Origin of the sequence: Microbacterium sp., assembly GCF_041641055.1 — a bacterium.
GTDB lineage: Bacteria > Actinomycetota > Actinomycetes > Actinomycetales > Microbacteriaceae > Microbacterium.
Genome location: NZ_JBEPZB010000018.1, coordinates 1 through 54,980, shown reverse-complemented (window position 1 = coordinate 54,980; position 54,980 = coordinate 1). Strand labels below are relative to the sequence as shown.

Genomic DNA, 54,980 nt, shown 5'->3' with positions numbered 1-54,980 from the left:
CATCGACATCGCTGCTCCGGTCGTGCGGCGCACTCTGTGCGTGGGAGAGACTTTCGGCGTTCTTCCGACCCCTCCCGAAAGGTGCAGTGCACCCTTGGCAATCCCTGTCTGGTTCGAGATCACCTCGATGGTCGTCCTCACGATCATCCTGATCGGCGACCTGCTGCTCATCCGCCTCCGTCCGCACATCCCGTCCACCAAGGAGTCCACGCTCTGGGTGGTGTTCTACGTGGGACTCGCCCTGCTCTTCGCTGTCCTCCTGGGCAATGTGGCCGGGTGGCGCAACGCGGGCGACTTCATCACGGGATGGGCGCTCGAGTACAGCCTCTCGATCGACAACCTGTTCGTCTTCGTGCTGATCATGGCTCAGTTCGCCGTGCCTCGGCGCCTGCAGCAGCAGGTGCTCATGGTCGGCATCATCATCGCCCTGATCCTTCGCGGCGCCTTCATCCTCGTCGGCGTGACGATCGTCGAGCACTTCTCGCCGATCTTCTACATCTTCGGCGCCTTCCTCATCTGGACGGCCATCCGCCAGGCGATGCCGGAGGGCGATCACGAGGGAGAGGTGCAGCGCGAGAACTTCGTGGTGCGACTTCTTCGCCGTCGCATCGACATCAGCGAGGAGTACGACGGGTCGAAGCTCCGCACCACCGTCGACGGCAAGCGCATGTGGACGCCCATGGTGATCGTGTTCATCACGATCGGCGTCACCGACCTGATCTTCGCGATCGACTCGATCCCCGCGATCTTCGAGATCACCACCAACGGGTTCCTCGTCTTCGCCGCGAACATCTTCGCGCTGATGGGGCTCCGTCAGCTGTACTTCCTGCTCGGCGACCTGCTCGACCGCCTCCGCTACCTCCACTACGGCATCGCCGTGATCCTCGGGTTCATCGGTGTGAAGCTGATCCTGCACGCCCTGCACGAGAACGAGCTGCCGTTCATCAACGGCGGCGAGCACGTCGAGTGGGTGCCGGACATCGACAACATGGTGTCGCTCGGCGTCATCGTCGTGTCGATGGGTGTCGCGACCATCGCGAGCCTGATCGCCTCGTCGCGGGAGAAGCGCGCACAGCGCATCAGTCCGACGGTCGAGTGAGGGCCGGCGCGATCTCAGTCGACTGACATCAGCCTGCCGACCACAGGGATTCGGCTTCCAGGGTCAGGTCGATGACCTGGCCGAGCAGTGCACCGACGCTGGTCGACTGCAGGAGCGTGTAGCGGTCGTACTCGCCGAGCGGTGCGATCGCGGCGAGCTGCCACGCGGCTGCGAGCGGGTCGTCGGACAGCTCCGTATCGGCCTCCCAGCGGGAGTCCGCGCGCGCGAGGACACGCCGGACGATCGCCTCGGCCTCTGTTCGCAGAGGGGTGAGCGCGTCGTGCCAGATCAGCTCGGGAAGAGGGGTGACCTCAGCACGGGGATAGGGCGCATCGTCGACCCATTCCTCGATGGTGACGCGCGACGTGCCGACCGCGACGATGTGCAGCATCTCGGCGTCGGGAGACACGCTCACCAGCCTCGCCATCGTGCCGAGACCGCTGCGCCGGTCGCCGCCGCCGACTTCGGGACCGCGCTCGATGAGCACGACGCCGAACTCCGGGTCCTCCTCGTCGAGCAGACGACCGATCATCGTGAGGTAGCGAGGCTCGAAGACGCGCAACAGCAGCGGGGTGTACGGGAAGAGCACCGACCCGAGCGGGAACATCGGTATTGCGGTCATGACCCCAGTCAACACCGCGCGACGTACAGTGAACAGATGCGCAGACCCGTGCCCGATGTTCCCGTTGCCGACCAGGAATCCGTCTGGGACTACCCACGGCCGCCGCGGGTCGAGCGAGTTCCCGAACGCCTCACCATCCGTCTCGGCGGCGAGATCGTCGCTGACACCACGGACGCGGTGCGGGTGCTCGAGACGAGTCATCCTCCGGTGTACTACCTTCCGATCGCCGACTTCGTCGACGGAGCGCTCGCGGATGCGACAGGGTCGTCGTTCTGCGAGTTCAAGGGCGCCGCGCGCTACCTCGACGTACGAGGCGGGGGGATCGTCGCCGCCGGGGCCGCATGTAACTACCCGCAGCCGTCACCGGGCTTCGAGATGCTGGCCGACCGAGTGGCGGTGTACGCAGGGCCGATGGACGAGTGCACCGTCGGCGATGAGGTCGTGGTGCCGCAGCCCGGCGGGTTCTACGGCGGCTGGGTCACGTCGTCGGTCGCGGGGCCCTTCAAGGGCGTCCCCGGTTCGATGGGCTGGTGAGCGGGGGCCGCTCAGAACGCGCGGAGATTGGCCTGGAGGCCGCCCTCGACGTGCTCGCGACGGAGGATTCCTCGGCGCCGCAGCACGGGAACGAGCTCGTCGAGTGTGCGGTGCAGCGTCACCGGGTGGAAGTCTCCCCACAGCAGCACGCCGTCGTTGCCCCATTCCCCGAGCTCCTCGATCAGGTCGGCGAACTCCTCCGCCGTGCCGACGAAGCCGGAGCGGTCGGTGATGCGGCCGGTCCGGGCGAGTGCCGTGAGGTGTGCCCGCAGGGGCGCCGACTCGCCGCGGTCCCCGATCAGGCGCTGGATGCTGCCACGAGACACGTGATCCCCGAAGATCGAGAGGTCGAGCGGCCGATCGAGGTCGAGCGAGGTCAGGTCGGTCTCGAGGTCGCTGGACTGCTTGCGGGCGATCTGCACGAGGGCGGCGTCGTCGGGATGCGCGGATGCGGCGACGATCCGATCCGCTTCCTCCGCCGACGAGGTGATCACGGGCTGGATGGCGAAGAGGATCTTGATGTCTGCAGGGGAGCGGCCGGCGGCGATCGCGGCGTCGTGGATCTTCGCGCGGTACGCGCGCACCGACGCCTCGTGCAGAGGGGCGAGCGCGAGCTGGACGTCGGAGTGCGCGCCTGCGAAGCCGAGTCCGCGTCCGGAGCCACCGGGGGAGACGATCGCAGGTTCGCCGTCTGTGAAGGGGATGGCGTTGAGAGGCCCGTCGAACGCGAAGTGGGCGCCTCGGTGCCGCACGGGCTGCAGCTTGGAGCCGTCGGCGAAGACGCCCGTGTCGCGGTCGCGAACGAGAGCGCCCTCCTCCCAGCTGCGCCAGAGGGAGCGGATGCCGGTGAGCCACTCCTCCGCGCGGTCGTAGGCCGCGTCGTGTCCGAGCTGCGCCGAGTCGGAGAAGTGCCTGGCGCTCCCGGTGTCGGTGACCACGTTGAGTCCGAGGCGGTGGCCGCTCAGGTGCTGCAGCGTGGAGAACTGTCGCGCCGCCGTATAGGGAAGGGAGGCCGCGGGGTTGACCGTCGGCACCACCCCGAGGTGACGGGTCGCCTGGAAGAGATAGGGCGCGAGCAGCAGCGGGTCGTGCTTCGGGCCCCCGAAGGCGTGCCGCACGCGCAGGTCGATCGTGTCGGCGGATCCGAGGGAGGGGGCGTCCTCGATGATGACGAGGTCGAAGCCCGCCTGCTCCAGGGTGCGCGCGGCCTCCTGGTAGATCTCAGGACGGGTCCAGTCGTAGTCCCAGTCCAGCGAGGGGTAGCCCCAGCCCTGCGGACCGAAACCCCGGGCGAGGAACCAGCCGAAGTGCTGCGGTGTGCTCATAGGACGGCCTCCCGTGCGCGTTCCAGCACGCGGCTCAGATCGCCGAGGAGGTCGGCGACGTCCTCGATCCCGATCGAGAGACGCAGTGTGCCGGGGCGGATTCCGAGCACAGCGCGCTCTTCCGGCGTCCGATGCGAGTGGCTGGTCGTGCCCGGATGCAGCACCAGTGACCGGACGTCTCCGATATGGGTCATGTGGGTGAAGACCTCCACCCCCTCGACGAAGTCGCGAGCGGCGTCGAGGCCGCCTCGAAGGGTGAAGGTGAAAATCGAGCCGTATCCGCCACGGAGGTAGGTCGCTGCGAGGCGATGGTCGGGATGGCTCTCGAGGCCCACGTAGTCCACGCTCTCCACCGCGTCCTGCGACGACAGCCACCGGGCGATCTCGAGCGCGTTGCGCGACTGGCGCTCTACCCGCAGTCCCAGTGTCTCGGCGCCCTGACCGATGAGGAAGGCGTTGAGGGGAGAGGGGGAGGCACCGAAGCGCGGCGCCACGGACTCACGGGCGTAGGCGATGCGTGCGGCCCCGCCGTGTCGCGCCGCCACGCTCGGCACGCCGCCGCGGCCCGGGAGCACGAGGTGCGGCGCGTTGTGACCTGCGGTGGCAGCGTCGAACCGCCCGTCGTCGGCGATCACGCCGCCGAGCACCGAACCGTGCCCCGCGAGGAACTTCGAGGCGGAGTGCACGACCATCGCGGCTCCGTGCTCGAGGGGACGCAGCAGGTACGGCGTCGCCAGAGTGTTGTCGACGATCAGCGGGATCGCGAACTCGTCGGCGACAGCGCTCACCGCGGCGATGTCGAGGATGTCGTTGCGGGCGTTGGCGATCGACTCGCCGAACAGTGCTCTCGTGTCCGGACGGATCGCCTGCCGCCAGGCATCCGGGTCGGCGATGTCGTCGATGAAGGTCGTCTCGATCCCCAGGCGGGCGAGGTTGTCGAGGAGGAGGCCGCGCGTCCCCTCGTAGATGTGGGTGGAGGAGACGATGTGGTCGCCCGCTCCTGCCACGGTCAGCAGCGCAGTGACGACGGCCGCCTGACCGCTCGCGACGAGCACGGCGTCCGCGGCGGATTCGAGTGCGGCGAGCTGTCGCTCCACCGCGCGCACCGTGGGGTTGCCGGTACGCGTGTAGCCGAACCCTGCTCCGGTGCCGAAGTGCTCGGCCGCGTGGTCGAAGTCGTCGAACTCGAAGCCGGCCGTGAGGTAGATCGGGGTCGCTCGCGACGACGCGGAGCCCTGATTCCGGGCGGCGTGCACCGCTGTGGTGGCGAAACCGGGGGAGTCGACGGTCATTCGGGAACCTCTCGAGGATGCGGGTGACCTCAGCGTGTCACGCGGCGACTCGCCCCGCTGAAGCGGTGGTAATCTGACGTCATGCGGATCGTGCTCCTTCTTAGCGGCCGCGACGAGACCTCGTTCTGAGCCCCTCCTCGTCGCGGAGTCCACTGTGGGCCGAACCGCCAGCTTCAGGAGATAAGCAATGAACACCCTCACAGCAGACTCTGTTCCCGCACGGCCCCGCACCCTCGCCGAGAAGGTCTGGGACGACCATCTGGTCGTCAAGGGCGAGAACGGCGAGCCGGACCTGATCTACATCGATCTGCACCTCGTGCATGAGGTCACCAGCCCGCAGGCCTTCGACGGCCTCCGCGCCGAAGGGCGACCGCTGCGTCGGCTCGATCTGACGATCGCCACCGAGGATCACAACACCCCGACCTGGGACATCGACAAGCCGATCGCCGACCTGACCAGCCGGACGCAGATCGAGACCCTCCGGCGCAACGCCGAGGAGTTCGGGGTGCGTCTGCATTCGCTCGGCGACGCCGAGCAGGGCATCGTGCACGTCGTGGGTCCACAGCTCGGCCTCACGATGCCGGGCATCACCGTGGTCTGCGGTGATTCGCACACCTCGACCCATGGCGCGTTCGGGGCGATGGCGTTCGGCATCGGCACCAGCGAGGTCGAGCACGTCATGGCCACCCAGACGCTGCCCCTGAAGCCCTTCAAGACGATGGCGATCACCGTCGAGGGCACGCTGCGCCCCGGCGTCACCGCGAAGGACATCATCCTTGCGGTGATCGCGAAGATCACCACCGGAGGCGGCCAGGGATACGTCCTGGAGTTCCGCGGCAGCGCGATCCGCGCCCTGTCGATGGAGGGCCGGATGACGATCTGCAACATGTCGATCGAGGCCGGTGCCCGCGCGGGGATGGTCGCCCCGGACGAGGTCACCTTCGAGTACCTCAAGGGCCGCCCGCACGCGCCGAAGGGCCAGGACTGGGACGACGCCGTCGCCTACTGGCGCACTCTCCCCACCGACGAGGGAGCCGCCTTCGACGCGGAGGTCTTCATCGACGCCGACGAGCTGGAGCCGTTCGTGACCTGGGGGACCAACCCGGGTCAGGGCAGCTCGCTGTCGGCCTCTGTGCCCGACCCCGCCGACATCGCGGACGCCAGTGAGCGCGTCGCGGCCGAGCGCGCGTTGGAGTACATGGACCTGACTCCCGGCACCCCGTTGAAGGACGTTCCGGTCGACGCCGTCTTCATGGGCTCCTGCACCAACAGCCGCATCGAGGATCTGCGCGCTTTCGCCTCGATCATCAAGGGCAGGAAGAAGGCGGACGGCGTCCGCGTCATGGTGGTGCCCGGCTCCGCCAGAGTCAGGCTGGAGGCGGAGGCGGAAGGACTGGACCAGGTCATCAAGGACTTCGGTGCCGAATGGCGCTTCGCCGGATGCTCCATGTGCCTGGGTATGAACCCTGACCAGCTCGCCCCCGGTGAGCGGTGCGCCTCGACCTCCAACCGCAACTTCGAAGGCCGACAGGGCAAGGGCGGCCGCACGCACCTCGTGTCGCCGCTCGTCGCCGCGGCGACCGCGATCCGCGGCACCCTGTCCAGCCCCGGCGACCTGGTCGAGGCGGTCTCTGCGACCGTCCCCGCCGCAGCGACGAACGGAGCCGTCTGATGGAGAAGTTCCGCACCCACACCGGCATCGCCGCTCCTCTCAAGCGCTCGAACGTCGACACCGACCAGATCATCCCTGCCGTGTTCCTCAAGCGGGTCACGAAGACGGGCTTCGAGGACGCTCTGTTCCACGGCTGGCGGCAGGATCCCGACTTCGTGCTCAACCAGCCCGCGTTCCAGGGCGCGTCCGTCCTCGTCGCCGGCCCGGACTTCGGCACCGGATCGAGCCGCGAGCACGCCGTCTGGGCGCTGCGCGACTTCGGCTTCTCGGTCGTCCTGAGTCCCCGGTTCGCAGACATCTTCCGCGGCAACTCGGGCAAGCAGGGTCTGCTCGCCGCGACCGTGTCGGACGAGGATCTGGAGCGCATCTGGGCCGAGATCGACCGGAATCCCGGGGTTTCGATCACGGTCGACCTCGAGGCGCGAACCGCCTCGATCGGCGACGTCCAGGCCGACATCGGGATCGACGATTACACTAGATGGCGGCTCCTCGAAGGGCTCGATGACATCGGGCTCACGCTGCGCAACGAAGACAAGATCGCGCAGTTCGAGGCCCGTCGCGAGTCGTGGCGGCCCCGTACCCTTCCCGTTCAGTGAACGACGGGGTGGGGGAGCCGAGGGCGACCCCGCCCCGAAATCCGTTGAACGAAGTGAGGCTCCGAATGACGACACCTGTGCGCGACGCTCTTCCGGACGGAGTTCCCCCTCTCACCGGAGACGTCCTCGCCATTCGAGGCGGACGCCCGCTGCGCGGGCGCGTCGACGTCAAGGGCGCGAAGAACCTCGCGACCAAGGCGATGGTGGCCTCGCTGCTCGGCGAGACGGTCAGCGTCCTGCGTGACGTGCCGGCCATCAGCGATGTCGCGGTCGTGCGGTCGCTGCTCGAGGTGCACGGCGTGCGCGTGTCCGACGGCGACGAGCCGGGTGCTCTCGTCTTCGACCCCAGCGACGTCGAATCCGCTCACTTCGAGGAGATCGACGCCCACGCCGGTGCCTCCCGCATCCCGATCCTGTTCTGCGGGCCGCTGCTGCACCGTCTCGGACAGGCCTTCATCCCCGACCTCGGCGGCTGCCGCATCGGCGATCGCCCCATCGACTTCCACCTCGACGCACTGCGCAAGTTCGGAGCGATCGTCGAGAAGCTGCCGAGCGGCATCCGCCTCTCCACCGGCGGTGCTCGTCTGCACGGCGCCAACATCCACCTGCCGTACCCGAGCGTGGGCGCCACCGAGCAGGTGCTGCTGACGGCCGTGCGCGCAGAGGGCACCACCGAGCTGCGCAACGCCGCCATCGAGCCCGAGATCATGGATCTGATCGCGGTGCTGCAGAAGATGGGCGCGATCATCAGCTACGAGCCGAATCGCGTCATCCTCATCGAGGGTGTCGAGAAGCTGCGCGGCTACGACCACCGCTCGATCTTCGACCGCAACGAGGCGGCCTCCTGGGCCTCCGCCGCGCTGGCGACCGACGGCGAGATCTTCGTCGGCGGAGCGAAGCAGCAGGAGATGCTGACCTTCCTCAACATCTTCCGCAAGGCCGGCGGCTGGTTCGACATCCAGGAGGACGGCATCCTCTTCCGCCGCGACGGCGAGCTCAAGCCCGTCGTCGTCGAGACCGACGTGCACCCCGGGTTCATGACCGACTGGCAGCAGCCGCTCGTCGTGGCGCTGACGCAGGCCAATGGCCGGTCCGTGGTCCACGAGACCGTCTACGAGAACCGCCTGGGCTTCACCGAGGCGCTGGTCAAGATGGGCGCGGACATCGTCGTGCACCCGCGCGGCCTGCAGGACGGACCGCGCCGCGTCCCGCGCCGCGACCTCGAGCAGGCGGCCGTCATCACCGGTCCCACCCCGCTGCACGCCGCAGACATCGTCGTGCCCGACCTGCGTGGTGGATACAGCCACGTGATCGCGGCGCTGACCGCCGAGGGCGAGTCGAAGGTGTCGGGCGTCGACATCCTCAGCAGGGGCTACGAGAAGTTCCTCGCCAAGCTCGACGCCGTGGGTGCCGACTTCGACGTCCTCGGGTGAGCGCGATGGGTTCCCGTTCGACGGAGACCACGCGGCCCAGCGCGTTCTGGCCGGTCGCGGCGATCGCCGTTCCGCTGATCTCGCTGCTCGCGAAGCTCCGCATCAGGGGCAGCGAGAAGCTGCCGCGTGAAGGTGCCTTCGTGCTCGCACCGAACCACTACTCCGAGTTCGACCCGCTCGTGGTCGCCCTCGCGGTGTGGCGCATCGGCCGGGCGCCGCGCTTCATGGCCAAGGAGAGCCTCTTCAAGGTGCCCGTGCTCGGGTGGGTTCTGCGCAGCACCGGCATGATCCCCGTCGCGCGCTCCTCATCGGCATCCGCAGCGAAGCAGACCCTCACGCAGTCGGCGGAATTGGTGAAGCACGGGCGCGGCGTGATCGTGTATCCGGAAGGCACGCTGACCAGGGATCCGGACATGTGGCCGATGCGCGGCAAGTCCGGCGCGGTCCGTCTCGCGTTGGCCGACGGCATCCCGCTCATCCCGATGGCGCACTGGGGCACTCAGGAGATCATGGGTCGCTACCAGAAGGGTCTGAGCCTCTGGCCGCTGCGCAAGCCCGTGGACGTCGTCATCGGAGATCCGGTCGACGTGTCGGACCTCCGGGGGCGCGCCGGCGAGGCGTCGGCGCTCAACGAGGCCACCGATCGGCTGATGAACGCGATCACCGCACTGCTCGAGGACCTGCGTGACGAGAAGGCTCCCGCGGAGCGCTGGAACCCGTCCGCACACGGACAGAAGGAGACGGGTCGCCTTGACTCCTAAGCGCAACGAACCCGCCGGCCCTCGCGTCGCGGTCATCGGTGCCGGCAGCTGGGGCACGACCTTCGGGAAGATCCTCGCCGACGGCGGCGCGCAGGTCATGATGTGGGCCCGCCGCGCCGAGCTCGCGCACGAGATCGATGAAGCCAAGCGCAACTCCCGCTATCTGCCAGGCATAAACCTGCCGCGCACGATGGCGGCGACTCACGAGCTGGCGATCGCTCTGCGCGATGTCGACCAGGTCTACCTGTCGGTGCCGAGCCAGTCGCTCCGCGAGAACCTCAAGGCTCTGCGTCCCCTGCTCGCCGACAACGAGGCCAAGATCGTCAGCCTGATGAAGGGCGTCGAACGCACCAGCGGACTCCGCATGAGTCAGGTGATCGAGCAGGAGCTGCGCTGCGATCCCGATCGGATCGCCGTCGCCTCAGGACCTAACCTCGCGCTCGAGATCGCCCGCGAGCAGCCGACGGCGGCCGTCATCTCCTCGCGCAGCAGGGAGACCGCCGAGGAGGTCGCGCGTGCTGCACGCAACAGCTACTTCCGCACGTTCGTGAACACCGATGTGATCGGCACGGAGTTCGGCGGAGTGCTGAAGAACCTCATCGCCGTGGCGATCGGCATCGTCGACGGCGTCGGGTACGGCGAGAACACCAAGGCATCGATCATCACCAGAGGGCTCGTGGAGATGACGGACTTCGCCGTGGCCAACGGCGCGCACCCCGAGACCCTCCAGGGGCTCGCAGGACTCGGCGACCTGATCGCCACCTGCCAGTCGCCGCTCAGCCGCAACAACACCGCCGGGCGCCTGCTCGGTCAGGGGTACAGCTTCCAGGACGTCGTCAAGCAGATGCAGCAGACCGCCGAGGGCCTCGCGTCCGTGGCCCCCGTCCTGCAGCTCGCGCGCGAGTCCGAAGTGCACATGCCCATCGTCGAGCAGGTGAAGATGGTGCTCGACGGCAAGATGAATCCGCGCGACATCGCACCCCACCTGACGACGGACGACGACACCCCGCAGGGTGAGAGGACCAACCATGGACAAGCAGACGGTGGTGGTGCTCTTCGGAGGGCGCTCCAGCGAGCATTCGATCAGTTCCGCAACGGCGGGCGGGGTGCTGGGCGCGATTGATCGCGACCGCTATGCGGTGATCCCCGTCGGGATCACGCGTGAGGGCGCGTTCGTCCTCGAGGACGACGATCCCGCGAAGTTCCCGCTCGACGCCGCACACCTGCCCGAGGTCGCCGACAACGGCACCAGGGTGCTGTGGCCGGAGCCGGGTGGCGACCGCACGCTGCGCGTCGTGCGTCCTGATGGGACGACGGAGGGTCTGGGCGAGATCGACATCGTGCTGCCGATCCTGCACGGACCGCATGGCGAGGACGGCACGATCCAGGGGTACTTCGACACGCTCGAGGTGCCCTACGCCGGCGGCGGGGTGCTCGACTCCGCCCTCTGCATGGACAAGCACTTCATGAAGATCGCGCTGCAGGCCGCGGGTATCGCGGTGGCGCCGTGGATCACCGTGCGTGCTCGCCAGTGGAGCCAGGATGCCGAGGCGGTGCGGGCCTCCGCGGCCGAGCTCGGCCTGCCGTTGTTCGTCAAGCCGGCCCGTGCGGGGTCGAGTGTCGGGGTGTCGAAGGTCGAGAAGGCCGACGAACTCGACGCGGCTCTCGCGATCGCGTTCGCCGAGGACGACAAGGTGCTGATCGAGGTCGGCGTGTCCGGCCGCGAGATCGAGGTCGCGGTGCTCGAGGGCGTCGACGGCGTCCGGGCGTCGCTGCCCGGCGAGATCGTGCTCACCTCACGCGGCTTCTACGACTTCGAGGGCAAGTACCTCGGTGGCGACGGCGTGGACGTCGTGTGCCCTGCAGAGCTGGAGCAGCACGAGGTCGCGGCGATCCAGGATGCCGGGGTCCGCGCGTTCGAGGCGGTAGACGGGCGTGGACTGGCAAGGGTCGACATGTTCCTCACCCCGAGCGGGGAGCTCGTCGTCAACGAGCTCAACACCATGCCCGGTTTCACGCCGATCTCGATGTTCCCGAAGTGCTGGGTCGCGTCCGGTCTCAGCTACGGCGACCTGATCTCGGAGCTGATCGAGGCGGGGCTTCGGCGCTGATCGCGTGCCGGGCGATCGTCAGCCGACCTGCGGCGGGTATGTCGTGTCCGCTGACGTCTGCTGCGGCGGGTACGTCGTCGCCCCCGGCGCCGAGTAGTCCGACCCGGCGCTCGTCACCCCGGCTTCGACCGGGGCCGCGGCGGGCGCGGAACGGTGGATCAGCGCGGCGACCAGGGCAGTCAGCCATCCCCAGGTGAGCCCCCATGACGCGCTCGCGGTCACGGCCTGGAACGTCTGGATCATGAGGATCTCGGACTGCTCTGCCGGGATTCCCAGCGCAGCGACGGCGAGCGGCGCCCGCACCAGGCCGGCGATGCAGGACGCGACGACCACAGCACCCCAGGTGCCGAAGAAGACGGCGGATCCGCGCCCCGGCAGCGCGCCGCGCACGACGAGTCGGACGAAGAGCCAGGTGAGCCCGATCAGGACGACGAGGGCCAGCAGCATCGCCACGACGGCGAGCGGGAGAGCGTTCGGACGCAGAGCGAAGCCGATCGGATCCTGCAGGATGAACAGCCGCGGCACGTTCGGCACTCCCCACAGCAGGAAGAGGTAGCCGAGGATGCCGCTGAGCAGCGCTCCCGCTCCGACCATGATCGCTGCGACGACGGACACTCTGCCTGCGGGGGTGCGGTTCATGCCGCGAGTCTAGAGGGGCTTCGCGAAGAGGGTCGAGCCGACAGTGCTGTCGGCGCGCTCTCAGCCTTCCTCGGTCGGCGGCTCGGTCGCCGTCGGCACTCGATCGGTGCAGTGCGCCGTGGCGGGGGCGAGACCGGACTGGATGCTGGTCGAGAGCTTCTCGACGACCGTGCGGAAGTCGATCTCCTCACCGCGTCGGATGACGACCTCGATCGCAGGCTCGCGGCCGTACGTCACGAGCCGCTGGCGCGCCTCCTCCTGATCGAGGACGAGCCAGTCGACCCCGCCGATCGTGGTGCACACCTCGGTCGAGGGAGCCGGAGGTTCGACGCCGCACCGCAGGACGACGGTCGGGTCGCCCCAGGCGCCGGTCGCCTGGGCGTCGGTCCAGACCCGGTCGAGGTCGACGACGGAGTCGGGCAGCAGCACGGACACCTCGGCGCACGCGGGATCATTGGCGTCGTCGGCAGGTTCGAGGTGCACGGTCGTCGAGCAGCCCGCGAGGGCTGCGGCGAGGGTCAGAGCGCCCGCGGCGACGGCGAGGAGGCGGAAGCGGGGCATGCTTCCAGGCTACCTTTGACTGCATGCACTCCCGACCTCGCGACGATGATCCGCGCCTCGGCGACCTCTCCGAGGGCGAGATCCTGCGAGCGATCCTGAACCGCACGGCACGCGGTGCGCACACCGTGATCGGACCGGGAGACGACGCCGCCGTGATCGCCGCTCCGTCGGGGTCGGTGGTCGCGACGACCGACACCCTCGTGCACGGACCGGACTTCCGCATGGCGTGGTCGTCGGGATTCGACCTCGGCTGGAAGTCCGCCGCGGTCAACCTCGCCGACATCGCGGCGATGGGAGCGCGCCCCACCGCTCTGCTCGTCGCCCTCGCCGTGCCGCGTGACCTGCGCCTGTCCTTCGTGGAGAGCCTGGCCGACGGCTTCCGGGAGGCGTGCGCCGCATTGGCGCCCGGATGCGCGGTCGTCGGGGGGGACCTCACCGTCTCGGACGTGCTCACCGTGGCCGTGACCGCACTCGGCGACCTCGAGGGTCGTCAGGCGGTGACGCGCTCCGGCGCGCGAGTGGGAGATGTGGTGGCGGTGGCCGGCGAGCTCGGCCACGCCGCGCACGGGCTGTCGGTGCTGTTCGGACGGTTCCGGGACGGCGACACGCCTGTCCCGGTCGATCGGTCGGCCCTGGGCGCGGGCGAGAGTGCAGCTCTCGACGCGCAGCTGCGGCCGTCGCCGCCGATCGGCCTCGGGCCGTTCGCTGCGATCGCCGGAGCCACCGCGATGATGGACATCTCGGACGGCCTCGCCCTCGACGCGCGACGGCTGGCCGCGGCATCCGAGGTGACGATCGCGCTCGACGGCCGGGCGCTGGGGGAGAACGTCGAACGCGCCCTCGGCGGGGGAGAGGACCATGCCCTCCTCGCGACCTTCCCGCCCGGCATCCCTCCGGCCGGCTTCCGCGCCATCGGCGAGGTCGTGGCGCGAGGAGACGATGCTCTGCTGCTCGACGGCGCTCCGGTCGAGGCCTCGGGCTGGGATCCCTACCGCGACTGGGACTCGGCGTCCGGCTGAAGGTCGCCGCGGTCTGCGGGCTCCGCCCACCACAGCGTCGTGTCGCCGTAGTTCCGTTCGCGGACGAGCACCAGGCCCGCGGTGGCGAGGTCGGGAGGGGTCGAGCGCCGTGCACGTTCGATCACGACGAGCGCGTCGTGTGCGAGGAGCGGCGCGAGCGCGACGAGATCCGCGGTCATCGCGGCATCGTCGAGGTCGTACGGCGGGTCCGAGAACACGAGGTCGTACGGACCCGTGGCCCGCTGCAGAAGCGCCCGCACCGCGCTCTGATGGACCCGTGCTGCCGGGGCGCCGGCCTTTGCGACCGTCGCCGCATTCCTGCGTACGATCTCCGCCGCCGCGCGACCCTGCTCGACGAGATCAGCTGCCGACGCCCCACGGCTCAGGGTCTCGAGGCCCAGAGCACCCGAGCCGGCGTACAGGTCGAGCACGCGCGCGCCGACGATCGCGTCGGCGGAGTCGAGGGCTCCGAAGAGGGACTCCCGCACGCGGTCGCTGGTGGGTCGGGTGCCGGCCGACGGCACGTCCAGTCGTGCGCCGCGCGCCTGTCCTGCGATGATCCTCGTCACCTGTTCACGATACGACAGCGCCGCAGCTCGTCGTGTCGGCGTCGCCTTCTAGACTCGGAGCATGTCGCTCACGCTGGATTCGCCGCTCGAGGAGGCGCTGGGCGCCACCCCCGCGAAGTCCCTCGATCGCGCGTTCGGCATGAAGACCGTCGGCGATCTGGTCTCGCACTACCCGCGCCGCTACGCCGATCCGGGGGAGCTCACCCCCATCCGCGAGCTGCCCCTCGGCGAGACCGTGACGATCGTGGCCGAGGTGCTCTCCTCCAGCGCCAGGGCGATGCGCAATCGCCGCGGCGCGATGGTGGACGTCGTGATCGGCGACGGCATCGGCAAGATGTCGCTCACCTTCTTCGCGAAGAACCTCGGGGCAGCCAAGTGGCGCTCCGAGGACCTGGCGGTCGGCCGCCGGGGCGTCTTCTCCGGCAAGGTCGGCGAGTTCAACGGGATGACGCAGTTCGCGCATCCGGAGTACGAGCTGTTCGACGACGAGGACGCGGCCCGTCGGCGGGCGGATGCTCGCGCTGCCGTGCTCATCCCGATCTATCCGGCGACGTCGACCCTGCAGACGTGGCAGATCGCGAAGTTCATCACGCGCGTGCTCGACGACCTCGGCGAGGTGCCGGAGCCGCTGGCTGCGGAGGTGCGGGCCCGCGAGGAGCTGCTGACGGCGCGGGAGGCGCTCGATCAGATCCATCGGCCCAAGACCCGCAACGACATCGACCCCGCAGTGCGCACCCTCCGGATGCATGAGGCGCTGACTCTGCAGACGGCTCTCCTGCAGCAGCGCGACGCCGTGCGGGCTCTGGCGGCGACGCCGCGGCCCGCGAAGCCGGGCGGTCTCCTCGAACGATTCGACGCCTCGCTGCCGTACGAGCTCACGCCCGACCAGCAGACGGTCGGAGATCAGGTCGCGAAGGACCTGATCGGCGCGTGGCCGATGAATCGGCTCGTGCAGGGCGAGGTCGGCTCGGGAAAGACGCTGGTCGCGTTGCGCGCGATGCTTCAGGTGGCGGAGTCCGGGGGACAGGCGGCGCTGATCGCGCCGACCGAGGTCTTGGCGGGTCAGCACCTGCGCTCGATCGCGAAGATGCTCGGTCCTCAGCTTGCTCCGCTCGTCATGCCGACGCTGCTGACGGGACAGATGCCCGCGGCCGAGCGTCGCAAGGCGGCGCTGCGGGTCGCGTCCGGGCAGGCGCTGATCGTCGTCGGCACGCACGCGCTCCTGGGCGAGAAGACGACCTTCGCCGACCTCGGGCTCGTGGTGGTCGACGAGCAGCATCGATTCGGGGTCGAGCAGCGGGAGGCGCTGCGCGCGAAGGGGTCGAGTCCGCATGCGCTCGTGCTCACAGCCACCCCGATCCCGCGCACCGTCGCCATGACGGTGTTCGGTGACCTCGACACCTCGGTCATCCGCACGATGCCTCGGGGACGAGCGGGCATCGAATCGTTCGTCGCCCCCTTGGCCGAGCATCCCGGCTGGTTCAACCGTGTCTGGGAGCGCGCGGCGGAGGAGATCGCGCAGGGGCGCCAGGTCTTCGCGGTCTGCGCGGCGATCGACACGACCAAGAAGACCGCCGAGGCGGGGGAGTCCGCGCTGCTGCAGCCGGAGGGAGCGTCCGGTCCCCGCTGGGGTGTCGTGCAGCTCGATGAGGCGCTCGCGACGCACCCGAAGCTCGGCGGGCTGCGTCGTGCCGTGCTGCACGGCAGGATGCCGTCGGATGAGAAGGATGCGGTGATGCAGGCGTTCTCCCGCGGCGAGATCGATCTGCTGCTGGCGACCACCGTGATCGAGGTCGGCGTGGACGTGCCGAACGCCTCGACGATGATCGTGCTCGATGCCGACCGGTTCGGCGTCTCGCAGCTGCATCAACTGCGCGGCCGGGTGGGTCGAGGTGGGGTTCCGGGTCTCTGTCTTCTCGTGACCGAGGCGGAAGCCGGCTCCGTGGCCCGGGAACGCGTGGATGCGGTCGCTGCGACGCTCGACGGCTTCGCCCTGGCCGAGGTCGACCTCGAGCTGCGCGGCGAAGGCGACGTGCTGGGGGCCGCCCAAGCCGGCGTGCGTTCGTCGCTCAAGCTCCTCCGGGTCGTGAAGGACTCCGGTCTCATCGTCAGGGCACGCGAGCTCGCCGAGAGCATCCTCGCCGCCGATCCCGATCTCGAGTCGAACCCGGGTCTCCGGTCGGCCATCGAGCGACGGGTGAGCGATGACGACCGCGCAGCCCTGGCGAAGAACTGACCCTCGGCGTGTGCCCTAGGCTGGTGACATGAGCAGCCGGATCGCCGTCGTCCCGGGTTCCTTCGATCCGCCGACCCTGGGCCACCTCGACGTGATCCGTCGTGCGGCCAAGCTGTACGACGAGCTGCACGTGCTCGTGGTGCACAACCCCGGCAAGGAGGCGATGCTGCCGATCGCAGCCCGGATGTCGCTGATCGAGCAGTCGATCGCGGACGAGGGCATGGACGGCAACGTCATCGTCGGATCGTGGAGCATGGGCCTCCTCGTCGATTATGCGCGGGACGTGGGTGCAGGCGTGCTGGTCAAGGGCATCCGTTCGCAGATCGACGTCGCCTACGAGTCGCCGATGGCGATCGTCAACCGTCACCTCGCGGACATCGAGACCGTGTTCCTCCTGCCCGATCCCGCGCACGCCCTGGTGTCCAGCTCCCTCGTGCGTCAGGTCGCGAGCCTCGGAGGCGATGTCTCGCCCTTCGTCCCGCCGGCCGTCGCCGCCTTCCTCGACACCGGCGCCCGAGGGATCTGACCGGCGACTGCGGCGCGTCGCGCTCAGCCCGGAACCAGCCTCCCGCGCCGTAGAGCCGGTACCATTGCGGGGTGCGTTCCCGAATGAATGGTCCTTTCGTCCTTCCTGTCCGCGACATCGTCCGCAAGCCGGGCGAGATGCGCGAGCACGAGTTCTCGGTGACCCTGAAAGACGCGTGGGGAGAGGGGATCGTCTCGTACGAGGCGGGCTCCGAGCTCGACCTGGACGTCCGTCTGGAGTCGGTCCACGAGGGCATCCTCGTGTCCGGAACCGTCGACGCCGAGTACTCCGGAGTGTGCGGTCGATGCCTCATCGACATCGCTCGGCCCGTCGAAGTCGAGTTCCAGGAGCTTTTCGCGTATCCTGGTGAGGAAGAAACTGACTTCGAGGTTCAAGACGACCACGTGGATCTTGAAACTCTAGTCAGGGATGCGGCCGTATTGTCGCTTCCATTTCAGCCGGTGTGTCAGCCGGATTGCCCCGGGCTCGACCCGGAGACGGGCGAGAGGCTGACCGCGAGCACCGGTAAGGAGCAGGTGGCTCCCATCGATCCTCGGTGGAGCGCGCTCCAGCAGATCACAGACCAAGACGGTGAGGCACAGAGCCGAGCCGCCGAGAAAGAAGAGAGCTAGTCATGGCTGGTAACCCCCCGAAGCGCAAGGTATCCCGTTCGAACACCCGCTCGCGCCGCGCGCAGTGGAAGGCGGCACCCGTCGCACTCGTCAAGACCATCGAGAACGGCCAGGTCGTCTACAGCCGTCCTCACCAGGCCAAGGTCGTCACCGACTCGCAGGGCACCGAGCTGTTCCTCGAGTACAAGGGTCGCAAGGTCGCCGACGTCTGAGTCGCGACTTCACGACTGTGACTGAGGTCCCTGGGGGGACGAGACCTCTCCCAGAGAAGCTCCGCGTCGATATCGACGCGGAGCTTCTGGAGTTGGCGCTCACCCATCGCTCCTACGCGTACGAACACGGCGGTATCCCGCACAACGAACGCCTGGAGTTCCTCGGCGATTCGGTGCTCGGCCAGGCCGTCACCGTGATGCTGTTCACGACGCATCCCGGTCTCGATGAGGGCGAACTCGCCAAGCGACGTGCCAGCGTCGTGTCGACCGTCGCTCTGGCCGAGGTCGCTCGCGCCATCGACCTGGGCAGCCACCTGCTGCTCGGCCGAGGTGAGGAGCAGACGGGTGGCCGCGACAAGGACTCGATCCTCGCCGACACGATGGAAGCCGTGATCGGAGCGACGTATCTGTCCGCAGGTCCCGAGGCCGCCACCGAACTCGTGCTGCGGCTCACGGCGCCGTTGCTGGCCGACCCCGAACGCTACGGCGCGGCGATGGATCCGAAGACCAGCCTGCAAGAGCTGGCTGCTCGAGCCGGCTCGACGCCGCCGGTGTACTCGGTCGAGGCCAGCGGCCCCGACCACGATCGCCGCTTCGTCGCGACGGTCGTCGTCGGCGACGTGGCGATGACGGGCAAGGGCAGCAGCAAGAAGACGGCCGAGATGGCTGCCGCGCTCAGCGCCTGGCGCCTGCTCAGCGAGCGTGCCTGAGCTCCCCGAGGTCGAGGTCGTCAGAGCCGGGCTGGCGCCGGCGGCCATCGGCTCCCTGATCACCGCGGTGACCGTGTGGGACGAGCGGGCGCTGACGCGACACGCCTCCGGTGCCGCCGACTTCGTCGCGCGTCTCGAGGGACGGACGTTCGCCGGCGCCGAGCGCCGAGGCAAGTTCCTGTGGCTGCCGCTCGCCTCGGCCGAGGATGCTCTGATCGCCCACCTCGGAATGAGCGGCCAGATGCTGCTTCGCACGCCGGATGCCCCGGCCGAGCGCCACGAGCGGATCCGCATCGATGTCGAGCACCCGCAGCACGGCGAGCTGGCGATCGTCTTCGCGGACCAGCGCACGTTCGGCTCGCTCGCGGTCGACGATCTCGTGGCGGACGGCCCTTCGCGCATCCCGACCCAGGTCGTGCACATCGCCCGGGACCCGATCGATCCTCTCTTCGACGACCGGGCGTTCGTGATGGCCGTGCGTAGGCGCAACAGCGCCATCAAGCGGATCCTGCTCGACCAGCAGGTGATCAGCGGGGTCGGCAACATCTACGCCGACGAATCTCTGTGGGCCGCCCGCATCCACCCGGAGACGGCCGGACGGACGCTGTCGGCGCAGGCGGTGGCGCGTCTGCTCGCCGAGGTCCGCACGGTCCTCGCCAAGGCTCTCGCCGAGGGCGGTACGAGCTTCGACGCCCAGTACGTCAACGTGAACGGCCAGGCGGGGTACTTCGCGCACTCGCTCAACGCCTATGGCCGAGGTGGACAGCCGTGCCCGCGCTGCGGCGGACTGATCCGCCGCGAGGCGTTCATGAACCGCTCCAGCCACTACTGCCCTCGCTGCCAGCGCCGCCGCTGACGCACTGACGCTCTGCGTGCTGACCTTCAGCAGAGCTCACGCGGCGTGGAACGAGCGGGCGAGCAGCGGCCGGGTGGCTCGGGTGCTCGCCCACACCACGGCGATCCCGGTCGCGACCACGACGCCGATCGTGAGAAGGGATTCCGGCGCGGTGATCAGAGCGATCCCGAGCAGGGGGAATACCAGCACACCCGCCGTGAGCGCCGATCCGATCGCTGTCACGAGCAGCGGCGACATGATGGCCCGGCGTCGCGCCGTGTCGACCGTGTCGAGGGGTACGCCGAGCTGATGCAGGCTCACGTGCAGGTCACGCTGGTCGAGCACGGATGCCGCCTGGTTGACACCCACCGACGCCGCGACCATCAGGAACGAGGCGATCAGCGTGATGACGAGGCCCGTGCGCATGTCGACGGCCAGCGCCGCATCCGCGGAGGAGAGGTCGCCGCTGTTCATCACGTTCATCAGCGAGACGCCGGTGCCCGCGAACACGGCCATGAAACTCGCCATCGCGATGCCGCTGACCTGCCGCCACGCGGCCTTCGGCGAATCGAGCACCATCCGGGCGGCGAGGAGCCGATCGGGGACCTCGGCACGGCGGAGCTGGCGGGACGCTGCGACTTTCAGCACCCAGGGCCCGATCACGTTGAGCACAGCGAGAGCGACGGCGAAGAGCACAGCGAGGGTCACGATCGTCATGGCGAGCCCCGCGACGGACGGGAAGATCTTCACCAGCACGAAGACCATGGCCAGCACCGAGACAGCGATGATGGCGCGGAACCAGTGCACGGGTGCGGCTGTCGTGCGCATCCGGACGCCCAGCGGCGACACGATCACGCGGCGGAGTCCGAGCACAGCGCTTCCGGCCGCGACGAGCAGCACGCCGGCGACCACTCCGAGGATCGCCAACGGGGAGAGGACGACGGCCTCGACGCCGAGAGCGGTACCGCGGAACGGGATCAATCCGATGAGAGGGGATGCCGCGAGGTAGACGAGCACTCCGGCGAGGGCGCCCACGGCGGCGACGAGCACGGACTCGATCACCGTGGCGACACTCACGCCCATCGGGGTGACCCCGAGCAGGCGCAGTGTCGACAGGCGCTCATCCCGCCGCCGCGCCGAGAGGCGCGCGGCCGCACCCCCGAGGTTCATCAGCGGGACGACGAGCAGCACCAGCGCGATCGCGGCGAGGGCCTGGTACACCGGAGCGTAGTCGTCGGTCCACGACCAGAACGACTGCGCGCCGCCGACCACGGTCAGCACGAGCGCCGTGACCACGCCGAAGGCGATGATCGGAAGCGCCAGAACGGCGTTCTGCCCTGGCGCGGGGCGCAGGAGCAGTGTCAGGACGCGCGCGTTCATGCCGACACCGCCGAGGGGATGATCCGGCCGTCGCGCACAGCGACGACCCGTGAGCAGCGAGCCGCGACATCCGGGTCGTGGGTGACGACGAGGAGAGTGCGTCCCTGGCCGGTGGTCGACCAGAGCAAGGCGTTCATGACCTCCTGCGACGTCTGCGAGTCCAGTGCGCCGGTCGGCTCGTCCGCGAAGACGAGGTCCGCTCCGGTCGCCTGGGCGCGGGCGATCGCGACGCGCTGGGCCTGTCCACCCGACAGTTCGCCGATGCGGCGCTCCTCCATACCGGCGAGCCCCAGGGCAGCGAGCCAGGATGCGGCGTGCGCCGTGGCATCCGCCCGCTTCACCCCGTTGATCATGGAGGCGAGCGCGACGTTCTCCACAGCGGTGAGCTCGGGGATGAGCAGTCCCTGCTGGAAGACGAATCCGAACCGCTCCCTGCGCAGTCGTGACCGCGCGGCTTCGCTGAGCCCTGCGAGCTCGACAGGCGTCCCGGTCGAGGGCTGGAACGACACGGTCCCGGTGTCGGGGGTGATGATGCCGGCGAGCACATGCAGCAGGGTGGTCTTGCCCGAGCCGGACGCGCCCATGATCGCGACGGACTCGCCGCGGTGGATCGTCAGATCCACGCCGGCGAGTGCGCGCGTGCTGCCGTAGGACTTGGTGAGGGAGCGGGCTTCGAGGACGGAGTCGTTCATGTCTCCCAGCCTCGCGCGGAGCATCCGATCGGTGCATCGGTCAGGCGGATGATCCGCCCTGCGCCGCGTACACCGATCGGATGACTCTCAGATCCGCTTCTGCCAGGCACCCGCGTACGAGACCGGGACGAAGCCGATGGCCTCGTTGATCCCCAGCATCGGACGATTCTCCTCGGCGTTGAAGGTCGAGACCGTCGGCGACGTCGGCACGAGTTCGCGCCAGCGCAGCAGATTGGCGCACTTCACCACGGTGCCGAGGCGGTGACCGCGATGATCGCCCGAGACGAGGGTTCCGAGCTGATGGGTCACACCGGTCCGGTCCGCACCGACGAGCAGCTCGTTGTACGCCACGAGGTCGCCGCTGGGCACGTGCTCGACGACGACGACGGACAGCGTCTGTCCGGCGCTCGTGAGACGCCTCTCACGACGGACGACGCGATCGGCATCCCACTCCTCGGCTGCGAAGTCCATGTCACCACTGGGCGCATCCGTCGACAGCCGGGCGAGGATCGCGGCGTACCCCGCTCGGAACTCCGCGGGTGTGGGGGCGAGCCACTGGTGCACCCGGTAGTCGGGTCCGGCGGCGGCGGTCGCGGCATCGAGCATCGCTCGCAGCGCGGTCGGGTCGGAGCGCAGATCGAACTCGCTGTTCCGCTCGACCTGCTCGAAGGCGTACCCGCGAGCGCTGAGGGCGTCGGACAGTGCGGTGGCAGGGATGCGACCCCATCCGGTGTTCGGCACGATCATCCGGTCGTCCTCGATCGGCCGGTGCAGCGTCCAGGTCTGGAGCAGCGATCGGCCGTGCGCTCGAGCCTCCGACTCGGCGAGCGCGAGGAGAGCATCCTCGACTCCTCGACCCCAGTGCTCCTGCGGGACGAGCAGATCCACCTCGGCGGCATGCGCGTCCTCCTCCTGCGGGTACGAGATCGTGATCATGCCGACGATGTCGTCGCCCACTCGCGCCACGAAGCCGGTCTGCAGCGTGTCGGTGCCGTCCTGCCAGGCGGCCAGCATCTGAGCGGCGTCCGGAGCGATGTCGGGCAGGCCGACGGCCTCGTCGCAGATGAACCTGTTCAGCTCTCCGTACGCGCGGAAGTCGGCGGCGTCATCGGCGTCCAGCGACGCGGGGACGGTCAGCGCACTGATCGTCAGGGTGAGTGTCGTCATGTCAGTTCCTTCTTCCAGGCGCCTTCGTACGCGATGGGGACGAAGCCCATGGCCTCGTTGATGGAGAGCATCGGCCGGTTCTCCTCGGCGTTGTAGGTGATCAGGTCGGGGGAGTCCGGTGCGACCTCCGGCCAGGACAGGAGGGCTGTGCTCTTCACGAGCTGGCCGAGACGGTGCCCGCGATGCTCCTTCAGCACGAGCGTGTCGTGCTGATGCGTGGTGCCGCGGACGTCCGGCCCGATGCCGAGCTCGGTGAACGCGGTGAGCTCGCCCGTCGCGATGTGCTGGGCGGCCGTCACCTGCACGGTCTGCCCCATCTCGGCGATGCGCTTCTCGGCGGCGATGAGCCGGTCGGCATCCCAGGTCTCCTCGTCGGTCTCCAGGTCAGCCGACGGCGCATCGGTCGACATACGCGATTTGAGCCATGCGTAGCCGTCGAGGTGCTCCGCCGGAGTCGGCACGATCCACTGCAGCACCCGGTAGTCGGTCGAGAACCCCTCGGCCTCTCTCAGCAGTGCCGCGGCGCGCTCGACGGCGCCCGGAGCCATGTCCAGCCGACTCACGCGATACACCTGCTCCAGGCTGAACCCCTGCCGGGTCAGGAACCGGGCGACATGGTCGTCAGGAACGCTCCCGAACCCGGTGCGCGCCTGAAGCCGTCGACCGTCGCCGGCCTGCTGCTCCGTCCAGTTCTGGATGACGGTGCGGCCGTGCTGTCGGACGACGGCCTCGATGTGCGGGACGATGGCGCGGCCGATGCCGCGTCCCCAGACGCGCGGGAGCATCTCGATCGAGGCGATGGCCACCCTCGATCCCTCCTCGTGCGGGATGTCGACGACGGCGCGGCCGACGATATCGCCATCGACGCGCACCGCCCAGACGACGGTGGTCCTCTCGGGGCGGGAACGCAGCAGAGGCAGCAGCGCCTCGGGCGTGAGATCCTGCTCGCTGCGGCCCGTGAGCTCCCGGTACACGGCGTTGCGGACGCGGGAGAGCTCACGGAACTCTCCCGCGTCCGCGGCATCCGCTCGCGCAGGCAGCACGAGCGGATGCAGGGAGGCACCTGAGGTGAGTGCGATGCTCATTCGGATCTCCGGGTCAGCGCAGCTGACGCTGCAGGTCGTACGTGAGCAGGGCGTAGGTCTCGGCGGCGGTGCGGTTCCGTCGCTCGAGGTGCAGTGCGTCCACTCCGTCGGCCGCAGTGATGCGACGGGCAGGGCGAGGACGCTGAGCCCGCTGGAGCAGCCAGAGGCCGATCCGGAGCGAGAGACGATCGGACAGCGCCAGGCGCTGCAGCTCGTCCGGTGCAGGGATGTGGAGGACCTGTCGGCCCTCGGTATCCGGTGGGTGGGTGGTGCTGCGATACAGCGTGGTGTTCACGATGGTTCCTTCGAGATGAACGGTGTGGATGAATGCGGAGATCGCCGTCGACGGCGCCATGAAGGCGGCCGTCTGAGGGCGGAGGGAGTCGAGGGTCCGGGGTCGCGAGAAGGCGACCGCCGGAATCGGCGGGATCCGTGACCCGAGGGCGGGTCAGAGGATGGGGCGCGCGAGCGCGGCGAAGAGGACGCCCGTCACCGGGCAGAGTCCTCGTGCGACGGTTCTACGACAGCGCGGTGAATCGGACGCCGGCGGTTACCGAGTGCGCAAGGCGCGGCGCGAATGGCGCGGCGAGGCCTGTGGCCTGTGCGTTGAGCTGAGTGATCATCGGTAACCTCCTTTCGAGTGGCGATCCGGAGGTTACGGTAGCGAATCCCGGGCGTGTCCGTCAAGGATGCCCGGCGCGTACCGGCGTGTCGCCCGTCATGCCGGTTCGTCCGCATCCCGCGCGGGATGCCGGTTCTGAGCCGTCATTCCGGTAGCGTATGGGCGTGATTCACCCCGGAAGCGCGGTCCGCGCATGCATCTGAAGAGCCTGACCCTCAAGGGGTTCAAGTCCTTCGCGCAGCCGACGAGTTTCGTCTTCGAACCGGGGGTCACCTGCATCGTCGGTCCGAACGGGTCGGGCAAGTCCAACGTCGTCGACGCCCTCGCCTGGGTGATGGGCGAGCAGGGCGCGAAGACCCTGCGCGGCGGCAAGATGGAGGACGTCATCTTCGCCGGCACCTCCACGCGAGGTCCCCTCGGACGCGCCGAGGTGCAGCTCACGATCGACAACAGCGACGGAGCGCTGCCGATCGAGTTCGCCGAGGTGACGATCAGCCGGACGCTGTTCCGCAACGGCTCGAGCGAGTACGCGATCAACGGCGAGAACTGCCGTCTGCTCGACCTGCAGGAACTGCTCAGCGACTCGGGACTCGGCCGCGAGATGCACGTCATCGTCGGACAGGGTCGCCTGGACACGGTGCTGCAGGCGTCGCCGGAGGACCGTCGAGGCTTCATCGAAGAGGCAGCCGGCATCCTCAAGCACCGCCGTCGCAAGGAGAAGACCCTCCGCAAGCTCGACGCGATGGAGACCAATCTCACTCGGCTCAGCGATCTGGCCGGTGAGATCCGACGCCAGCTCAAGCCGTTGGGGCGGCAGGCCGAGATCGCCCGCGAGGCGCAGACGATCGCCGCGGTGGTCCGCGACGCCAAGGCCAGGATCTTCGCCGACGACGTCGTCGCGCTGCGCACCGCCCTCGCCGACCACACCAGGACCGAGCACGAGCGTCACACCGAGCGTCTCGTGCTGTCGGATCAGGCCGAGGCGGTACGAGGGAGCATCGCTCGCCTCGAGCAGGACCAGAACTCGGTCGCGGTCGATCAGGCGCGCGGAGTCGCCTTCGGTCTCGAGCAGGTGCAGGAGCGCATGCGGGGGCTGTACACGCTCGCCAACCAGCGCCTCGCGCTGCTCGGCTCGGAGGAGGACGACGCCGCGGTGACGGCCGTGACGGTGACCCAGAGCACGATCGACGAGGCGAAGGACGAGATCACCGAGATCTCCGCGGGCCTCGGCGACGCTCAGGACGCGGCCACCGTGGCGAGCCGCGAGGTCGTGCACGCGCGAGCCGAGCTCGACACCCTCGACGTCGACATCGCCGAGCAGAGCGCACTCGTCTCGGAGTACGACATGCGACTCAGTGCGCTGCGAGGCACGGCGGAGGCCGCATCCTCCGCCCTCGCCGCGGTGCGCGGTGCGGTGCTGCGAGCCGAGAACGCGCTCGAGGCGGCGAACACCCGGCGCCGCGAGGCGGCCGAGGCACTCGAGGCCATCGACGACGCCGAGGCGCCCGAAGGAACAGCGGCAGAGTACTCCGCCGCTTACGAGAGCGCTCAGCGCGCAGCGACGGCCGCAGAGACCGAGCGGGAGACGCTGCGCGAGCGTCTGCACGCCGCCGAGCGAGAGGTCGATGCGCTGACCGCGAAGTCGGCGGCCCTCGGCAGCGCCCTCGCGATCTCGGGCGGCGCGGCAGAGATCGTGAAGACGGGCGGTGCAGGCATCCGCGGTCTCGTCGGCGACTCGGTGCAGGTCAGGGCAGGTTTCGAAGCGGCCATCGCCGCCGTGCTGGGGTCTCTTGCCGAAGGCGTCCTCGTCGAGCGGTCGACCGATGCGTTCGCACTCGCCCGTGACGCCGCAGAGAACCGCAGGGGAGTGGTCGACTTCGTCGTCGCCGATGCGGCGCGGCCGTCCGTGCAGCTTCCGACACTCGACGGTGTGACGCCGGCCGTCGACACGGTCAGCGCGCCCGATGGAGTCCTCGGCGTCCTCTCGCATGTCCTGATCGCGGACGATCTGGATGCGGCGCGCTCGGCGCGGACTGCTCTGGATGCGGCCGGAGACACGACGACGACGATCGTCACCTCCGGAGGCGACGTCGTCACCGCCGAGACCCTGCGCACCGGGTCGGGAGGCGAGCGTTCCCGTCTCGAGCTCGCAGCCGAGCGGGATGCGGCGGTCGAGCGACTGGCCGAGGTGCAGGTCATCGTCGACTCGCTCCGTGAAGCGCGGGAAGACGCGAACGAGGCGGTGGAGACCTCCCGGCGCCACGCCAAGGAGACGCTCCGTGCGCTGCGAGAGCATGATGCGGCACTCGCGAGTCACGCCGAGCAGGTGAACCGCATCACGGTGACCCACGAGTCGGCCGTCGCGGAGTGCGAGCGGCTGGAGGCAGGACTCGCCCAGGCGCAGAGCGCGGTCCAGGATGCCGAGGTGAAGGCCGAGAAGGCGAAGTCGGAGTTGGATGCCGCGGTCGCAGCACCCCGGCCGGTGCTCGATGCCTCAGCGCGTGACGGTCTGCTCGAGGCGCTCGAACTCGCGAGGGAGAACGAGGTGAGGTCGCGCCTCGAGATCGAGACGCTGCGCGAGCGCGTCCGTGCCGCCCAGGCGAGAGTGGCGAGTCTCGAGCGCCAGCGGGAGCAGGAGCGGGATGCTGCGGCCGAGGCGGCCCGGCGCGCGGTCATCCGACGCGCGCAGCGAGAGGCTGCATCCGGTGTCGCCGAGGAGCTGCCGCGCATCCTCGACTCGATCGATCGTTCGGTGACGGAAGCCCGCGTCGCTCTCGCCGAGGCCGAGGCCGCCCGGTCGGCCCAGAACGAGGAGCTGACGGCGCTGCGTGCGCAGGAGACGTCGCTTCGCGAGCGGCTCGCCGGCCTGACCGAGAGCGTGCACGGACTCGAACTGCAGATCCACGAGAAGAAGCTCCACCTCAACAGCCTGCTGGAGCGAGTCTCATCCGAGCTCGCACTCGACGAAGATATTCTCATTGCGGAATATGGCCCTGACCAGGTCGTTCCGCGCGATCCGCTGTCTGAGCCCGCCGACGGAGAGCTCGTAGACGACACCGCGATCCCCTTCGACCGACGCATCCAGCAGCGCCGCCTGGCAGAGGCCGAGCGGAAGCTCGCCCAGCTCGGACGGGTCAATCCGCTCGCGCTGGAGGAGTTCGCAGCACTCGAACAGCGTCATGCCTTCCTGACCGAGCAGCTCGCCGACCTCACGCAGACGCGGCAGGACCTGCTGACGATCATCGCGGACCTCGATGAGCGGATGCAGACCATCTTCGCGAGCGCCTTCGAGGACACCAGGACCGCGTTCGGCGAGGTCTTCCCGCTGCTGTTCCCGGGAGGCTCGGGGAGCATCTCGCTCACCGATCCGGAGAACTTGCTCACGACCGGCATCGAGGTGTCGGTGCGCCCCGTCGGCAAGAAGATCGAGCGCCTGTCCCTGCTGTCCGGCGGGGAGCGGTCGCTCGCGGCGGTCGCTCTGCTCGTCGCCATCTTCAAGGCGCGGCCGAGTCCCTTCTACATCCTCGACGAGGTCGAGGCGGCGCTGGACGACGCGAACCTCGGTCGACTGCTGACGGTCTTCGAGCAGCTGCGCGAGAGCTCGCAGTTGCTGATCATCACGCACCAGAAGCGCACGATGGAGATCGCGGACGCACTCTACGGGGTGTCGATGCGGCAGGACGGAGTGTCCGCGGTCGTCGGACAGCGCGTCGGGGACCGCGCCGCGGAGCGCGCGGTGGCCGCAGGCTGACCCGCGGGGCACGGCTCGCCCCCCCTGAACGAGCACGGCTTCGGAGATCGTCGAGGACACGCCGAGTTGCCCTGTCCCGGCACGGCGAGGCGGCTGCCGTCTCCGAAGTTGTGCTCAGAGCGTAGGTGTCGATGCAGGGGGTCGGCACGCGACCCGTAGGCTGGAGTCATGGCGGAGAAGTCCTGGTCCCTCACCCGTGCACTGCGCGGGATGTTCGTCAAGCCCACGATCGACGAGACGACGTGGGAAGACCTCGAGACGGCGCTCATCACGGCCGATTTCGGTCCTGACATCAGCGAGCGCGTCGTGGAGGAGCTCCGCGAGAAGGTCGAGCGTTTTCGGACGACCGACCCTCAGGACCTGCAGCGGATGCTCCGCGAGACGCTGGAAGAGCACTTCGCCAAGTTCGACACCACCCTCAAGCTGACCGAGCGCCCGGCCGTCGTGCTGGTCGTCGGCGTCAACGGAGTGGGCAAGACCACCACCATCGGCAAGTTCACGAAGTTCCTCCGGGGCTTCCAGCGCAGTGTCGTCGTGGGTGCTGCCGACACCTTCCGCGCTGCCGCGGTCGACCAGCTCGCCACCTGGGCGCAGCGCGGGGGAGCGGCCATCGTCCGTCCCCAGCAGGAGGGGCAGGATCCCGCATCCGTCGCGTATCAGACGATCGAGTTCGCTCAGCGTGAGGGCATCGAGATCGCGATCATCGACACCGCCGGCCGCCTGCACACCAAGGGTGGGCTGATGGACGAGCTGTCCAAGATCCGTCGTGTGATCGAGAAGCAGGCTCCCATCAGCGAGGTGCTGCTGGTGCTCGATGCGACCACCGGTCAGAACGGCGTGATGCAGGCCGAGGCCTTCCTCGAGCACGCGGGCGTCACGGGGCTCGTCCTGACCAAGCTCGACGGCTCCGCCAAGGGTGGTTTCGTGCTCGCGGTGCAGGAGCGCACCGGCATCCCCGTCAAGCTCCTCGGACAGGGCGAGGGCATCGACGATCTGACCGGTTTCACCCCCCATGTCTTCGTCCAGTCGCTCGTCGGCTGAGGTCGGGACTACCGCCGCGAGCACGAGGCTGGTTTCATAGCGTTATGGCGATCGAACACGACTACTTCGGACTCCTGTCCTCGGGACCGGACGGCTCGATCTTCTGGTCTGAGACGGTGGAGCTCGGTGACCAGAGCGTCACCGTCGATCTCACCGCGCCGGACCAGGACGACGTGTCCGCGGACGCGCTCGACATCGCCGCCTCCCTCATCTCCGGTCTGGAGAATGTGGACGCCACCTCGCGTCGCGGGATGCTCTCCGAGGTCGACGATCGCACGAGCGAGGTGACCGAGTACATCCTGCAGCAGCAGGAGGCCTACGGGGACGAACTCGAAGACGTGCTGGTCGACGTGAGCGGCGACGCCGCCGTCGACATCATCCGCTCGCTTCGGCTCATGAGCATGACGATCCTCGCCGACGAGCACGGCGGCTCGGAGCCGTTCGCGGTGTTGGAGTACGCCCTCGACGCCGCGACCACCGATGACGTCCTGCTCGTGAACCTCGGTTCCGACGGCAGCGTGCAGTCGGTGATGAGCGCCGACTGACGCTCACCACCGTCGCGGCTCAGACGGCCTGAGCGAAGCCGAGGTCTGCGCTGTCGGCGATGTGCGCGAGGTGCGGGGGGATCTCGCGGCCCTTCGACAGCATCGACTGCGCCCACAGGCGCCCTGCGCGATACGAGGAACGGACGAGCGGGCCGGCGAGGACGCCGAGGAATCCGATTCGCTCCGCCTCCTCCTTGAACTCCACGAACTCGGCCGGCTTCACCCACCGGGCCACCGGCAGGTGGCGAGGGGAGGGGCGCAGGTACTGCGTGATCGTGATGATGTCGCAGCCGGCCTCATGCAGGTCGTTCAGGGCCTGCACCACCTCTTCGGGCTCTTCCCCCATACCCAGGATGAGGTTGGACTTGGTGATGAGTCCTGCATCGCGGCCCTGGGTGATGACATCGAGCGAGCGCTCATAGCGGAAGGCCGGCCGGATGCGCTTGAAGATGCGTGGCACGGTCTCGACATTGTGCGCGAACACCTCGGGCCGTGCGTCGAAGATCTGGCCCAGGAACGCGGGATCCGCATTGTGCTCGTTGGCGAGGAGCTCGACGCCGGTGTTCGGGTTCAGCTCATGGATCTTGCGCACGGTCTCCGCGTTGAGCCAGGCGCCGGTGTCCGGCAGATCGTCGCGCGCGACGCTGGTCACCGTCGCGTAGCGGAGGTTCATGCGCACGACGCTCTCGGCGACCCGGCGCGGCTCGTCCGTGTCGTAGGCGTCGGGCTTCCCGGTATCGATCTGGCAGAAGTCGCAGCGCCGCGTGCACTGCGAGCCACCGATGAGGAAGGTCGCCTCGCGGTCCTCCCAGCATTCGAAGATGTTGGGACAGCCGGCCTCCTGGCACACCGTGTGCAGGTCCTCGCTCTTCACGAGCGAGTGCAGCGCGGTGTACTCCGGACCCATCTTCGCCTTGGTCTTGATCCACTCCGGCTTGCGCTCGATGGGTGTCTCGGCGTTCCGGATCTCGAGACGGAGCAGCTTCCGTCCCTCGGGTGCGGCGGCGGTCATGCGTAGGCTCCTGCCTGCTGGGCGGTCGAGTAGTCGGCGACGAAGGCGGCCGACACGGATTCGATGATGTCGGCGGGAGAGATGTCGGCGCCCACGACCTCGCTCACGGTGGTGACCCCCGCGTCGGTGATCCCGCACGGGATGATGTCGCGGAAGCCCGCGAGGCTGTTGTCGCAGTTGATCGCGAAGCCGTGCATGGTCACTCCCTGCTGCACGCGGACGCCGATCGCGGCGACCTTGTCTTCGGAGAGAGGTCGACGGACCCACACCCCGCTCCGGCCGTCGACCTGACGGCCGTCCACCCCGAAGGGACGCAGGACGTCGATCAGGATGCGCTCGAGACGGCGTACGTGGGCGACGACGTCCATCGGCTCGGGGAGGCGGACGATCGGATAGCCGACGAGCTGGCCGGGTCCGTGCCAAGTGATCTTGCCGCCCCGATCCACGTCGATGACCGGAGTGCCGTCCTGCGGACGCTCCTGCGGTTCGGTGCGCTTGCCGGCCGTATAGACCGCTTCATGCTCGAGGAGGATGAGCGTGTCAGGACGCGTGCCGTCGACCACGTCTGCGTGGATCCGACGCTGGAGCTCCCAGCCGTCTGAATACGGGACGTACGCAGGGGCGAGGCCGGGGGTGAGGATGTCGAGCATGAGCGACTCGCTCTCGGTCAATAGATGGATTGCGTCTAAGAATACTCCTCTTCGACTCGGGACACGCCACGAACCGTCGAGCGGTAGCGTGTGAGCATGAGCAGTCCCAGCCGAGCCGGACGCCCGAAGGCATCGTCCCGAGAGACTCTCGCGGAAGCCGCCTGCGAGCTCTTCCTGGAACGCGGCTACGACGCGACTTCCGTCGCCGACATCACGCAGCGGGCCGGCGTCAGTCGATCGAGCTTCTTCAACTACTTCTCCTCGAAGAGCGACGTGCTGTGGTCGGGCTTGGATGATCGCATCGGTCGCGCTGTCGACGACCTGGTCGCCGTGCCCGAGGATCGGCAGGGCGGAGAGGTCAGGCGCATCCTCACGGCCCTCGTCGACGGCTTCGCCCCGGACAGCCTCGCCCTCGCGATGACGAACTCCTCCGCCATGGGCCTCGACGACGAACTCGAACGCGACGCCGCGCTGCGACAGGCGAGACTCGCGGCGGCACTTGCCGACCTCGCGCACCGCTCCGGTGTCTCCGCGCTGGCCGCCGACATCGTGGCTGCGACCTGGGCCGCCGCGGTGATCGCCGCGATACGCGCCTGGGCGGAGAGCGGTGCCGGTCGGGGGTCGGTGGCTGACCGCTTCGTCGACGCGATGAGTGCGATCGGACGACTGCCGTGGAGTGCTCCGACGTCGTGACCGGCGCGAGGGGCCGGATGACGCGCCGGACCTGCTGGGCGAGACCATGGTGGTCGCGTGAAGGAGCTCTTCCAGGACGAACTCGTCGTCGGAGCCTCGCCGAGCGCGGAGAAGGGCGCCGGATTCGCGTAAACTCGGTGTCACCATGGCTACCTTTGGCACGCTCTCCGATCGGCTCACCGAGACCTTCCGCAACCTCCGCACGAAGGGAAAGCTCACCGCGGCCGATGTCGACGGCACCGTGCGCGAGATCCGTCGTGCGCTGCTCGACGCCGACGTCGCGCTCACCGTCGTCAAGGAGTTCACCGCGAAGGTGCGCGAGCGGGCGCTCGGCGACGAGGTCAGCAAGGCCCTGAACCCGGCGCAGCAGGTCGTCCAGATCGTCAATGAGGAGCTGGTCCAGATCCTCGGCGGCGAGCAGCGCCGACTCCGGTTCGCGAAGACGGCCCCGACGGTCATCATGCTCGCGGGGCTCCAGGGTTCGGGCAAGACGACATTCGCCGGCAAGCTCGCGAAGCAGCTCGAGGGCGAGGGCCACACCCCGCTGCTCGTCGCCGCCGACCTGCAGCGCCCGAACGCCGTCAACCAGCTCCAGGTCGTCGCCGAGCAGGCGGGCGCGACCGTCTACGCCCCCGAGCCGGGCAACGGCGTCGGCGATCCCGTGAAGGTCTCCCGTGACGGCGTCGAGCACGCACGCCGTCACCAGCACGATGTGGTCATCATCGACACCGCCGGACGTCTGGGCGTCGATGCGGAGCTCATGAAGCAGGCCTCGGACATCCGCAAGGCGACCGACCCGGACGAGGTCCTTTTCGTCATCGACGCGATGATCGGTCAGGATGCGGTGAACACCGCGCGGGCCTTCCAGGAGGGCGTCGACTTCACCGGCGTCGTGCTGTCCAAGCTCGACGGCGACGCGCGCGGTGGTGCGGCGCTCTCCGTCGCCTCCGTCACCGGCCGTCCCATCATCTTCGCCTCCACCGGTGAGCGCCTCGAAGACCTCGAGCCCTTCCACCCGGATCGCATGGCGAGCCGCATCCTCGACCTCGGTGACATCCTCACCCTCATCGAACAGGCCCAGCAGGCCTTCGATGAGGAAGAGGCCGTCAAGATGGCCGAGAAGCTCGCGACCGAGCAGTTCACCCTCGAGGACTTCCTCGACCAGCTTCAGCAGATGAAGAAGATGGGCTCGATGAAGAAGATGCTGGGGATGCTCCCCGGCATGGGGCAGATGAAGCAGCAGCTCGAGGACTTCGACGAGCGCGAGATCGACCGGACCGAGGCGATCATCCGGTCCATGACTCCCGGCGAGCGTCGCAACCCCAAGGTCCTCAACGGCTCCCGCCGCCTGCGGATCGCGCGCGGATCGGGCATGACCGTGACCGACGTGAACCAGCTGGTCGCTCGATTCGACCAGGCGGCGAAGATGATGAAGACCGTCGCCAGAGGCGGCACCCCGAACATCCCGGGAATGGGCGCCATGCCCGGTCTCGGCAAGCCGGGCGCATCCTCCAAGCGCGGCAAGAAGGGCAAGTCGTCCGGCGGGTCGCGCTCGGGCAACCCCGCGAAGCGCGCCGCAGAGAATGCCGGCCTCACCGCGGGCTCGACGCCCACCGGATCCGGTTTCGGCCTGGGCGGCGCGAAGGCGCCGAGCGAGGCCGACCTCGCGGAGATCCAGAAGCTCTTCGGCAAGAACTGACGCCCGTCGGTCTCGAACGGCGGACCGTCTCGCTGGCGGAGACCGTTCGATGGTCGGACCGCGCGGGTGACCTCGACCGGACAGACGAAGCGGGCCCGGAGGAATCCTCCGGGCCCGCCTCCTCAGGAACCTGAGGTTACTTCACGTCCTCGTCGACCCAGTCCATCGACTTGCTGACGGCCTTGCGCCACAGCCGCAGCTGACGGTCGCGCTCTGCGTCCTCCATCGACGGCTCCCAACGACGGTCCTCCTGCCAGTTCGCGGAGAGGTCGTCCAGGCCGTTCCAGAACCCGACCGCCAGGCCCGCAGCGTATGCGGCGCCCAGCGCGGTGGTCTCGGCGACGACCGGTCGGACGACCGGAACGCCGAGCACGTCCGCCTGGAACTGCATCAGGGCGTCGTTGGCGACCATTCCGCCGTCGACCTTGAGCTCGGTGAGGTCGACACCGGCATCGGCGTTGACCGCGTCCAGCACATCGCGGGTCTGGAACGCCACGGCCTCGAGTGCTGCGCGGGCGATGTGGTTCTTGTTCGCGTAGCGGGTGAGACCCACGATCGCACCGCGGGCGTCCGGACGCCAGTACGGCGCGAACAGACCCGAGAACGCCGGCACGATGTAGACGCCGCCGTTGTCGTCGACCTGCTTGGCGAGCTCCTCCACCTCGGGGGCGGAGCCGATGATGCCGAGCTGGTCACGCAGCCACTGGATCAGCGACCCGGTGACGGCGATCGACCCCTCGAGCGCATAGTGCGTCGGCCCGTCGCCGAGCTTGTAGCCGACCGTGGTCAGCAGCCCGTTCTTGGAGTGGACGATCTCCTCACCCGTGTTGAAGATGAGGAAGCAGCCGGTGCCGTACGTGTTCTTGCTCTCACCGGTGTTGAACGCCGCCTGGCCGAACGTGGCCGCCTGCTGATCTCCCAGGATGCCGGCGATCGGCGTCTCGCGCAGCAGCGACGAGTCCTCGGCTGCGCCGTAGACCTCGGAGGAGGAGCGGATCTCGGGCATCATCGAGCGAGGCACGCCGAACGCCTCGAGGATGTCGTCACGCCACTCGAGCGTCTCGAGATCCATGAACATCGTCCGCGACGCGTTGGTGACGTCCGTCACGTGCACGCCGCCGTCGACACCACCGGTGAGGTTCCAGAGAACCCAGCTGTCCGTCGTGCCGAAGACCAGGTCGCCGGCATCCGCCTTCTCGCGCGCACCCTCGACGTTCTCGAGGATCCACGCGATCTTCGTGCCGGAGAAGTACGTGGCCAGAGGGAGGCCCACGACGGGCTTGAACCGCTCGACCCCGCCGTCGGCCGCGAGGCGGTCGACGATCTCCTGCGTACGCGTGTCCTGCCAGACGATCGCGTTGTAGACGGCCTTGCCGGTCGTCTTGTCCCAGACCACCGCGGTCTCGCGCTGGTTGGTGATGCCGACGGCGGCGATGTCGTGGCGCGTCAGGTCGGCACGGCTCAGGGCGAGACCGATGACCTCCTGCACGTTGCGCCAGATCTCGGCGGGGTCGTGCTCGACCCAGCCTGCCTTCGGAAGGATCTGCTCGTGCTCCTTCTGACCCGTCGCGATGATGCTGCCCTTCTTGTCGAAGATGATCGCGCGGCTGGAGGTTGTGCCCTGATCGATGGCGATGATGTAGTCGGCCATTGTGTTCTCCTTTGAAGTCAGGTTCGGGGTCAGGCGAGGTTGAGCAGCGCGGGCGCTGCGAGGGCGGCGAGGACGCCACCGACGAGGGGGCCGACCACCGGCACCCAGGAGTACGACCAGTCGCTTGAGCCCTTGCCCTTGATCGGCAGAATGGCGTGAGCGATACGCGGGCCGAGGTCACGGGCAGGGTTGATCGCGTAACCGGTCGGTCCACCGAGGGAGGCACCGATCGCGACGACGACGAGGGCGACGGGCAGCGCGCTGAGCGGTCCGAGGCCTCCGGGGACGCCGATCTCGATGTCGCCGTAGTCGGCGAACGCGAAGACCGCGAACACGAGGACGAACGTGCCGATGACCTCTGTGACGAGGTTCCATCCGTAGGAGCGGATCGCAGGACCCGTCGAGAAGACGCCGAGCTTGTTGGCCGGGTCGGGCTCCTCGTCGAAGTGCTGCTTGTAGGCGAGCCAGGTGAGGATCGCACCGACGATGGCTCCGAGCAGCTCCGCGCCGGTGGCGACGGCGAACTGCGAGAAGTCGATCTTGTTCGCGACCAGGAGGCCGATGCCGACGGCCGGGTTCAGGATGGCGCCGGAGTATGCCGAGGCGAGGACACCCACGAAGACCGCGAGACCCCACCCCCAGTTGACCATCAGGAAGCCGCCGCCGAAGCCCTTGTTCTTCGCGAGCGCGACGTTTGCGACCACACCACATCCGAGGAGGATCAGCAGCGCAGTGCCGACGAACTCCGAGAGGAAGTAGAGACCGAGATTCACTTCAGTCATGTCTTCATTGACCTTTCTTGAGTGCCAGGGCCCCTTAGCCCTGGCACTTGTTGGGAATTACGCCGCGTGGAGGGCGGCGTTCGGATCTCTCGTCAGCCGCGTGCGCGGGACGAGATCTGGAGTCCATGGCGCTCGTTGAGCAGCTCACGCGTCTGCTCGAGCTCGGCATCGTGTCGTGCACGGTCCCAGTCGAGCAGAGGAGCCAGCGCATCGGCAAGCTCTTCGAGCACATCCGCGTCGGCATTGCCCGTGAACGCGATGCTGGTGCGACGGAGGACGACGTCCTGGAGGCGCGCGACCATCTCGTTCTCGACCATCCACGCGAGTTCCCTGGTCGACAGGTCGCCACCGACGAGAGGCGCGTCATCGCCCTGCTCGACGTAGGCCCAGACCTGTGCGGCGCGGGTGCCGTAGCGGGCGAGCAGGCGCTCCGCGCGGTCTCCGGCACCGGGAAGGTTCTCCTGGATCCAGATCCGACGGGCCTTCTCGGTCCGCGGGAAGTCGCGGCCTCCGCCGATGGCACGGCCGACGGTCGAGACCGTGCGGGTCCGGCCGATCAGCCCGAGCACGACGTCCGACAGCGACTCGCCGAGTGCACGGAACGTGGTCCACTTGCCTCCGACGAGGCTCACGAGCGGCGCTGCGCCCTTGTCGTCGACCTCGATGCGGTAGTCGCGAGAGACGAACCCGGGAGCCGTGTCCTCGTGCCGGGGGAGCGGGCGGATGCCGGAGAAGTTGAAGACGATCTGCTCTCGCGTCACCTCGATCTGCGGGAAGACGTGATGGATGAGGTCGAAGAAGTAGTCGATCTCCTCCTCCGTGCACACCGGCACCTCGCGGGGGTCCGCGTCGATGTCGGTCGTTCCCACCAGCACCCGGCCCTTGAGCGGGTAGATGAGGACGATGCGACCGTCGGAGTGCTCGAAGAAGATCTCGCGGCCACGGGTGGCCTCGAGCAGCTCGGGGTGGTCGAGCACGATGTGCGAGCCCTTGGTGCCGCCCATGAAGCGGGTGTCGGTGCCGAGGGCGTCGTTGGTCAGGTCGGTCCACGGGCCGGAGGCATTGACGACGACGTCTGCGGTGACGGAGAACTCGGTTCCGCTCTCGCGGTCGCGCAGGATGACCTTCTCGCCGTCCCGGGAGATCGCCTCGACATAGTTGAGCGCGACGGCGCCGGGGTGCGCGGCGCGGCCGTCCTGGAGGACGTCCAGAGCCAGACGCTCCGGGTCGTGCATGGACGCGTCGTAGTAGGTCGCGGTGTACTTGATGTTCGGGTCGAGCGAGGGGAGCTCGGCGAGCGAGCGCTTGCGGCCGAGGAACCGGTGACGGGGGACCATGCCGCCGTCGCGCGAGAACGTGTCGTAGATCGTCAGGCCGACCTTGATGAGGAAGGCGCCGCGTTCTTGGGGCTTGCCGCTCTTGTGGGTGAGGAAGCGCAGCGGAGCGGAGAGGATGCCCGAGAACGTCGAGTAGATCGGGATGGTGGTCTCGAGCGGCTTGACGTAGTGCGGGGCGATCTTCAGAAGGCCGTTGCGCTCTTCGACGGACTCGCGCACGAGACGGAACTCGCCGTTCTCGAGGTATCGGATGCCGCCATGGATCATGTGGCTCGATGCGGCGGACGCACCGGAGGCGAAGTCGCCTCGCTCGACCAGCAGGACGTCCACGCCCTGGAGGGCGAGGTCACGGAAGGTGGAGATCCCGTTGATCCCTGCTCCGATGACGAGGACGCTCGTGCGTCCGGACTCTCGGACCGCGCGGACGTCAGCGCGTTCCGGTGATGAGTGTGTCGACTCGATCATCTTCGACCTCTCTCTGTTCTTGCCCCCAGCATCGACCTCCACGGGCGGTACGCGCAAGCCCGTTGCACATATGTGCAAAGATCGGAGGGAGGAGGTCGTCATGGCGCAATCCGACGCGGGATCCCGGGACGCGAAGCTGATCGCGGCGCTCACCGCCGCGCAGCTCTACTACATGCAGGACAAGACCATGGAGGTCATCGCGCAGGAGTTGAAGACCTCGCGGTCGTCGGTGTCGCGCCTGCTCAGCTTCGCGCGCGAGAGCGGACTCGTCGACATCCGCATCAACTCGCCGCTGGAGCGCCTCGGGATGCTGGAGCAGCGCATCCGCGACCGCTACCGTGTCGTGGCGCACGTCGTGCCGATCCCCGAGATCGTCAGCGAGGTGGAGCGCCTCGAGCGCGTCGCACTCACCGCCGGCCGGCTGCTCTCGCAGTTCGTCGACTCGAACATGATCGTCGGCGTCGCGTGGGGATCGACGATCAGTGCGGTGAGTCGGGGACTCACGCAGAAGGAGACGCACAACACGACCTTCGTGCAGCTCAACGGCGCCGGCAACACCCAGACCAGCGGCGTCGAGTACTCCAGCGACATCCTGCAGCGGTTCGGCAGCGCCTTCGGTGCGCAGGTGCAGCAGTTCCCGGTGCCGGCGTTCTTCGACGACCCCTCGACCCGAGAGGCCATGTGGCGGGAGCGCAGCACGCGGCGCGTGCTGGACCTGCAGGCGAAGATGGACATCGCGGTGTTCAGCCTCGGGTCGCCGGCCGCAGAGGTCCCGAGTCGCGTGTACGTCGGGGGATACCTGAGCCGCGACGACTACCGAAGCCTGCGCGAGGACCACGCGATCGGCGATGTCGCGACGGTCTTCTTCCGTGCGGACGGCTCCTGGAAGGACATCAGGGTGAACGCCAGGGCGACTGGTCCCGGCCTCGATCGGCTTCGGCGTGTGCCGCGCCGTGTCTGCGTGGTCTCGGGTGTCCCGAAGCTGGTCAGCCTGCGAGCGGCCATCGCTGCGGAGCTGATCACGGACGTGGTCCTGGATGAGGGGCTCGCGCGCCGACTCGTCGACGACTGACGGGTCGAGCGGCGTGCGTCCGTCACGGCTCCTCGGTCGAGGCCTCCGGGCCGGAGCGGAATTCGCGGATCAGGTGCTGCACGACCGCCGCGAGGTCTCCTCCCGTGGCGTTGGCGATGGTGAGCTGCCGTTCGTAGCTCGCGCCTGCGGTGAGGATCGTCCCGATGCTGGCGAACTCGCGGACGCAGCCGAGCTCCAGCGCGACCGGTGCGAGCTCCTCGATGATGTCGGCGAGGTGGTCGCGCACCGGGCGCTGCGTGCCGGCCGCGTCGATGATCACGCGGGCATCGAGTCCGTACCGGGCGGCACGCCACTTGTTCTCGCGGTGGAACCACGCGGGCATCTCCGCCAGGTCCCGCCCCTCGTCGAGCTGACGGGACAGGTGCTCGACGAGGACCTGCACGAGGGCGGCCATCGACGCCAGCTCCGGGAGCGTGGAGAGTCCGTCGCAGGCGCGGACCTCGATCGTGCCCCAGCGGGGTGCGGGGCGGATGTCCCACCGGACCTCCGTCGCATCGGCCATCACGCCGGTGCGCACCATGTCCTCGAGATACGACTCGTACTGCGACCAATCGCGGAGCGGCCAGGGGAGCCCGGCGGTCGGCAGCTGCTGGAAGACGAGGGCTCGGTTCGAGGCGTAGCCGGTGCGCTCGCCCGCCCAGAACGGACTCGACGCCGCCAGCGCCTGCAGATGCGGGAGGTAGGCGGCGAGAGCGTTGATGATCGGGATGACCTTGCGCTGGTCCTCCACGCCGATGTGGACGTGGATGCCCCAGATCATCATGTTGCGCCCCCACCACTGGGTGCGCTCGATGAGCGTGTGATATCGGGTCTTGTCGGTCACCTCCTGGTCGAACCACTGCGCGAACGGGTGGCTCCCGGCGGAGAGCAGTTCGATGCCGGCGGGGTCGGTGGCCTCTCGCACCGCCGCGATGGCATTCGCGATGTCGTCGACGGCGTGGGCGACCGAGTCGCCGATGCCGCTGGTGACCTCGATGGTGTTGGTGAGCAGCTCGCCGGTGACCGTATGGCGCTCCTCTTCGCTCTCCGCTTCGAGAGCCGCGAGGAGTTCGGGCGCGCGTCCGACGAGATCACCGGTCGCCGGATCGGCGAGCATGATCTCCCACTCCAGGCCGACGGTGGACCGCGCGGATGGCGCGAAATCGAGCTTCACCAGCACAGTCTGACACGGGGTGTCCGCGACACGGCAACCCCCGAGTCGTCGCGTTTCGCGACTGGCGCGCGGATCTGGCAGAATAGAAGGTCGGACGACGTGCTCGACCCTCTATCCAGCACTCGTCCTCCCTATTTGAGCTTCCGCCGGGTGTGCACCCCACTCTCCAGGCGACCGGTTCGTTTCCTTCCACACAATTCAGGAGAATCGTGGCTGTCAAGATTCGTCTCAAGCGCATGGGCAAGATCCGTGCGCCGTTCTACCGCATCGTCGTCGCCGACTCGAAGACCAAGCGCGATGGTCGCGTGATCGAGGAGATCGGCAAGTACCACCCCACCGAGGAGCCCTCGTTCATCGAGATCGACTCCGAGCGTGCGCAGTACTGGCTCTCCGTCGGCGCGCAGCCGACCGAGCAGGTCGCCGCCCTCCTCAAGATCACGGGCGACTGGGGCAAGTTCAAGGGTGACAAGGACGCCAAGTCCACGCTCAAGGTCAAGGAGCCCAAGGTTCCGTTCGAGATCGACGCGTCCAAGAAGTCCGTCGTGAAGCCGAAGGCGGAGAAGAAGGAGGCTCCCGCTGCGGAGGCTCCCGCCGCTGCCGATGCGGAGGCCGCTGAGGCTCCCGCCGCCGACGCAGAGTAATCCGTCGTGCTCGCCGCCGCGCTCGAACACATCGTCAAGGGGATCGTGGATCACCCGGAGGATGTGCGTATCAACGCCTCCACCTCGCCGCGAGGCGACCTCCTCGAGGTGCGTGTGCACCCCGACGACCGTGGACGCGTGATCGGGCGCGGCGGCCGCACGGCCAAGGCACTGCGCACGCTCATCGCCGCGCTGGCTGATGGGCGTCGCGTCCGCGTCGACGTCGCGGACGACTGACGTGGTGCCGAAAGACCGTAACCAGGGCAAGAACCAGCTGCGGGTAGGACGCCTCGTCAAGGCTCATGGCCTCAAGGGCGCGCTGAAGCTGGAGCTCTACACCGACAACCCGGAGCGTCGTTTCACGACGGGTGCCGAGTTCACGTTGCAGGTGCCGGAGGCATCTCCGTGGCACGGCAAGACGGTGGTCGTGCGGGAGTACCGCGTGATGAACGGCAATCCCGTCGTGTTCCTTCAGGACGTCGACGACCGGGACGCCGCCGAGACCCTCGTCCGCGCGATCCTGTGGATCGATCAGGACGTCGACGAGGTCGAGGACGACGCGTGGTTCGACCACCAGCTCGTCGGCCTCGACGTCGTGCGTGACGACGTGGTGGTCGGCAAGGTCGCCCGAGTCGATCATTTCCCCGCCCAGGATCTGCTCATCGTGCGGGCCGGAGAGAACGAGATCCTGGTCCCGTTCGTCAAGGCGATCGTCCCGACCGTGGACGTGAGCGGTGGTCGCGTCATCGTGACGCCTCCTCCCGGACTCTTCGAAGAGCTTCCCGACGCTTCGGAAGCGCCCGACGCGGGGGAGTCCTCGGACTCCGACGCCTCCGAGTGACCGCTGGTACGGTTCCTCCGTGCGCATCGACGTCCTCTCGATCTTCCCGTCGTACTTCGACGGGCTGACGCTCTCCCTGCTGGGCAAGGCTCGCAGCGCCGGCATCCTCGATCTGACGGTGCGAGACCTGCGGGACTGGACGTCGGACCGTCACCGCACGGTCGACGACACCCCGTACGGTGGGGGCGCCGGAATGGTGATGAAGCCGGAGCCGTGGGCACTCGCGCTCGACGAGCTGGCCGCACAGCCCGACGGTGCCGCCCGGCCTGACGGCGACGAGCGGAGCCGACCGACGATCATCTTCCCCTCGCCCGCCGGCGAGGTCTTCACCCAGGCCACGGCGCGCGACCTCAGCTCCCGTGAGCACCTGATCTTCGGGTGCGGCCGATACGAGGGCATCGACGAGCGTGTGTTCGAGTACGCCGCCGCCCTCGGCGAGGTGCGTCTGATCAGCCTCGGCGACTACGTCCTCAACGGAGGGGAGGTCGCGACGATGGCGATGATCGAGGCCATCGGGCGGCTGATTCCCGGCGTCGTAGGCAATCCGGAGAGCCTCGTCGAGGAGTCCCACGAAGACGGACTGCTGGAGTACCCGTCGTACACGAAGCCGTCGATGTGGCGAGAGCGTCCGGTGCCCGACGTCCTGCTGAGCGGCAACCACGCGGCGATCGCCGCCTGGCGCCGCGAACAGCAGCTCGAGCGCACGCGTCGTCGCCGTCCCGATCTGCTGCCGGGCGACGAGGTCTAGAGCATCGTCTCGACGCCGCGGTCGATATCGAATACGACGTCGTGCGGGTGGCGCAGGGCGAGGGCGGATCCGATGTCCAGTCCTCTGAGCTCCGCGCGGACCATCCGGCCGAGCATCTCGTGCGTCACGACCACCGGCGTCCCGCTCGCCGCCCACCCGCAGGCTGAGAGGGCGCGCCGCGCACGGGCCCTCGCCTGCGCGTAGCTCTCGCCACCGGGGAACGCCCACCCGTATCGATTGGCCGCCCTCTCCTCGCGAGCAGTGGGGAACCGCAGGTCGACCTCATCCCACGTCAGCCCCGCGAGGTCGCCGTGATGGAGGTCCGCGAGCTCGGCGACCTCGACGAGCTCCGCACCGAGATGGTCGGCGATGATCGCAGCAGTGCCCATCGCGCGCCCGAGCGGACTCGAGCAGACGGTCGTGATCGCGCGGCCGTCGAGGCGTCGCGCGATGGTCGTCGCCTGGCGGATGCCCTCCTCGGTGAGCGCGGAGTCCAGCTGACCCTGCAGGCGATGTTCCCGGTTCCACTGCGTCTGGCCGTGTCGGACCAGCAGCAGATGCTCCGGTACATGACGGTCCTGCGGGATCATGCCCCCAGGATGGCACAGCGGAGCCCGCACCGACCCGACTGACCCGGCGGAGCCACGAACGGCTGATAGCGTCTGAGCATGGTCGACGAGGTGCTGGCGAGGTCGTTCGAACGGATCGGTGCGGAGTACGACCGCTATCGTCCGGGTTTCCCCCCGGGGGCGGTTGAACTGATCGCGCCGGACCGGGTCGGCGCGATCCTCGACCTCGGCGCAGGGACCGGCAAGTTCACCGAATTGCTGACCGACCGTGCGGAACGCGTGGTCGCAGTCGAGCCGTCGGAGGCGATGCTCGGCGTCCTCCGGGCGAAGCTGACGACGGTGGAGGCGCTTCTCGGGAGCGCGGAGAGCATTCCGGTCGCAGATGCCGCGGTGGACGTCGTCTCGGTGGCACAGGCGTTCCATTGGTTCGATCGGATCCCAGCATGCGCGGAGATCGCGCGCGTGCTGAAGCCGGGTGGCCTGCTCGGCCTGATCTGGAACCACTCCGATCCGGCGTGCGGGTGGGACAGGGCTGCGCACCGGATCGCGCACCCGGCAGTGGGGGAGTCGGACGGCACCACGACGAGCGCAGCGGACGAGCTCCCCGGTTTCGACCACCTCGGCGCGACCCGGCTGCGGTGGACGGAGCGGATCGGCCGCGCGGACTACCTGAAGCGCTGGTCGACCGTGAGCACCTTCCTCGTCGCGGGCGACGACGAGCGGAACGCGATGATCGCAGAGATCGAGTCGGTGATGGACTCAGACCCGGAGACGCAGGGACGAGAGGCATTCGATCTGCCGATCGTCACCGACGTGTTCGTCTACCGGCGCGCATGAGGATCTGGTCGCTGCATCCTCGCTACCTCGACCGTCAGGGGCTCGTGGCCTGCTGGCGGGAGACGCTGCTGGCGCAGGCGGTGCTCGCCGGGCGCACCACAGGCTACGTGAACCATCCGCAGCTTCAGCGATTCCGGTCGGCACCCGATCCACTGGAGGCCGTCGGAGCGTATCTGCATGCCATCGCGGTGGAGGCCGAGGTGCGCGGCTACCGCTTCGACCGCGAGCGCATCGACAGGCGCGATGCGCGCGGCGAGGAGATGCTGTCCGTCACCACGGGGCAGCTCGCTGCGGAGTGGAGCCATCTCACGGCGAAGCTGACCGTTCGCAACCCCGATGTGCTCGCGCTCTGGGAGACCGTGACGGTGCCGGACCCGCATCCGCTCTTCCACGTCCTCGAGGGCCCGATCGCGTCCTGGGAACGGGCGACGCCGACGGGATGACGATCCCGCGTCAGTCGACGCCGAGGAACGAGCGATCGGTGAGGACGATCGGCCCGTCTGCCGTCACGGCCACGGTGTGCTCCGAGTGAGCGCCGCGGGAGCCGTCGACGCTGCGCAGCGTCCAGCCATCGGGATCAGTGACGAGCTCGTCGGTCGTCTGCAGCAGCCAGGGCTCGAGGGCGAAGACGAGGCCCTCGCGCAGCGGGAACCCTCGGCCGGCTCGGCCGTCGTTCGGAACGTGGGGGTCGCCGTGCATGATGCGCCCGACTCCGTGGCCGCCGAAGTCGGTGTTGATCGAGTACCCCTCGCCGTGCGAGACGGCGGCGATCGCGGCGGAGATGTCGCCGATCCGATTGCCGACGGTCGCGGCTGCGATGGCGGCATCGAGCGCGCGCTCTGTCGTCTCGATGATCCGGAGGTCCTCGTCGCGCGGCGTGCCGACGACGAAGGACACAGCGGAGTCGGCCACCCAGCCGTCGACCGAGACGGCGAAGTCGAGCGACACGAGATCACCGTCGCGCAGTGTGTAGTCGTGGGGGAGCCCGTGCAGGACGGCGTCGTTGATCGACGTGCAGATGACCTTCCCGAACGGGCTCGCGCCGAAGGAGGGGTGGTAGTCGATGTAGCAGGACTCGGCACCGGCCTTGCGGATCATGTCGTGCGCGCGGCGATCGATCGCCAGCAGGTTCGTGCCGACCTTCGTCTCATCTCGCAGCGTCGCCAGGGTCTCGGCCACGAAGCGACCGGCGGCGCGCATCTCGTCGATCTCGGCAGGGGTGCGCAGTTCGATCATCGGGGTGTCCTCTCGTCCCCTCCATTCTCCCCGATGCCGCAGCGGCTCGGCGTCCGCTCGGCATCGGCGCAAGCGGCGAAGTGCTCACAGCGAACACTCTGACCTGTCGCATCGCCGCGTCGTACGATCGATCACATGTGGTTGCGTCAGGCGTTCTTCCGGTGGTTGATCCCGGCGGCGTTCCTGCTGCCACTGTGGCTGCTGGTCGGCTGGGCAGTCTTCCAGGGCGGCTGGGCCATCCTCTGGGTGCTGTTCATCGCCATCCCCTCGGTGTTCGTCGGGCAGCTCCTGCTCACCCTGCTGACCCGCTCGCGCCCCTCGGTGCGCGCCGAACGTGCGGTCTCCTGGTGGGACGTCGGCGGTTTCGCGCTCTGGCACGCGCTGACCATCGCGGTCGGGTTCTTCCTCGACGAGGCTTTCGGATGGCTGCTCGCCGCCGCTGTCGTCGTGGGGATCGGTCTGGTCTGGCTCCAGCTGTGGCAGCTGTGGACCGAGGCGAAGGGCAGTGGAGCGCGGCTGCGCGAGACCATCTCCTGGTCGACGGTCCCGGGTGTGGACGAGTCACAGCCACCCACTCGCGCGCATGAGGTGATCGTCGTCCGCGAGAGCGACGCACGGGACTGATTACCGCGGGCGTCGCTCGGTTTTGGCGCGGTGGATCATCCGTGGCAGAATGGGTGTTTGTGCCGTGACCGGTTCTGCCCCAGGGGAACCCGCGGACGCTTCGGCGCCGTTCAGCACACACCTCCATCTTGTTCCTTCCTGAAATCATGCATCCGACCTGAGGCGAGTGCAGAGAGAGACGATCATGCAGATCCTCGACGCCGTCGACGCAGCATCCCTGCGCTCGGACGTTCCCGTCTTCCACCCCGGTGACACGGTCAACGTGCACGTCAACATCACCGAGGGCAGCCGCTCCCGTATCCAGGTCTTCAAGGGCGTCGTCATCGGCCGCCAGGGCGATGGTGTGCGCGAGACCTTCACCGTTCGCAAGATCAGCTTCCAGGTGGGCGTCGAGCGCACCTTCCCGGTGCACTCGCCGGTGATCGACCACATCGAGGTCGTCACCCGCGGTGACGTGCGTCGCGCGAAGCTGTACTACCTCCGCCAGCTGCGGGGCAAGAAGGCGAAGATCAAGGAGAAGCGCGACAACTGACGCGCAGGTTCTCCACAGCACCCCGGGACACGATGTCCCGGGGTGCTGTGTTCTCCCCGGGGTGTGCGACCCTTATTAGTGCCGTCTCCGAGCGGTGCGAGACTGTGAAGGAACCTTGATGACGACTGACTCCGCCGCCGCGTCCATGCCTCCGACGAAGCGGCGTCGAGGATTCCTCGTCTTCCTCCGGGATGTCCTCGTCATCATCGTGATCGCGGCGCTCGTCTCGTTCGTCGTGAAGACGTTCATCGTCCGGTCGTTCTACATCCCCTCGGCGTCGATGGAGCGCACGCTCCTCGTCGATGACCGCATCCTCGTCGACGAGCTGACGCCGCGATGGACCGGATACGAGCGCGGCGACATCGTCGTCTTCAAGGATCCGGGCGGATGGCTCGACGCGCAGCCGCAGCCCCCGGCCCAGCCGCCCCTGATCCAGGCGGTCGACTGGGTGCTGACGGTCGTCGGGATCTCGGCGACAGACTCGCAGGACCACCTCGTCAAACGCGTGATCGGGCTCCCCGGCGACCATGTCGTATGCTGCAACGCGCTCGGTCAGATCACCGTCAACGATGCTCCGATCGATGAGCTCGACTACCTCAACCTGCCCGCAGGCGACACCGCGGCGTCGAACGACCCGTTCGACGTGGTCGTGCCGGAGGGCTCGCTGTGGTTGATGGGCGACAACCGTGATCGCTCACGCGACTCCCGAGCACACCAGGACCTTCCCAGCGGTGGCTTCGTACCGCTGGAGAACGTGGTCGGGAAGGCGTTCCTCACCACCTGGCCCTTCGATCGCATGGGGACCATCGACGGTCACCACGACAGCTTCAACGGCGTACCGGATCCGAAATGACCGTCGTCGCACCCAAGCTGACACTGGAGCGGCGTCTCCTCGGGGAGTGCGACCTCATCATCTCCCTCGACGAGGTCGGTCGTGGCGCGCTGGCCGGTCCGGTCGCCGTCGGCGCGGCGGTGATGGATGCCGCAGGCGCACGGCGCCGCGTACCGGAGGGGCTGAGGGACTCCAAGCTCGTCACCGAGCGGCGCCGACCCGAGGTGGCCGCACGAGCGGCGTCCTGGGTGCAGGCCTCCGGTGTCGGGTGGGCCAGTGCGGCGGAGGTCGATGAGGTCGGCATCATGCGCGCACTCGGTCTCGCGGCATCCCGCGCCGTGCTGAGCGTGGTCGAGCAGGGAGTCTCGACCGCGGGTGCCCTCGTGCTGCTCGACGGCAATCACGATTACGTCTCGGCCGTCCATCCGGCACCTCTGCGGGTCCGACCGGTGATCAAGGCCGACCGCGACTGCGCCTCGGTGTCGGCGGCCTCCGTGATCGCCAAGGTCGCCCGCGACGCGTACATGGGCGACCTCCATGAGGGACATCCCGACTACCAGTGGAACCGCAACAAGGGGTACGCGAGCCTCGAGCACCGTGACGCGATCCGCAGTCTCGGGCTCTCGCCCCATCATCGTTCCTCATGGGCGATCGCCGATGTGCCCACGCTGTTCTGAAGCTCCGTGCGGCATCCGCCCGCGGCCGACTCTAGGATGGAGTCATCATGGATGAGGAAGCCTTCGACGATTACGACCGCGAGCTCGAGCTCGCGTTGTTCCGCGAGTATCGCGATGTCGTCCTGCAGTTCCAGTACGTCGTCGAGACCGAGCGCCGGTTCTACCTGGCGAACGAGGTCAACGTCGTGCGCCGCGACACCGAGCACGACTTCTACTTCGAGATCTCGATGACGGACGTCTGGGTGTGGGACATCTACCGCGCCGACCGCTTCGTCAAGGCTGTTCGTGTGCTCACGTTCAAGGACGTGAACGTCGAGGAGCTCCAGCGTCGCGAGTTCGAACTGCCGCAGGAGCTCTCGCTCGACGGGGAGTGACCCGTTCTGCACCGTTCGGCGGTCTGACGGACTCTCCACTCCCTCCGGAGGACCCCGCCGTTCCCCGCCTGCAGCGCCGTCGTCGTCGGCGAGGCTGTGCGAATGGCAGCGAAAGACGATCTCGGCAGAGCCGGTGAAGACCGGGCGGCGCGGTACCTGACCGACTCGGGGTACGAGGTGCTCGACCGCAATTGGCGGTGCGCGCAGGGCGAACTCGACATCGTCGCGCGCCGCGGCGGCTGGCTCGCGGTGGTCGAGGTGAAGACGAGAAGGTCGCTGGCGTACGGTCATCCTCTCGAAGCAGTGGACGCCCGCAAGCGTCGGCGCCTGTGGCAGCTCGCCCATGCCTGGGCACTCGACAACGGCGGTCGGATCCACGGGCTGAGGATCCGCATCGATGTCATCGGCATCGTCGGGACGGATCCCGCCGTCGGCCAGCTCGAGCACCTCGAGAACCTGTCGTGAGCACGGCGCGTACCTGGGCTGTCGCGCTCACCGGGGTCGACGGGCACCTCGTCGAGGTCGAGGCCGATCTCTCCAACCAGACACCCGACTTCAGGATCATCGGGCTCCCGGACAAGTCGCTCGGAGAAGCCGTGCAGCGCGTGCACAACGCCTGCAAGAACACCGGGCTGGATCTCCCGCGGCGGCGATTGACCGTCAACCTCTCACCGGCGAGTCTGCCCAAGCAGGGCTCGGCGTTCGACCTGAGCATCGCTGTCGCGGCCCTCGCCGCCGGCGGCTCCCTGGCGTCCCGGTCGATCACCCGCACCGTGCACATCGGAGAGCTCGGACTCGACGGACGACTCCGGCCCGTTCCCGGAGTCCTGCCCTCCGTGTTCGCGGCGGCGCGGGCGGGGTTCGAGGTGGTGGTCGTGCCGCAGGCGAATGCGGCGGAGGCACGCCTCGTGCCAGGGATCGACGTGCGTCCCGCCGCGACGCTCTCGCAGGTGGCGGTGTGGCACGGCGCCGACGTGGAGGTGCAGGAGGTGGACGCTGTCGCAGTCCCACCCGTGAGTCCTGCGCCGACGGAGACGCTCGACCTGTCCGACGTCGTGGGGCAGGAGGATGCGGTGCAGGCTCTCATCGTGGCCGCTGCCGGCGGTCACCACATGCTGCTCAGTGGTCCGCCGGGTGCGGGCAAGACCATGCTCGCTCGGCGGTTGGCCGGCATACTCCCGAGGCTCACGGATGATGAGGCGCTCGAGGTCGCGTCGATCCGCTCACTGTCGGGTGAATCGGTGCACAGCCTGGGCGCGATGCCGCCGACGGAGTCGCCGCATCACAGCGCCTCCATCGCAGCCCTCGTCGGTGGAGGATCCCGGCTCGTGCGCCCCGGCGCCATCTCTCGAGCCCACCGTGGCGTGCTGTTCCTCGACGAGGGCGCGGAGTTCTCGCGAGCGGCGCTCGATTCGCTCCGGCAGCCGCTCGAGTCCGGTGTGATCGAGGTGAGTCGCTCCGGGATGACGGCGCTGTTCCCCGCCCGCTTCCAGCTCATCGTCGCGCTCAATCCGTGCCCGTGTGGGAACTACGGCGTGAGGGGAGCCGAGTGCAGCTGTCCGTCCCTCGCGATACGCAGGTATGCGACGAGACTGTCCGGTCCGCTCCGTGACCGGATCGACATCGCGTTGCAGGTGGCCAGAGTCTCCGCGTCACGTGCCATGAGCGGCTCCTCCACGTCGATGACCACCGCTCGCGCACAGGAGCAGGTCGTCGCGGCGCGCGCTCGGGCGACTGAACGCTGGCGTGGGACCCCGTGGCGTCGTAACGGCGACGTGCCGGGGACACGCCTCCGCCAGCAGGATGTGCGGCTGCCGGTCGAGGCTCGCTCACCGCTCGACCGGGCACTCGAGCGCGGCGCACTCACATTGCGCGGCTATGACCGTGTGCTCAGACTCGCATGGACCATGGCGGACCTCGCGGGTGTCGACAGCCCCGGGCGGGATGAGGTCGGACGCGCGTTGTTCCTCAGGAGAGGGTTCGCATCGTGATCGAGCTGCTCCGCTCGGATGCGACCGTGCGATCGGCGCTGGACGCGACCCGCGACACGGTGGATCTCGACGCCGACCTCGCTCGGGTCGTCTGGTCGGTGCTCGCCGAGCCGGGCGACGGGGTTGCTGGTTCACTGATCGCGGAGCTCGGCGTGGTCGACGCGCTCAGCGTCGCGTGTGATCCGCGCGACGGTGGCCTTGTCGCGTCGAATCGTGCAGTGTCGGAAGGTCGATCCCGATGGGGCACGCGTGCCGATCCTCGCCGTGTGATCGACGCGATCAGCGCGGCGCGAGATGTCGGTGCGCGCCTGGTGCTCCCCGGCGATCGGGAATGGCCTCCGGCGATCGACGATCTCGGTGTGCACGCGCCCACCCTGCTCTGGGTCCGTGGCGACCGCGCCCTGCTCAGCGCGGAGCCGCGCGTCGCCATCGTCGGGGCGCGGGCCGCGAGCGGGTACGGGGAGATGCTGGCCGCGGACTTCGCGGGTGACCTGGCGGCCGGCGGCGCTGTCATCGTGTCAGGAGGCGCATATGGGATCGACGGAGCCGCTCACCGGGCCGCACTGAGCGTGGAGGGCAAGACCATCGCCTTCCTGGCCGGCGGGGTCGATCGCGCCTATCCGCAGGGGCACCAGCACCTGCTGCGCCGGATCGCCGACACCGGTGCGGTGGTGAGCGAGGTGCCGTGCGGCACGGCTCCGACCAAGTGGCGCTTCCTCTCGCGCAACAGACTGATCGCCGCTCTGAGTCAGGCGACGGTCGTCGTCGAGGCCGGGTGGCGAAGCGGGTCGCTCAACACCGCCGGGCACGCCGCGGCGCTGGGGAGACCCCTCGGCGCTGTCCCGGGGCCGGTGACCTCGGCCGCCTCGGCGGGCTGTCACCGTCTGCTGCGCGAGTACGATGCCCGGTGCGTGACCACGTCCGCCGAGATCCGAGAGCTGTGGGGCGTGGTCGGCGGCGCGGCGGACGCAGCGCCTCGACCCGACGCCGATCAGGTACGCCTCGGGGACGCGTTGAGCGTCCGCGCGTCGTTCAGCGTGGTCGAGCTCTCTCGGCGTTCAGGTCTCGCGCCGGAGCGGATCAGCTCGCTGCTCGGAATCTGGGAGCTGGAGGGACGAGTCCGTCGCGACGAAAGAGGATGGCGGCGCGAGTCTGACACCGATACGCGGAGGTGAGAGCGCGATGTGCGGGGGCAGAGGTGCGAGCGTCGAACGTCTTCGAGCCTTGTGGACAAGCGTCGTGTCCGATGCGTGGTGTTGAGCGGGGTGGCGGCTACTGGCGCGGCGCGGCTGACCGGGTGGGATGCAGCGCTCCGGCATGCTGGACCCATGGAGTTCGCGGCAGCCGTCGAGGCGTTCGCCGAGCATCTGGAGAAGGTGCGTCGGCTGTCCACGGCGACCGTGCGCGCGTACCGATCCGACTTGCGGGACCTGGCCGGAACGGTGCGCGATCTTCCGCTGGAGGACATCGGCCTCGAGACGCTGCGGGATTGGCTGTGGCAGGCGACGCAGAGGGGCGACGCTCGCTCGACCCTCGCGCGACGCGCAGCGGCCGCCCGATCGTTCTTCAGCTGGGTCCAGGAGCAGGGGTTCATCGCGCATGATCCCAGCCTGCGCCTCGTCGCTCCCAAACGAGGGCGCACCCTTCCCGTCGTCGCCTCCCAGGACGCGATGTCGACACTTCTCGAGACGCAGAGGCAGGCCGCGTCCGGCGGTGAACCGGGTGCTCTGCGTGACCATGCGATCCTCGAGCTGCTGTACGGCGCAGGGATCCGCGTCTCCGAGCTGTGCGGACTCGATATCGACGACGTGGACCTCGACCGCGGTACCGCTCGCGTGCTCGGCAAAGGCTCGAAGGAGCGGGTGGTGCCGTTCGGGGCGCCGGCGCGAGATGCGGTCGGCGCCTACCTCACACGCGGACGCCCGGCCCTCGCCGCGCGAGCGGAGCGGCCAGCGCCGGCACTCTTCCTGGGCAACCGCGGAGGCCGGATCGGCCCGCGAGCGGTGTACACCCTCGTCGCCGAGGTCCTGGCCCCATTCGTCGGAGCGGAGACCGTCGGGCCGCACGCTCTGCGGCACACTGCGGCGACGCACCTCCTCGACGGCGGTGCAGATCTGCGAGCAGTGCAGGAGATCCTCGGCCATGCCAGCCTCGGCACGACCCAGATCTACACGCACGTCTCGGCCGAGCGGCTCACCGCCACCTACCGTCTCGCGCACCCGCGCGCCTGACCCCGCGGCCTCCCCGATCCCTGTACCTGCCGGTGCACCGCGTTCACAGCGACACGGTGCTCACCTCGGGCACGGCGCTCACCTCGGGCACGGCGCTCACCTCGGGCATCCCGTCACAGCGGTGCACAGCAGGGGAGCAGCACTGCTCGACGCGTCTCCCCGAACAGGAGAAGAGGATTGATGTAGTGCCCGTCGAGGCGGACTCCCAGATGGATCGTCCCCGGAGCCGCATGCCCGCCCGCCGCGACCCGCCCGATCTCGTCTCCCGCCGACACGGAGTCGCCCGGAGCGAGCGCGGACTCCAGCGGCTCGAACGTGGAGACCGTTCCGCCGGCATGCTCGATCGTGAGGAGAGGGCGATCGACGACCGTTCCGCGAAAGGCGACGGTTCCCTCAGCCGGTGCGCGGACCGCCGCACCCGCCGTGGTGGCGAGGTCGACGCCACGGTGCCCCGCGCCGTACTCGTGTGCGGGGGCCCGGTACGCCGCCACCACCGCCCGCGTCCCATCGAGCGGCCAGCGCCACAGCACGCGATGCGCTCTGCTGCCGACGGGCGCCGCGGAGCGGGCGGTCGCCGGCGATGGGTCCCTCGGCACGGCAGCGGTGGACCCCGCGGCAGGCGTGATCGCTCCGGCGGAATGGACCGAGCCACCGGGAACCGTCACGAGCACGACACTCAGCACGAGTGAGCCCGCGAACAAGCGGGCCGGGATCGAGCGCACACGGATCTTCATTCCGCGATCCTCCTCCGGCGCAGCACGGGGCCGAGCGGGGGAGGGCGCTCGACCGCAGGGGCCGTGCAGAACCCGCGCCCACCACTCTCGGTGCAGGGACAGTACGGCCGCGGCATCCTGTATGCTGAGAGAGCACCTCGATCTCGGGGTGACTACGCGTGCCCAGAGCGACTTCGGTCGTGGCATCCACTCCCACAGGTCCTGCTTCAGAGCGGGTGGGGTGTGCGCCGGGCACCAGGGAGTTCGATCGTCCGATCGACTTGACAACCTCAACGGCGCACAACCGCGTCAGAACAAGGAGATGACCATGGCTGTGGTCACCATTCGCCAGCTGCTCGACAGCGGCGTCCACTTCGGACACCAGACCCGTCGGTGGAACCCGAAGGTCAAGCGCTTCATCCTGACCGAGCGCAGCGGCATCCACATCATCGACCTGCAGCAGTCGCTCGGCTACATCGACAAGGCCTACGACTTCGTCAAGGAGACCGTCGCCCACGGTGGCACCATTCTCTTCGTCGGCACCAAGAAGCAGGCCCAGGAGATCCTCGCCGAGCAGGCGACGCGCGTGGGTCAGCCCTACGTCAACCAGCGCTGGCTCGGTGGACTCCTCACCAACTTCTCCACCATCGCGAAGCGTCTCGCTCGCATGAAGGAGCTCGAGGAGCTCGACTACGAGAACCCGGCTGCTTCCGGCTTCACCAAGAAGGAGCTCCTGCTCAAGAAGCGCGAGCTCGACAAGCTGCACAAGTCGCTCGGTGGTATCCGCAACCTCACCAAGACGCCGTCCGCCCTCTGGGTCGTCGACGCCAAGCGTGAGCACCTCGCGATCGACGAGGCCAAGAAGCTCGGCATCCCGGTGATCGGCATCCTCGACACCAACGCCGACCCGGACGACTTCCAGTACCCGATCCCCGGCAACGACGACGCGATCCGCTCCGTCTCGCTGCTCACCCGCATCGTCGCCGACGCCGCGGCCGAGGGCCTCCAGCAGAAGCACAACCCGGAGACGGGCGACGCCGAGCCGCTGGCCGACTGGGAGAAGGAGCTTCTCGAGGCCCCCGTCCAGGAGTCCGCTGACGCCGCCGCCGTCGAGACCGCTGCCGACGAGGCTGCTGTCGTCGAGACGCCTGCTGCTGACGAGACCGCCGCTGACGAGGCCGGCGCCGAGGCGCACGACGAGGCGATCGCTGACGCTTCCGGTGAGGAGACCTCTGAGGTCGCCGCCGAGGCAGCAGACGCCAAGTAATTCCGCGACCACCACACACATCACGAAGCAAGGAGCCACCACACATGGCCAACTTCACCATCGCCGACCTCAAGGCGCTGCGTGAGCAGCTCGGCACGGGAATGGTCGACACCAAGAAGGCGCTCGAGGAGGCTGACGGAGACGTCGAGAAGGCCACCGAGATCCTGCGCCTGAAGGGTGCCAAGGGCAACGCCAAGCGCGCTGACCGTTCCACGAGCGAGGGACTCATCGTCGCTCGTGAGAACGACTCGACCGTGACGCTCATCGAGCTCGCCTGCGAGACCGACTTCGTCGCGAAGAACGAGCGCTTCATCGCGCTGGCCGACAAGGTCGCCGACGCTGTCGCAGCGGTCAAGGCTGACTCGGTCGAGGCCGGCCTCGCCGCTCAGGCGGGCGACAAGAGCGTCGAGCAGGTCATCTCGGAAGAGGCCGCGATCATCGGCGAGAAGGTCGAACTGCGTCGCGTGCGCACGATCGCCGGCGACAACGTCGAGGTCTACCTGCACCGCACGAGCAAGGACCTGCCGCCGCAGATCGGTGTCGTCGTCGCCTACACGGGTGACAACGCCGAGACCGCTCGCAGCATCGCGCAGCACATCTCGTTCGCGAACCCGTCGTACCTGTCCCGCGAGGACGTCCCGGCTGACGCCGTGGAGAAGGAGCGC

Annotated in this window: 58 protein-coding genes; 38 read left to right on the top strand and 20 right to left on the bottom strand. The window is 68.7% G+C overall.

The features are described from left to right. Window positions 1-94 precede the first annotated feature (94 nt). Entirely contained in the window at window positions 95-1,099 is a 1,005-nt protein-coding gene (locus ACESK8_RS12245; protein ID WP_372968851.1) for a TerC/Alx family metal homeostasis membrane protein, read from the top strand. 28 nt (window positions 1,100-1,127) lie between these two features. Here ACESK8_RS12245 and ACESK8_RS12240 read toward each other — a convergent pair whose 3' ends face one another. Next, window positions 1,128-1,721, bottom strand: a complete 594-nt coding sequence (locus ACESK8_RS12240) for an LON peptidase substrate-binding domain-containing protein (RefSeq protein ID WP_372968850.1) — start codon at window positions 1,719-1,721, stop codon at window positions 1,128-1,130. Window positions 1,722-1,757: 36 nt separating this feature from the next. On the opposite strand from ACESK8_RS12240, the gene ACESK8_RS12235 reads away from it, so the two are divergent. After that, the gene (locus ACESK8_RS12235) at window positions 1,758-2,255 is read left to right on the top strand and encodes a DUF427 domain-containing protein (RefSeq protein WP_372968849.1); all 498 of its coding nucleotides are present in this window, start codon (window positions 1,758-1,760) and stop codon (window positions 2,253-2,255) included. Window positions 2,256-2,266: 11 nt separating this feature from the next. Here the strand turns inward: ACESK8_RS12235 and ACESK8_RS12230 are convergent, their stop codons facing one another. Both ACESK8_RS12230 and ACESK8_RS12225 read right to left on the bottom strand, forming a co-directional pair. Beyond that, on the bottom strand, window positions 2,267-3,580 hold the full coding sequence (locus tag ACESK8_RS12230) for an LLM class flavin-dependent oxidoreductase (RefSeq protein ID WP_372968848.1): 1,314 nt from the start codon (window positions 3,578-3,580) through the stop codon (window positions 2,267-2,269). Beyond that, a complete protein-coding gene (locus ACESK8_RS12225) occupies window positions 3,577-4,872 on the bottom strand; it encodes an O-acetylhomoserine aminocarboxypropyltransferase/cysteine synthase family protein (protein ID WP_372968847.1) in 1,296 nt (431 codons plus the stop codon). The genes ACESK8_RS12230 and ACESK8_RS12225 overlap by 4 nt, the downstream gene beginning before the upstream one ends. A gap of 187 nt (window positions 4,873-5,059) precedes the next feature. Here ACESK8_RS12225 and leuC point away from each other — a divergent pair, with 187 nt between their 5' ends. The 6 genes from leuC to ACESK8_RS12195 all read left to right on the top strand — a co-directional run bounded on the left by leuC (window position 5,060) and on the right by ACESK8_RS12195 (window position 11,445). Continuing rightward, complete coding sequence (leuC, locus tag ACESK8_RS12220; protein WP_372968846.1) at window positions 5,060-6,544, top strand: 3-isopropylmalate dehydratase large subunit; 1,485 nt, start codon at window positions 5,060-5,062, stop codon at window positions 6,542-6,544. Next, the gene (gene leuD / locus ACESK8_RS12215; RefSeq protein WP_060925826.1) at window positions 6,544-7,140 is read left to right on the top strand and encodes a 3-isopropylmalate dehydratase small subunit; all 597 of its coding nucleotides are present in this window, start codon (window positions 6,544-6,546) and stop codon (window positions 7,138-7,140) included. The genes leuC and leuD overlap by 1 nt, the downstream gene beginning before the upstream one ends. 65 nt (window positions 7,141-7,205) lie before the next feature. Further along, window positions 7,206-8,573: a UDP-N-acetylglucosamine 1-carboxyvinyltransferase gene (gene murA / locus ACESK8_RS12210; RefSeq protein ID WP_060925827.1), complete on the top strand. Its 1,368-nt coding sequence runs from the start codon at window positions 7,206-7,208 to the stop codon at window positions 8,571-8,573. A gap of 5 nt (window positions 8,574-8,578) precedes the next feature. Continuing rightward, on the top strand, window positions 8,579-9,334 hold the full coding sequence (locus ACESK8_RS12205) for a lysophospholipid acyltransferase family protein (protein ID WP_372968845.1): 756 nt from the start codon (window positions 8,579-8,581) through the stop codon (window positions 9,332-9,334). After that, window positions 9,324-10,457, top strand: coding sequence for an NAD(P)H-dependent glycerol-3-phosphate dehydrogenase (locus tag ACESK8_RS12200; RefSeq protein WP_372968844.1), 1,134 nt, complete (start codon window positions 9,324-9,326; stop codon window positions 10,455-10,457). Before ACESK8_RS12205 ends, ACESK8_RS12200 begins: the two co-directional genes overlap by 11 nt. After that, complete coding sequence (locus tag ACESK8_RS12195; RefSeq protein WP_372968843.1) at window positions 10,363-11,445, top strand: D-alanine--D-alanine ligase family protein; 1,083 nt, start codon at window positions 10,363-10,365, stop codon at window positions 11,443-11,445. The genes ACESK8_RS12200 and ACESK8_RS12195 overlap by 95 nt, the downstream gene beginning before the upstream one ends. An 18-nt stretch (window positions 11,446-11,463) precedes the next feature. Here the strand turns inward: ACESK8_RS12195 and ACESK8_RS12190 are convergent, their stop codons facing one another. Beyond that, window positions 11,464-12,084, bottom strand: coding sequence for a hypothetical protein (locus ACESK8_RS12190; RefSeq protein ID WP_372968842.1), 621 nt, complete (start codon window positions 12,082-12,084; stop codon window positions 11,464-11,466). A gap of 60 nt (window positions 12,085-12,144) precedes the next feature. Then, on the bottom strand, window positions 12,145-12,645 hold the full coding sequence (locus ACESK8_RS12185) for a DUF3515 family protein (protein WP_372968841.1): 501 nt from the start codon (window positions 12,643-12,645) through the stop codon (window positions 12,145-12,147). Window positions 12,646-12,668: 23 nt separating this feature from the next. Between ACESK8_RS12185 and thiL the strand changes: the two genes are divergently transcribed. Then, on the top strand, window positions 12,669-13,664 hold the full coding sequence (gene thiL / locus ACESK8_RS12180) for a thiamine-phosphate kinase (protein ID WP_372968840.1): 996 nt from the start codon (window positions 12,669-12,671) through the stop codon (window positions 13,662-13,664). Here the strand turns inward: thiL and rsmD are convergent. Next, window positions 13,634-14,233: a 16S rRNA (guanine(966)-N(2))-methyltransferase RsmD gene (rsmD, locus tag ACESK8_RS12175; protein ID WP_372968839.1), complete on the bottom strand. Its 600-nt coding sequence runs from the start codon at window positions 14,231-14,233 to the stop codon at window positions 13,634-13,636. The genes thiL and rsmD overlap by 31 nt on opposite strands. 61 nt (window positions 14,234-14,294) lie before the next feature. Between rsmD and ACESK8_RS12170 the strand changes: the two genes are divergently transcribed. The 6 genes from ACESK8_RS12170 (at window position 14,295) to mutM (ending at window position 19,405) form a co-directional block, all read left to right on the top strand. Continuing rightward, window positions 14,295-16,469 (top strand): ATP-dependent DNA helicase RecG, encoded by a 2,175-nt coding sequence (locus ACESK8_RS12170; RefSeq protein WP_372968838.1) that lies wholly within the window; start codon window positions 14,295-14,297, stop codon window positions 16,467-16,469. A gap of 28 nt (window positions 16,470-16,497) precedes the next feature. Then, window positions 16,498-16,995 carry a pantetheine-phosphate adenylyltransferase gene (gene coaD, locus ACESK8_RS12165; protein ID WP_060925836.1) on the top strand — a complete coding sequence of 166 codons (498 nt, stop codon included), beginning with the start codon at window positions 16,498-16,500 and terminating at the stop codon, window positions 16,993-16,995. A gap of 83 nt (window positions 16,996-17,078) precedes the next feature. Continuing rightward, window positions 17,079-17,627 carry a DUF177 domain-containing protein gene (locus ACESK8_RS12160; RefSeq protein WP_372968868.1) on the top strand — a complete coding sequence of 183 codons (549 nt, stop codon included), beginning with the start codon at window positions 17,079-17,081 and terminating at the stop codon, window positions 17,625-17,627. A 2-nt stretch (window positions 17,628-17,629) separates the two neighbouring features. Next, on the top strand, window positions 17,630-17,839 hold the full coding sequence (gene rpmF, locus ACESK8_RS12155) for a 50S ribosomal protein L32 (RefSeq protein ID WP_017830754.1): 210 nt from the start codon (window positions 17,630-17,632) through the stop codon (window positions 17,837-17,839). A gap of 17 nt (window positions 17,840-17,856) precedes the next feature. Beyond that, a complete protein-coding gene (gene rnc / locus ACESK8_RS12150) occupies window positions 17,857-18,549 on the top strand; it encodes a ribonuclease III (protein ID WP_372968837.1) in 693 nt (230 codons plus the stop codon). Next, on the top strand, window positions 18,542-19,405 hold the full coding sequence (gene mutM, locus ACESK8_RS12145) for a bifunctional DNA-formamidopyrimidine glycosylase/DNA-(apurinic or apyrimidinic site) lyase (protein ID WP_372968836.1): 864 nt from the start codon (window positions 18,542-18,544) through the stop codon (window positions 19,403-19,405). The genes rnc and mutM overlap by 8 nt, the downstream gene beginning before the upstream one ends. Before the next feature lie 36 nt (window positions 19,406-19,441). Here the strand turns inward: mutM and ACESK8_RS12140 are convergent, their stop codons facing one another. The 5 genes from ACESK8_RS12140 to ACESK8_RS12120 form a co-directional block, all read right to left on the bottom strand. Beyond that, the gene (locus ACESK8_RS12140) at window positions 19,442-20,764 is read right to left on the bottom strand and encodes a permease (protein WP_372968835.1); all 1,323 of its coding nucleotides are present in this window, start codon (window positions 20,762-20,764) and stop codon (window positions 19,442-19,444) included. Next, complete coding sequence (locus tag ACESK8_RS12135; protein WP_372968834.1) at window positions 20,761-21,456, bottom strand: ABC transporter ATP-binding protein; 696 nt, start codon at window positions 21,454-21,456, stop codon at window positions 20,761-20,763. Before ACESK8_RS12135 ends, ACESK8_RS12140 begins: the two co-directional genes overlap by 4 nt. A gap of 87 nt (window positions 21,457-21,543) precedes the next feature. Next, window positions 21,544-22,623 (bottom strand): N-acetyltransferase family protein, encoded by a 1,080-nt coding sequence (locus ACESK8_RS12130; RefSeq protein WP_372968833.1) that lies wholly within the window; start codon window positions 22,621-22,623, stop codon window positions 21,544-21,546. After that, complete coding sequence (locus tag ACESK8_RS12125; RefSeq protein WP_372968832.1) at window positions 22,620-23,708, bottom strand: GNAT family N-acetyltransferase; 1,089 nt, start codon at window positions 23,706-23,708, stop codon at window positions 22,620-22,622. The genes ACESK8_RS12130 and ACESK8_RS12125 overlap by 4 nt, the downstream gene beginning before the upstream one ends. Window positions 23,709-23,721: 13 nt before the next feature. Continuing rightward, the gene (locus tag ACESK8_RS12120; RefSeq protein WP_060926032.1) at window positions 23,722-24,003 is read right to left on the bottom strand and encodes a hypothetical protein; all 282 of its coding nucleotides are present in this window, start codon (window positions 24,001-24,003) and stop codon (window positions 23,722-23,724) included. 520 nt (window positions 24,004-24,523) lie between these two features. Here ACESK8_RS12120 and smc point away from each other — a divergent pair. The 3 genes from smc to ACESK8_RS12105 all read left to right on the top strand — a co-directional run bounded on the left by smc (window position 24,524) and on the right by ACESK8_RS12105 (window position 29,667). After that, entirely contained in the window at window positions 24,524-28,081 is a 3,558-nt protein-coding gene (gene smc, locus ACESK8_RS12115) for a chromosome segregation protein SMC (RefSeq protein ID WP_372968831.1), read from the top strand. A 168-nt stretch (window positions 28,082-28,249) separates the two neighbouring features. Next, a complete protein-coding gene (ftsY, locus tag ACESK8_RS12110; RefSeq protein WP_060925844.1) occupies window positions 28,250-29,122 on the top strand; it encodes a signal recognition particle-docking protein FtsY in 873 nt (290 codons plus the stop codon). Window positions 29,123-29,166: 44 nt separating this feature from the next. Next, window positions 29,167-29,667, top strand: a complete 501-nt coding sequence (locus ACESK8_RS12105; RefSeq protein WP_060925845.1) for a DUF2004 domain-containing protein — start codon at window positions 29,167-29,169, stop codon at window positions 29,665-29,667. 19 nt (window positions 29,668-29,686) lie between these two features. Here ACESK8_RS12105 and lipA read toward each other — a convergent pair whose 3' ends face one another. Both lipA and lipB read right to left on the bottom strand, forming a co-directional pair. Continuing rightward, the gene (gene lipA, locus ACESK8_RS12100) at window positions 29,687-30,679 is read right to left on the bottom strand and encodes a lipoyl synthase (RefSeq protein ID WP_060925846.1); all 993 of its coding nucleotides are present in this window, start codon (window positions 30,677-30,679) and stop codon (window positions 29,687-29,689) included. Further along, window positions 30,676-31,329, bottom strand: coding sequence for a lipoyl(octanoyl) transferase LipB (gene lipB / locus ACESK8_RS12095; RefSeq protein ID WP_372968867.1), 654 nt, complete (start codon window positions 31,327-31,329; stop codon window positions 30,676-30,678). Before lipB ends, lipA begins: the two co-directional genes overlap by 4 nt. A gap of 96 nt (window positions 31,330-31,425) precedes the next feature. Between lipB and ACESK8_RS12090 the strand changes: the two genes are divergently transcribed. Together ACESK8_RS12090 and ffh are read left to right on the top strand one after the other, a co-directional pair. After that, the gene (locus tag ACESK8_RS12090) at window positions 31,426-32,022 is read left to right on the top strand and encodes a TetR/AcrR family transcriptional regulator (RefSeq protein ID WP_372968830.1); all 597 of its coding nucleotides are present in this window, start codon (window positions 31,426-31,428) and stop codon (window positions 32,020-32,022) included. A 145-nt stretch (window positions 32,023-32,167) separates the two neighbouring features. Next, window positions 32,168-33,721 carry a signal recognition particle protein gene (gene ffh / locus ACESK8_RS12085; protein WP_372968829.1) on the top strand — a complete coding sequence of 518 codons (1,554 nt, stop codon included), beginning with the start codon at window positions 32,168-32,170 and terminating at the stop codon, window positions 33,719-33,721. A gap of 136 nt (window positions 33,722-33,857) precedes the next feature. On the opposite strand, the gene glpK is transcribed toward ffh, so the two are convergent. The 3 genes from glpK to ACESK8_RS12070 form a co-directional block, all read right to left on the bottom strand. Further along, window positions 33,858-35,372 carry a glycerol kinase GlpK gene (gene glpK, locus ACESK8_RS12080; protein WP_372968828.1) on the bottom strand — a complete coding sequence of 505 codons (1,515 nt, stop codon included), beginning with the start codon at window positions 35,370-35,372 and terminating at the stop codon, window positions 33,858-33,860. A 29-nt stretch (window positions 35,373-35,401) separates the two neighbouring features. After that, window positions 35,402-36,154, bottom strand: coding sequence for an MIP/aquaporin family protein (locus ACESK8_RS12075; RefSeq protein ID WP_060925850.1), 753 nt, complete (start codon window positions 36,152-36,154; stop codon window positions 35,402-35,404). A 92-nt stretch (window positions 36,155-36,246) separates the two neighbouring features. After that, complete coding sequence (locus ACESK8_RS12070; protein ID WP_372968827.1) at window positions 36,247-37,956, bottom strand: glycerol-3-phosphate dehydrogenase/oxidase; 1,710 nt, start codon at window positions 37,954-37,956, stop codon at window positions 36,247-36,249. A gap of 100 nt (window positions 37,957-38,056) precedes the next feature. Here ACESK8_RS12070 and ACESK8_RS12065 point away from each other — a divergent pair, with 100 nt between their 5' ends. Next, window positions 38,057-39,028, top strand: coding sequence for a sugar-binding transcriptional regulator (locus tag ACESK8_RS12065; protein ID WP_372968826.1), 972 nt, complete (start codon window positions 38,057-38,059; stop codon window positions 39,026-39,028). Between the two features lie 22 nt (window positions 39,029-39,050). Here ACESK8_RS12065 and ACESK8_RS12060 read toward each other — a convergent pair whose 3' ends face one another. Continuing rightward, window positions 39,051-40,202, bottom strand: coding sequence for a glutamate--cysteine ligase (locus ACESK8_RS12060; RefSeq protein WP_372968825.1), 1,152 nt, complete (start codon window positions 40,200-40,202; stop codon window positions 39,051-39,053). A 209-nt stretch (window positions 40,203-40,411) separates the two neighbouring features. On the opposite strand from ACESK8_RS12060, the gene rpsP reads away from it, so the two are divergent. The 4 genes from rpsP to trmD are packed head-to-tail and all read left to right on the top strand — an operon-like array spanning window position 40,412 to window position 42,432. Further along, entirely contained in the window at window positions 40,412-40,843 is a 432-nt protein-coding gene (rpsP, locus tag ACESK8_RS12055) for a 30S ribosomal protein S16 (protein ID WP_060925853.1), read from the top strand. A 6-nt stretch (window positions 40,844-40,849) separates the two neighbouring features. Next, window positions 40,850-41,080 carry an RNA-binding protein gene (locus tag ACESK8_RS12050; protein WP_217183775.1) on the top strand — a complete coding sequence of 77 codons (231 nt, stop codon included), beginning with the start codon at window positions 40,850-40,852 and terminating at the stop codon, window positions 41,078-41,080. 1 nt (window position 41,081) lies between these two features. Then, entirely contained in the window at window positions 41,082-41,684 is a 603-nt protein-coding gene (rimM, locus tag ACESK8_RS12045) for a ribosome maturation factor RimM (RefSeq protein WP_372968824.1), read from the top strand. 19 nt (window positions 41,685-41,703) lie between these two features. Beyond that, on the top strand, window positions 41,704-42,432 hold the full coding sequence (trmD, locus tag ACESK8_RS12040) for a tRNA (guanosine(37)-N1)-methyltransferase TrmD (RefSeq protein WP_372968823.1): 729 nt from the start codon (window positions 41,704-41,706) through the stop codon (window positions 42,430-42,432). Here the strand turns inward: trmD and ACESK8_RS12035 are convergent. Beyond that, a complete protein-coding gene (locus ACESK8_RS12035; RefSeq protein WP_372968822.1) occupies window positions 42,429-43,022 on the bottom strand; it encodes a histidine phosphatase family protein in 594 nt (197 codons plus the stop codon). The two genes, trmD and ACESK8_RS12035, sit on opposite strands and share 4 nt — an antisense overlap. Window positions 43,023-43,100: 78 nt before the next feature. Here ACESK8_RS12035 and ACESK8_RS12030 point away from each other — a divergent pair, with 78 nt between their 5' ends. Both ACESK8_RS12030 and ACESK8_RS12025 read left to right on the top strand, forming a co-directional pair. Next, window positions 43,101-43,838 (top strand): class I SAM-dependent methyltransferase, encoded by a 738-nt coding sequence (locus tag ACESK8_RS12030; protein WP_372968821.1) that lies wholly within the window; start codon window positions 43,101-43,103, stop codon window positions 43,836-43,838. Then, complete coding sequence (locus ACESK8_RS12025; protein WP_372968820.1) at window positions 43,835-44,281, top strand: pyrimidine dimer DNA glycosylase/endonuclease V; 447 nt, start codon at window positions 43,835-43,837, stop codon at window positions 44,279-44,281. Before ACESK8_RS12030 ends, ACESK8_RS12025 begins: the two co-directional genes overlap by 4 nt. A 10-nt stretch (window positions 44,282-44,291) precedes the next feature. On the opposite strand, the gene map is transcribed toward ACESK8_RS12025, so the two are convergent. Continuing rightward, complete coding sequence (gene map / locus ACESK8_RS12020; RefSeq protein ID WP_372968819.1) at window positions 44,292-45,074, bottom strand: type I methionyl aminopeptidase; 783 nt, start codon at window positions 45,072-45,074, stop codon at window positions 44,292-44,294. Between the two features lie 135 nt (window positions 45,075-45,209). On the opposite strand from map, the gene ACESK8_RS12015 reads away from it, so the two are divergent. From ACESK8_RS12015 to ACESK8_RS11975, 9 genes are all read left to right on the top strand, one after another. Further along, entirely contained in the window at window positions 45,210-45,698 is a 489-nt protein-coding gene (locus ACESK8_RS12015; protein WP_372968818.1) for an MFS transporter permease, read from the top strand. A gap of 184 nt (window positions 45,699-45,882) precedes the next feature. Then, the gene (gene rplS, locus ACESK8_RS12010; protein WP_050721068.1) at window positions 45,883-46,230 is read left to right on the top strand and encodes a 50S ribosomal protein L19; all 348 of its coding nucleotides are present in this window, start codon (window positions 45,883-45,885) and stop codon (window positions 46,228-46,230) included. Between the two features lie 118 nt (window positions 46,231-46,348). Next, a complete protein-coding gene (gene lepB, locus ACESK8_RS12005; RefSeq protein ID WP_372968817.1) occupies window positions 46,349-47,083 on the top strand; it encodes a signal peptidase I in 735 nt (244 codons plus the stop codon). Next, the gene (locus tag ACESK8_RS12000) at window positions 47,080-47,739 is read left to right on the top strand and encodes a ribonuclease HII (protein WP_372968816.1); all 660 of its coding nucleotides are present in this window, start codon (window positions 47,080-47,082) and stop codon (window positions 47,737-47,739) included. Before lepB ends, ACESK8_RS12000 begins: the two co-directional genes overlap by 4 nt. Before the next feature lie 47 nt (window positions 47,740-47,786). Then, window positions 47,787-48,113: a DUF2469 family protein gene (locus tag ACESK8_RS11995; protein WP_060925864.1), complete on the top strand. Its 327-nt coding sequence runs from the start codon at window positions 47,787-47,789 to the stop codon at window positions 48,111-48,113. 102 nt (window positions 48,114-48,215) lie between these two features. Further along, window positions 48,216-48,578, top strand: coding sequence for a YraN family protein (locus tag ACESK8_RS11990; RefSeq protein ID WP_372968815.1), 363 nt, complete (start codon window positions 48,216-48,218; stop codon window positions 48,576-48,578). Beyond that, on the top strand, window positions 48,575-50,104 hold the full coding sequence (locus tag ACESK8_RS11985; RefSeq protein WP_372968814.1) for a YifB family Mg chelatase-like AAA ATPase: 1,530 nt from the start codon (window positions 48,575-48,577) through the stop codon (window positions 50,102-50,104). The genes ACESK8_RS11990 and ACESK8_RS11985 overlap by 4 nt, the downstream gene beginning before the upstream one ends. Next, window positions 50,101-51,279, top strand: a complete 1,179-nt coding sequence (dprA, locus tag ACESK8_RS11980; protein ID WP_372968813.1) for a DNA-processing protein DprA — start codon at window positions 50,101-50,103, stop codon at window positions 51,277-51,279. Before ACESK8_RS11985 ends, dprA begins: the two co-directional genes overlap by 4 nt. Before the next feature lie 153 nt (window positions 51,280-51,432). Further along, entirely contained in the window at window positions 51,433-52,335 is a 903-nt protein-coding gene (locus ACESK8_RS11975; RefSeq protein ID WP_372968812.1) for a tyrosine recombinase XerC, read from the top strand. 113 nt (window positions 52,336-52,448) lie between these two features. Here ACESK8_RS11975 and ACESK8_RS11970 read toward each other — a convergent pair whose 3' ends face one another. Beyond that, window positions 52,449-53,069, bottom strand: coding sequence for a murein hydrolase activator EnvC (locus ACESK8_RS11970; protein ID WP_372968811.1), 621 nt, complete (start codon window positions 53,067-53,069; stop codon window positions 52,449-52,451). 307 nt (window positions 53,070-53,376) lie between these two features. On the opposite strand from ACESK8_RS11970, the gene rpsB reads away from it, so the two are divergent. Together rpsB and tsf are read left to right on the top strand one after the other, a co-directional pair. Beyond that, window positions 53,377-54,315, top strand: a complete 939-nt coding sequence (rpsB, locus tag ACESK8_RS11965; protein WP_372968810.1) for a 30S ribosomal protein S2 — start codon at window positions 53,377-53,379, stop codon at window positions 54,313-54,315. Window positions 54,316-54,359: 44 nt separating this feature from the next. Beyond that, a partial coding sequence (tsf, locus tag ACESK8_RS11960) for a translation elongation factor Ts (protein ID WP_372968809.1) occupies window positions 54,360-54,980 on the top strand: 621 nt, incomplete at its 3' end.

Excerpts from the sequence above, each read along its gene's own strand:
- ACESK8_RS12240 (WP_372968850.1), bottom strand. The coding sequence starts at position 1,721 with ATGACCGCAATACCGATGTTCCCGCTCGGGTCGGTGCTCTTCCCGTAC.
- ACESK8_RS12235 (WP_372968849.1), top strand. The coding sequence starts at position 1,758 with ATGCGCAGACCCGTGCCCGATGTTCCCGTTGCCGACCAGGAATCCGTC.
- ACESK8_RS12230 (WP_372968848.1), bottom strand. The coding sequence starts at position 3,580 with ATGAGCACACCGCAGCACTTCGGCTGGTTCCTCGCCCGGGGTTTCGGT.
- ACESK8_RS12225 (WP_372968847.1), bottom strand. The coding sequence starts at position 4,872 with ATGACCGTCGACTCCCCCGGTTTCGCCACCACAGCGGTGCACGCCGCC.
- leuC (WP_372968846.1), top strand. The coding sequence starts at position 5,060 with ATGAACACCCTCACAGCAGACTCTGTTCCCGCACGGCCCCGCACCCTC.
- leuD (WP_060925826.1), top strand. The coding sequence starts at position 6,544 with ATGGAGAAGTTCCGCACCCACACCGGCATCGCCGCTCCTCTCAAGCGC.
- murA (WP_060925827.1), top strand. The coding sequence starts at position 7,206 with ATGACGACACCTGTGCGCGACGCTCTTCCGGACGGAGTTCCCCCTCTC.
- ACESK8_RS12205 (WP_372968845.1), top strand. The coding sequence starts at position 8,579 with ATGGGTTCCCGTTCGACGGAGACCACGCGGCCCAGCGCGTTCTGGCCG.
- ACESK8_RS12195 (WP_372968843.1), top strand. The coding sequence starts at position 10,363 with ATGGACAAGCAGACGGTGGTGGTGCTCTTCGGAGGGCGCTCCAGCGAG.
- ACESK8_RS12190 (WP_372968842.1), bottom strand. The coding sequence starts at position 12,084 with ATGAACCGCACCCCCGCAGGCAGAGTGTCCGTCGTCGCAGCGATCATG.
- ACESK8_RS12185 (WP_372968841.1), bottom strand. The coding sequence starts at position 12,645 with ATGCCCCGCTTCCGCCTCCTCGCCGTCGCCGCGGGCGCTCTGACCCTC.
- thiL (WP_372968840.1), top strand. The coding sequence starts at position 12,669 with ATGCACTCCCGACCTCGCGACGATGATCCGCGCCTCGGCGACCTCTCC.
- ACESK8_RS12170 (WP_372968838.1), top strand. The coding sequence starts at position 14,295 with ATGTCGCTCACGCTGGATTCGCCGCTCGAGGAGGCGCTGGGCGCCACC.
- coaD (WP_060925836.1), top strand. The coding sequence starts at position 16,498 with ATGAGCAGCCGGATCGCCGTCGTCCCGGGTTCCTTCGATCCGCCGACC.
- ACESK8_RS12160 (WP_372968868.1), top strand. The coding sequence starts at position 17,079 with ATGAATGGTCCTTTCGTCCTTCCTGTCCGCGACATCGTCCGCAAGCCG.
- rpmF (WP_017830754.1), top strand. The coding sequence starts at position 17,630 with ATGGCTGGTAACCCCCCGAAGCGCAAGGTATCCCGTTCGAACACCCGC.
- ACESK8_RS12140 (WP_372968835.1), bottom strand. The coding sequence starts at position 20,764 with ATGAACGCGCGCGTCCTGACACTGCTCCTGCGCCCCGCGCCAGGGCAG.
- ACESK8_RS12135 (WP_372968834.1), bottom strand. The coding sequence starts at position 21,456 with ATGAACGACTCCGTCCTCGAAGCCCGCTCCCTCACCAAGTCCTACGGC.
- ACESK8_RS12130 (WP_372968833.1), bottom strand. The coding sequence starts at position 22,623 with ATGACGACACTCACCCTGACGATCAGTGCGCTGACCGTCCCCGCGTCG.
- ACESK8_RS12125 (WP_372968832.1), bottom strand. The coding sequence starts at position 23,708 with ATGAGCATCGCACTCACCTCAGGTGCCTCCCTGCATCCGCTCGTGCTG.
- smc (WP_372968831.1), top strand. The coding sequence starts at position 24,524 with ATGCATCTGAAGAGCCTGACCCTCAAGGGGTTCAAGTCCTTCGCGCAG.
- ftsY (WP_060925844.1), top strand. The coding sequence starts at position 28,250 with ATGGCGGAGAAGTCCTGGTCCCTCACCCGTGCACTGCGCGGGATGTTC.
- ACESK8_RS12105 (WP_060925845.1), top strand. The coding sequence starts at position 29,167 with ATGGCGATCGAACACGACTACTTCGGACTCCTGTCCTCGGGACCGGAC.
- lipA (WP_060925846.1), bottom strand. The coding sequence starts at position 30,679 with ATGACCGCCGCCGCACCCGAGGGACGGAAGCTGCTCCGTCTCGAGATC.
- lipB (WP_372968867.1), bottom strand. The coding sequence starts at position 31,329 with ATGCTCGACATCCTCACCCCCGGCCTCGCCCCTGCGTACGTCCCGTAT.
- ACESK8_RS12090 (WP_372968830.1), top strand. The coding sequence starts at position 31,426 with ATGAGCAGTCCCAGCCGAGCCGGACGCCCGAAGGCATCGTCCCGAGAG.
- ffh (WP_372968829.1), top strand. The coding sequence starts at position 32,168 with ATGGCTACCTTTGGCACGCTCTCCGATCGGCTCACCGAGACCTTCCGC.
- glpK (WP_372968828.1), bottom strand. The coding sequence starts at position 35,372 with ATGGCCGACTACATCATCGCCATCGATCAGGGCACAACCTCCAGCCGC.
- ACESK8_RS12075 (WP_060925850.1), bottom strand. The coding sequence starts at position 36,154 with ATGACTGAAGTGAATCTCGGTCTCTACTTCCTCTCGGAGTTCGTCGGC.
- ACESK8_RS12070 (WP_372968827.1), bottom strand. The coding sequence starts at position 37,956 with ATGATCGAGTCGACACACTCATCACCGGAACGCGCTGACGTCCGCGCG.
- ACESK8_RS12065 (WP_372968826.1), top strand. The coding sequence starts at position 38,057 with ATGGCGCAATCCGACGCGGGATCCCGGGACGCGAAGCTGATCGCGGCG.
- ACESK8_RS12035 (WP_372968822.1), bottom strand. The coding sequence starts at position 43,022 with ATGATCCCGCAGGACCGTCATGTACCGGAGCATCTGCTGCTGGTCCGA.
- ACESK8_RS12030 (WP_372968821.1), top strand. The coding sequence starts at position 43,101 with ATGGTCGACGAGGTGCTGGCGAGGTCGTTCGAACGGATCGGTGCGGAG.
- ACESK8_RS12025 (WP_372968820.1), top strand. The coding sequence starts at position 43,835 with ATGAGGATCTGGTCGCTGCATCCTCGCTACCTCGACCGTCAGGGGCTC.
- map (WP_372968819.1), bottom strand. The coding sequence starts at position 45,074 with ATGATCGAACTGCGCACCCCTGCCGAGATCGACGAGATGCGCGCCGCC.
- ACESK8_RS12015 (WP_372968818.1), top strand. The coding sequence starts at position 45,210 with ATGTGGTTGCGTCAGGCGTTCTTCCGGTGGTTGATCCCGGCGGCGTTC.
- rplS (WP_050721068.1), top strand. The coding sequence starts at position 45,883 with ATGCAGATCCTCGACGCCGTCGACGCAGCATCCCTGCGCTCGGACGTT.
- lepB (WP_372968817.1), top strand. The coding sequence starts at position 46,349 with ATGACGACTGACTCCGCCGCCGCGTCCATGCCTCCGACGAAGCGGCGT.
- ACESK8_RS12000 (WP_372968816.1), top strand. The coding sequence starts at position 47,080 with ATGACCGTCGTCGCACCCAAGCTGACACTGGAGCGGCGTCTCCTCGGG.
- ACESK8_RS11995 (WP_060925864.1), top strand. The coding sequence starts at position 47,787 with ATGGATGAGGAAGCCTTCGACGATTACGACCGCGAGCTCGAGCTCGCG.
- ACESK8_RS11990 (WP_372968815.1), top strand. The coding sequence starts at position 48,216 with ATGGCAGCGAAAGACGATCTCGGCAGAGCCGGTGAAGACCGGGCGGCG.
- ACESK8_RS11975 (WP_372968812.1), top strand. The coding sequence starts at position 51,433 with ATGGAGTTCGCGGCAGCCGTCGAGGCGTTCGCCGAGCATCTGGAGAAG.
- ACESK8_RS11970 (WP_372968811.1), bottom strand. The coding sequence starts at position 53,069 with ATGAAGATCCGTGTGCGCTCGATCCCGGCCCGCTTGTTCGCGGGCTCA.
- rpsB (WP_372968810.1), top strand. The coding sequence starts at position 53,377 with ATGGCTGTGGTCACCATTCGCCAGCTGCTCGACAGCGGCGTCCACTTC.